The organism is Micromonospora sp. RP3T (assembly GCF_003027925.1).
Lineage (GTDB): Bacteria > Actinomycetota > Actinomycetes > Mycobacteriales > Micromonosporaceae > Micromonospora.
In genome coordinates, this window is sequence record NZ_PYPS01000039.1 from 1 (window position 1) to 57032 (window position 57032).

Consider the following 57032-nt stretch of genomic DNA (forward strand, 5'->3'; position numbering starts at 1 on the left):
GCCCGCTGGTCCACGTCGACGTGGCTGGCGACCAGCTCGATCCGGTCGGCCTTGAGCAGCCCTCGGGTCAGGAATGCCGGCAGGTCCTCGGGGAGCAGGCAGCGCCACAGGTCGACGTTGACGATCATGGCCCGGCGACGACCACCGGACCGACCGGCCCCGCCCCGGCGGACGCCGGGACCTCGGCAGATGCCGGGACCTCGGCGGACGGCCCGGCGACGGCCACCGGGCCGGCCGGCCCCGGGACGGCGGACGGCGGGACCGGGCCGGCCGGCGGCGGGGGCGCGCGTCCTGGCGCGGTGACGTTGCTGGCGGTGGCCGCCGGGCTGGCGATGCTGCTGCCCTGGGTGTGGGTGGGCGCGCTGGGCGGCGCGCTGGAGACGCTGCTCGCCGGGCTGGCCGCCGCCGCGTTCGGCATGCTGGGCGGCGTGCTGCTCGGCCCGGGGTTCTGGGCCGCGTTCGCCGCCGGGCCGACGCCCCGACCGGTCCAGCTGGTGCTGCTCGGCGGTCTGGTCGCCGGCGTCACGCTGACGATGCTGGCGGCCGGCGCGGGGCAGTCCGGCGCGCAGTTGCCGGGCCTGGTGCTGCTGCCGCCGCTCGGCTTCGTGCTGGGCGCGCTGGAGGCCGCGGCCCGACACGCCGGCCGCCCCGCCGGGGCCGCACCGGCCCGTTGGCTGGTCGGCCTGGCGCTGGCCGGGCCGCTGGCCTTCACCGACCCGGAGGAGATCACCCTGTTGCTGGCCAGCAGCAGGGACGTGCCGTTCTGGGTCGCGGTGGGCACCGGCACGGCGTTCGCCGTCGCGGTGCTGCTCGCCGTCGGGTACGCCGTGCTGCTCGCCCGTCGCCGTGCCGGCACGCCCCGGCGGGGGGTGGCCGGGCTGGCCGCCGTGGCCCTGCTGGCCGCCGTGGCGGTGGTGTACGTGGTCCCCGGCCAGCCGGGCCTGTACGGCGAGCGGCTGCTGGTGGTGCTGCGCGAGCAGGCGGACCTGAGCGGCCTGCCGGCCGGTGCGCCGGGCCGGGCGGGGCGGGACGCGCGGGCCGCCGAGGTCTACCGGCGGCTGGTGGCGACCGCCGACCGCACCCAGGGCGACCTGCGCCGCACGCTGACCCGGCTGCGCCTGAACCCGACGCCGTACTACCTGGTCAACGCCATCTCCACGGACGGCGGTCCGGGCGTCCGGGCGTGGTTGTCCGACCGGCCCGAGGTGGCCCGGGTGCTCGTCGACCAGCGCCCGCGTCCGCTGCCCGCGGCGGCGCCGCCGGCCCGGGGCGACACCCCGGCACCGACCGGTCCCACCTGGAACGTGTCGCTGATCGGGGCGGACCGGGTCTGGTCGGAGCTGGGCGTGACCGGCGCCGGCGTGGTGGTGGGCAGCTCCGACTCCGGGGTGGACGGCCGGCATCCGGCGCTGGCGCCCGGTTTCCGGGGCGGCGACGACTCCTGGTACGACCCGTGGGAGCACCGCCGCACGCCGGCCGACCGGGGCGGTCACGGCACCCACACGCTCGGCAGCGCGGTGGGCCGCGACGGGATCGGGGTGGCGCCCGGGGCGAGCTGGGTGGGCTGCGTCAACCTGGACCGCAACCTCGGCAGCCCGGCCCGCTACCTCGACTGCCTCCAGTTCATGCTGGCGCCGTTCCCGCCGGGCGGGAACCCGCTGACCGACGGCCGGCCGCAGCGCGCGCCGGACGTGCTGACCAACTCGTGGGGCTGCCCGCCGCTGGAGGGGTGCGATCCGGGGGCGTTGCGCCCGGCGACCGCCGCGCTGGCCGCGGCCGGCATCCTGGTGGTGGCCGCCGCCGGCAACACCGGCCCGTACTGCGGGTCGATCGTCGACCCGCCGGCGCCGTACCCGGACGTGCTCACGGTCGGCGCGGTCGACCGGGCGCGCCGGCTCACCGAGTTCTCCAGCCGGGGCCCGACCGGGGAGGCTCCCAAGCCCGACCTGGTGGCGCCGGGCGCGGCGGTGCCGTCGGCGTTCCCCGGGGGCGGGTACGCCACCCTGGACGGCACCTCGATGGCGACACCGCAGGTGGCCGGCGTGGTGGCGCTGATGTGGTCGGCGAACCCGGCGCTGGTCGGGGACCTGGCCCGGACCCGCCGGATCCTCACCGAGACCGCCACACCGGCCACCGCCCCGGCCGGTACCACCTGCGGCGGCACCCGGGACCTGGTCGGCGCCGGCCTGGTCGACGCGTACGCGGCGGTGCGGGCGGCACGGAACGGTTAACAACCCTGCCGGAATGGCCTAGGGTCGGCGACCATGGACGTGGAGATCATCGAGCTGGGTCCGGACCGCCTTCCCGAGGTCGTCGCGCTCTGCCGGCGGTCGCTGGACCTGCCGGAGGACGCGGCCGAGGCGCCGGCCGTGGTGGCCACGCTGGCGGTGCGGGCCGCGGCCGACCGGCCGGTGCTGCTGCTCGGCGCGGTCCGCGACGGCACGCTGGTCGGCGTGCTGGTCGGGTCCCGGTCGGTGACCGATCCGCGGCGCGGTCACGTCGACCTGGTCGCGGTGGCCCCGACGCACCGCCGCCAGGGGATCGGCGCGGCGCTGCTGGCCGACGCGGAGACCCGGCTGGCCGCACTCGGCGCGTCCGAGGTGCTGCTCGCCGGCAACCCGCCGCACTACGCGTGGCCGGGCATCGACGTCCGCTACACACCGGCCGTCTGTGCCGCGTTGCGGCTCGGGTACCGGCAGGACCGGACCGCCTGGAACATGACCGCCGCGCTGACCGAGGGGTCGACCGCGCTGCGACCCACCGAGGCCACCGAGCGGCGGCTGGCCGAACGGGGCGTGACGGTACGCCGGGCCGTACCCACTGACCTGCCGGCGCTGGAAGCGTTCGCCCGCGCCACGTTCGGCGGCGTCTGGGACGGTGAGCTGGCCGGTTCGGTGGGCCGCCCCGACGCGGGCACCCACCTGGCCGAGCGGGACGGCGAGATCCTCGGCTTCGCCGCGTACGGGTCGGCGCGGCCGAGCTGGTTCGGGCCGATGGGCACCGCCCCGGCGGCCGAGGGTTCCGGGATCGGTGGGGTGCTGTTGCGCCGCTGTCTGCGCGACCAGGCGGCGGCCGGGCTCACCGAGGCGCAGATCGGTTGGGTCGGCCCGGTGCCGTTCTACTCGAACGCGGTCGGGGCCCGGATCGAGCGCGTCTTCTTCCTCTACCGAAAAGCCGTCAACGGGGCATAACGCCGTTCGCCCTCCACGTCTTTCGGCCGGCCCCTACCGTTCGAGGGGCAGAGGAGGCCCGTCATGACCACGGAGAACGAACGGACCGACGACCCGGCGACGGACCGACGCCCGACCGGCGAGCTGCCCACCGAGCGGCTCGACGTGGGCGACGCCGAGCAGGACGCGGCGGACCAGCCGGCCGTGGAGGAGCCCCGGCAACCGGTGGACGAGCCGAGGCGGCTGCTGCCGCCGTACGGCCGGGCGCACAAGCGACGCAACCAACGCCCGCTGCCCACCTGACGCGGACGCGGAAGGGGGCGGACCGCTGACGCGGCCCGCCCCCTGTCGGCGTACTGGGTGAGGCTGGACTCAGAAGTCCATCTCCCCGCCACCCGGGCCAGCCGGGGCGGCCGGGGTCTTCTCCGGCTTGTCCGCCACGACGGCCTCGGTGGTGAGGAACAGCGCGGCGATCGAGGCGGCGTTCTGCAGTGCGGAACGGGTCACCTTGGCCGGGTCGATGATGCCGGCGGCCAGCAGGTCGACGTACTCGCCGGTCGCGGCGTTGAGGCCGTGACCCGGGTCGAGGTTGCGGACCCGCTCGACGACGACGCCACCCTCGAGGCCGGCGTTGACGGCGATCTGCCGCAGCGGGGCGTCCAGCGCGATCTTGACGATCTGCGCGCCGGTCGCCTCGTCGCCGGCCAGGTCCAGCTTGTCGAAGGCGGTCTTGCCGGCCTGCACCAGCGCGACGCCACCACCCGGGACGATGCCCTCCTCGACGGCGGCCTTCGCGTTGCGGACGGCGTCCTCGATGCGGTGCTTGCGCTCCTTCAGCTCGACCTCGGTGGCCGCGCCGACCTTGATGACCGCAACACCGCCGGCCAGCTTGGCCAGACGCTCCTGCAGCTTCTCCCGGTCGTAGTCGGAGTCGCTCTTGTCGATCTCGGCCCGGATCTGGTTCACCCGGCCCTGGATCTGCTCGGCGTCACCGGCGCCGTCGACCACGGTGGTCTCGTCCTTGGTCACCACGACCTTGCGGGCGCGGCCCAGCATGTCGAGGTTGACGGCGTCCAGCTTGAGGCCGACCTCCTCGCTGATGACCTGGCCACCGGTGAGGATGGCGATGTCGGTCAGCATGGCCTTACGGCGGTCACCGAAGCCCGGCGCCTTGACGGCGACCGACTTGAAGGTGCCCCGGACCTTGTTGACGACCAGCGTGGCGAGGGCCTCGCCCTCCAGGTCCTCGGCGATGATCAGCAGCGGCTTGCCCGACTGCATGACCTTCTCCAGGATCGGGAGCAGGTCCTTCACCGACGAGATCTTGCTGTTGACGATCAGGATGTACGGGTCGTCGAAGACGGCCTCCATACGCTCCGGGTCGGTCATGAAGTAGGCGGAGATGTAGCCCTTGTCGAAGCGCATGCCCTCGGTGAGCTCAAGCTCCAGGCCGAAGGTGTTGCTCTCCTCGACGGTGATGACGCCTTCCTTGCCCACCTTGTCCATCGCCTCGGCGATGATCTCGCCAACGCTCGGGTCGGCGGCGGAGATGGAGGCGGTGGAGGCGATCTGCTCCTTGGTCTCCACGTCCTTGGCGAGCTTGAGCAGCTCCTCCGAGACGCTGGAGACGGCGGCCTCGATGCCCCGCTTCAGGGCCATCGGGTTGGCACCGGCGGCCACGTTGCGCAGGCCCTCGCGGACCAGGGCCTGGGCCAGGACGGTCGCCGTCGTCGTGCCGTCACCGGCGACGTCGTCGGTCTTCTTCGCGACCTCCTTGACCAGCTCAGCGCCGATCTTCTCGTACGGGTCCTCGAGCTCGATCTCCTTGGCGATGCTCACACCATCGTTGGTGATGGTGGGGGCACCCCACTTCTTCTCGAGCACGACGTTGCGGCCCTTGGGTCCGAGCGTCACCTTCACGGCGTCGGCGAGCTGGTTCATGCCCCGCTCGAGGCCGCGGCGCGCCTCTTCGTCGAACGCGATCATCTTGGCCATACGGCGTTGTCCTCCTGGACACTCACGGGCCACCCGGGATGCCCGGATGGGCCGTCTGGTGTACGCACCTTGGGGACGTCGCCACCTGGCGACGACGACGTCCTCCTCGGTCGGGCCGGACAGCCCGCGACGACCGGCCCGTGCCACTCCGACGTCTCTGCGACGCCGGTGCGACCGTGGCCCTACCGTCCCGACCATTGGCACTCACCGTACGCGAGTGCCAATGACTTGTTTAGCACTCTCCCTAGCCGAGTGCAAGCACGACCGCACCGCTCAGCCGAGTTCCGCAGCCAGCCGGGCCGCGTTCACCGGGCCTTCGTGGGCCCGCTGCTCGGCGTACGCGACGACCAGCCCGACGAGCTGCGCGAGATAGGCCGGGGCGGCCAGCGAGGCACCCACCACGGCCAACGTCACCGCCCCGACCGCGGTGCCCGGCGCGGACATCGGATCCGTGCCGAACGCCGCGCCACTCACCGCGCCCACCACGGCGTCCAGCACGGCGGCGGCGACCAGCGCGCACGCCACCAGCGCCACCCGACCCAGCACCATGCCGAAGCGGTTGTGGAACATCCGCCAGGCCCGCCCGACCGGCTCCTGCCGCTCGAACAGGTAGACCGGCCCGAACAACGCGACCGCGAACCCGGCGTAGATGCCGGGCAGCAGGCAGAGACAGGCCCCGACCGTGATCAGCAGCGAGACGACGATCGTCCAGCCCCAGAGGCCGAGCGCGCGCCGCGCGCCGAACCGGAGCGCCCCGCCCAGGCCGGCCGGCTCGCCGGCCGCCTGCCGGGCGACCACCCAGGTGCCCGCGCCCCAGCCGACCGCCTGGAGCGGACCGAAGACCAACGCGGCGAACAGGACCGCGCCGTAGAACACGAACACGTGCTCCAGATAGCCGTCCGGCAGCACCGGCGCGCCGTCCGGGCCGGTCGCCATCTCGTCGGCGGGGACCAGGAAGAGCGAGAGTACGGAGATCACCGCCGCCGGAACGCCCTGGGTGAGCAGCATGATCGGCAGGAGTTGCCGCCACCCCCGCCGTACCGCGCCGGCGCACCGCGCGAACCATCCCCCGACGCCCGCGTACGGCGGGGTGACCAGCGGGTCCTGCGGATCGAGACCGGGATACCAACCCCCGGACACCGGGTGCCCCGGATACGCGGCGCCCGGCATCGGCGGCCCGGGGTAGACCGCGCCCGGCATCGGCTGGCCCGGATACGGCACGCCCGGCATCGGCTGACCCGGATGCCCCGCACCCGGAATCGGCTGACCCGGATACGGCTGACCCGGGTATGGCTGACCCGGGTATGGCATGCCGGGCATCGGCTGACCCGGATACGGCATACCGGGCATCGGCTGGCCCGGGTGCGCCGGCCCGGCGGCTGGCCCGGGCCAGCCGGCAGGTGGCGTGGAGCCCGGCGCGGACCCGCCCGGCGGGAGGGCCGGCGCGGCGGGCCAGCCGGGCGGCGGGGTACCGGGCGGGTTCGGCGCCCCCGGGTCGGAGCCCGGCGCGGACCAGCCCGACGGGACGTCCGGCTCGGCGGGCCAACCGGGCGGCGCGGGCTCCGGCGCGGGCCAGCCGGCAGGCGGGGCCGAGTGGGGCCAGCCGGCCGGCGGGGCGGAGTACGGCCGACCGGCGGTGGTCAGGTCGGCCCACGGATCGACGGGCGGCAGCTGACCGGCGGCGGGCGGCTGACCGGCGACGGGCGGCTGCGGCCCGGACTGGCCCGGCATCGGCACGGACGACCCGGACTGCTCCGGCGCCGACCCGGCGGGCGGCTGACCGGCAGCGGGCGGCTGCGGCCCGGACTGGTCCGCCCTCGGCCCGGCGGGCGGTTGCGACCCGGACGGACCCGACTGCTCCGGCGCCGGCCCGGCGGGCGGCGGCGTGGGCCGGGCCGGGTCGGCCGGGAGCACCGGCTCGGTGGAACCCGACGGGGGCAGGTCGGACATGGGCCCTCCTCAGCGGCAACGGCTGGAACGGCTCATGATCTTCCACGGTGCGGGGCGGCATCGCAGCCCCGGTCGGGGTGGTTCGGCCGTGGGCGACGGCCGGTAGCGATCAGGCGATGACGCGGACGTGCTCGGCCTGCGGACCCTTCTGGCCCTGGGCGATCTCGAACTCGACCCGCTGGCCGTCGTCCAGAGCCTTGTAGCCGTCCATCTCGATCGCGGAGAAGTGGACGAAGACGTCCTGACCGCCGTCGACGGCGATGAAGCCGTAGCCCTTTTCGGAGTTGAACCACTTCACGGTGCCCTGTGCCACGGTGCACTTCCTCACTCTGCGCGGCGTCCAACACCCGGAGACCGGCGGACCGGCACCGGCGGCGCACCGGGTTTCGGCGATCGGCGAGGGCCGCTGAATCGGTGACCGAAATCGCACGCTACACGAGGAGTGACGACCGCGCACGACCACAAATCGGGCATATTCCGGGCGCGGTACGGCACCCGGACGCGCCCGCTCCGACCCGGTCCGGTATGTATGCGGCATGACCAGCGCGCCCGTCCCGCCCACCGTCCGGCGGATCCGTCCGGAGGACGCCGCCCGGATGCGGGCGCTCCGGTTGGAGATGCTGGCCGACAGTCCGCTGGCTTTCCTGGAGACGGTGGCCGAGGCCGCCGCCCGCCCGCACGCGGACTTCGCGGCCCGGGTGGCGACGGTCTCGCGCGGCGACCAGATCGCCCAGTTCGTCGCCGAGGCGGACGCCCGCCTGGTCGGTCACGCCGGTGGCATCGCCGCCCCGGACGAGCCGGGCCTGACGCTCGTCTACGCGGTCTACGTGACCCCGGCTCGCCGGGGCACCGGGCTGCTGGCCGCGCTGGTGGACGCGGTGGCGGCCTGGTCCCGGGCCTGCGGGCGGCCCGAGTTGATGATGGAGGTGGTGGTGGGCAACGACCGTGCCTGCCGGGCCTACCGCAAGTTGGGCTTCACCGACACCGGGGTACGCGTCCCGCACCCCCGGCTGCCCGTCCTGCGCGAACTCCAGATGCGCCGCCCCGCCTGACGGGTGGGTGTTAAGCGGGGGCCCCTCCTCTACCGAATGCGTTAAGAAGGGGCCCCTCCTTTCACGCGTGGCGGCGGGACTGGACGACGCGGAAGCGGTTGGCCACGTAGGCGCCGTCGGTCAGGGCGGAGTTGGCCGCGGGGTTCGCGCCGGAGCCGTGGAAGTCGGAGAACGCCGCCGACTGGTTGACGAACACGCCACCGGTCAGGTTGCAGGACAGGTGCACGCCGGCGTCGATCGCCGCCGCCTCGGCCGCGTCCAGCACCGCCTCGTCGGTGGAGTAGACGGCCGCGGTCAGCGCGCCCTTCTCCCCCACCGTCTCGCGCAGGATGCGCAGGCTGTGCTCGGTCGAGTCGGTCGCGATGGCGAACGAGATCGGCCCGAACCACTCACGCGCGTACGTCGCGGTGTCGCCGGCGTCGAGCTTGACCACGGTCGGCGTACGCACCACCGCGCCCGGGAAGGACGGGTGCTCGACGGTGCGGGACTCCAACACCGGCTCGCCGACCTTGGTGACCTCGTCGAGGCGCTCCAGCACCCCGTCGTTGACGATCGCGCCGGTCAGCTCCACGCCCCGGGCCGGGTCGGCGGTCAGCTTGGCGACCGCGCCGGCGATCCCGGCGGCCACCTCGTCGAAGCTCTTGTGCCCCTGGTCGGTCTCGATGCCGTCGCGCGGGATCAGCAGGTTCTGCGAGGTGGTGCACATCTGGCCGCTGTAGAGCGTGAGCGTGAAGCCCAGGTTGCGGCAGAGCCCGACGAAGTCGTCGGTCGAGTCGATCACCACCGTGTTCAGGCCGGCCTTCTCGGTGTAGACGGCGGCCTGCCGGGCGTTCGCCTCCAGCCAGTCGCCGTACTCGGTGGAGCCGGTGAAGTCGACGATCTTCACGGCCGGGTGCAGGGCCAGCGTCGAGGCGAGCTTCTCGCCGTCCGCCTCGGGGGCGAGCTGCACCAGGTTCGGGTCGAAGCCGGCCTCGGCGAGCACCTGGCGGGCGTACTTCACGGTGATCGCCAGCGGCAGCACGGCGCGCGGATGCGGCTTCACGACCACCGGGTTGCCGGTGACCAGCGACGCGAACAGCCCGGGGTACGAGTTCCAGGTCGGGAACGTGTTGCAGCCGATGACCAGCGCCACCCCGCGCGGCACCACGTGGAACGTCTTGGTCATCCGCAGCGGGTCGCCCTTGCCGGCGGCCTTCTCCCAGCCGGCCGTCCCCGGGTGGCGGGTCATCTCGGCGTACGCGTAGGCGACCGCCTCCAGCGCGCGGTCCAGCGCGTGCGCGCCGCCGGCCTGGAACGCCATCACGAACGCCTGGCCGCTGGTGAACTGCACGGCGTTGGCCAGCTCGAACACGTTCTTGTGCAGCCGGTCGAGGATCTCCAGGCAGACGCCCGCGCGGGCCTTCGGGCCGGCGTCGCGCCAGGCCGGCAGCGCGGCGGTGGCGGCGGCCACCAGCGCGTCCGCGCCGACGTGCGGGTAGCGGACGTCCAGCGCCACGCCGAACGGGCTGGCCTCGGTGGCCACGGTGGTGCCGTCGCTCGCCTGGTCGAGCGGGAAGTCGCCGCCCAGGTACGCCTCGAAGGCGGCCTTGCCGTCGGCGGCGGCGGTCTCGCCGTACACCCGGGGGCTGGGCGACTCGGGATAGGCGGACCAGTACCCGCGCTCCGTGATGGCGGTCAGCGCCCGGTCGAGGGTCTCGGCGTGCCTGGCGTACAGGGGGTGCGGGGTCTCCGTCATGCCCGCCATCATGCAACAGAAAGGCACCAGATCAGTAGGGGCGTGTCACAACTCAGATCGTCAACTGCCAGTCGACCGAGCCGGCGGCCGGGCGGAAGCCGAGCTGTTCGTTGATCGCGATCATGGGACCGTTGGCGGCGGCGTTCCAGGTGTCGACGGTCCGCAGCGCCGGTTCGTGCGCCAGCGCGTACCCCAGGTTGGCGGCCTTGGTGAGCAGGCCGAGCCGGTGGCCGCGGTGCCCGGGGTCGACGATGGTGATCTGCTGCCAGGCGTGCTCGGTGCTGCTCGCCTCCAGGCTGAGCTGGCTCCAGCCGACCAGCCGGCCGGATGCCTCGTGCACCGCGCCGGTGTTGTAGCGACGCACGCCCCGCGCGTCGAGCGCCCGCTCCACGCCCCGCTTCCGTTGCACGTCCATCTTCTGCTGCTCCCAGGCCAGCTCGCCCATGGGCGCGTCGAGCAGCAGCCGGCCCTCCAGGTGGGCGACGTCCGCGACGTGCTCGTCGGGCACGCGGTCGCGCCAGCGCACGGTCCGGTAGCCGGTGGCCGCCGCGCAGGCGTCGGCGTGCAGCGCGGCCAGCCGGGTCCGGTCCAGCGCGGCCACGTCGAGCCGGCGGCGCACGTCGGCATTGGCCGCCGTCGCGCCCATCGCGGCAGCGAACGCCGCGCCCGGAAACTCCCGGTCCTCCTCGCCGGGCAGTGCGGCGACGGTGGAACCCACCAGCCGCTTGCCGCCGTGCTCCCGGAGCAGCCGCAGGCCGTGCGCGTGCAGCGCGCGGCCGATCCCGCGCCGCCGGTGGGCCGGGTCGACCACCAGCTCGACGCTGGCATTCTCGGTGTTCTCCAGCGTGTGCAGGTGCAGCCGGAGCCAACCGACGGGCACCCCGTCGAGGCGGGCGACGACCCACCGCCCGTCGATGCCGGGCATCGGGTGCCGCAGCAGCGCCTCGAACCGCCGGCGGCAGGTCGGCGGCAGATCCGGTTCGTCGACGGCCCGGGCCGCTTCCGCGATCCGGTACGCCGCGTCGAGCGTCGGCAGGTCGGCCGCGTCCAGTGGGGTGACGGTCAGGCCCATGGCGGCGAGCCTGCCCCGGAAAAGGCGACAGGGCCAGCGGTTTTCCGCTGGCCCTGTCCTACGTTGGTCGGGAGGGACGTCCGCACAACGCCTCCGGCGTTGGGTCGCAAAACTTTGAAAAGTCTCCGGCGAATGCCCTCCCGCACCGAGCATCTTGCGCCGTCCGGTTCCTGCCGTCAAGTCCTGCGGTGACAGTTTTCCGACACGCGCCGCACATCCCCCGTCACCGCTGGTCGCTCGCGATCCCTCTCCCGGGCGTGCCCGCCTCACGAAGGCGGCGCGCTGATTCACGGAAAGTGTGGCTATTCCGCCCCGGATAGCCACACTTTCCGTGAAAGAGGTGCATGGGGGTGAGGGGTCAGCCCAGGAGGCCGGCGTCGCGGGCGGCGCGGAGGCTGGGCTTGATGCGGTGCGTGGGGCCGGAGGCGGCGGCCACCGCGTCGAGCGTCTTGAGACCCTCGCCGGTGTTGAAGATCACCGTCTCCGCGGTCGGGTCCAGCCGGCCCGACTCGACCAGCTTGCGCAGCACCGCCACCGTCACGCCGCCGGCCGTCTCGGCGAACACGCCGGTGGTCCGCGCCAGCAGCGTGATCCCGGCGCGGATCTCGTCGTCGTCGGCGTACTCCATCCAGCCGCCGGTGCGGCGGACCGCCTCCAGCGCGTAGACGCCGGCGGCCGGGTCGCCGATGTTGAGCGACTTGGCGATGCCGGTCGGCTTGACCGGGGCGATGGTGTCGCGGTCGTCGTGCAGCGCGGTGGCGATCGGGTTGCAGCCGGCGGACTGCGCGCCGAACACCTTCCAGCCGCCGGCCGGCGCCTCGACCAGGCCGATCTCCACCAGCTCGGTGAACGCCTTGTCGATCTTCGTGAGCAGCTCGCCGCTGGCCATCGGGATCACCACCTGGGCCGGGATCCGCCAGCCGAGTTGCTCGGCCACCTCGTAGCCGAGCGTCTTGGAGCCCTCGGCGTAGAAGGGCCGCACGTTCACGTTGACGAACGCGGTGTCCTCGAACTCGTCGGTCTCCACCAGCTCGCCGCAGAGCCGGTTCACGTCGTCGTACGAGCCGTCGATGGCGACCAGGTCACCGCCGTAGACGGCGGTGGTGACCACCTTGCCCTGCTCCAGGTCGCTGGGGATGAAGACCACCGACGGCACCCCGGCACGGGCCGCGTGCGCCGCGACCGAGTTGGCCAGGTTGCCGGTGGACGCGCAGGCGTAGCGGGTGAAGCCGAGCGCCCGGGCGGCGGTCAGCGCCACCGACACCACCCGGTCCTTGAACGAGTGGGTGGGGTTGGCACTGTCGTCCTTCACCCACAGCGGCGCGGTGATGCCCAGCTCGGCGGCGAGGTGACCGGCGGCGACCAGCGGGGTCAGCCCCGGGTCGAGGGTGACCCGGGTGGCCGGGTCCTGACCGGCCGGGAGCAGGGCGGCGTAGCGCCAGATGCTGTTCGGGCCGGCCTCGATCTGCTCCCGGGTGACGGCGGCCAGGGCGGCGGTGTCGTAGTCGACCTCCAGCGGGCCGAAACACTCGTAGCAGGCGTGCTGGGCGGCCAGCGGGTAGCGCGCGGAACAGGCGCGACACACCAGGGCGCGGGCCGGGCTGCGGGAGGTGTCGATGCCGGGGACGGCGGAGAGCGTCGACGTCATGTCGAGGAAATTCCTCTCATCTTTCCCCGCATCGCCGGGTGCGGCGGGGACGGAATTGGCACCTGCCCGCAGGGCGCTCGGCGTCGAGCGTGCGGGTGGTTGCCGGGGCGTCGTCGGGCCGTATCCCTCAGCCCCTCTGGATGAGGTATGCAGTTGTGCCGTCGAGTCTATGCGCCGCGCACCGCCCCGCCACCCCGGGTCCCACGCAGTGGGCCGCCCCACCGACCCCGCCTCCCGCCCCTGACCTCGGTCGATCATGAAGTTGACGGCGACAAATCGGACGGTGCCCGAGGTCAACTTCATGATCGCCGGGAGGTGGTGGGCCACGGGCCGGGCGGTGGGGTGGGATGATCGCCGGATGCGACGGATGGGTGGCCGGATCGGAGGGCTCGCGGGAGTTGCGCTGCTGGCGGGCTGTGCCGCGACACCGTCCCGGGTCGACCCGCTGCCCACGCCGCCGGACCGGCCGGGCGCCGAGGTCGCGCCGTCCCCCTCGGCCGCCTGCACCCCGGAGGGCATCCGGATCACCGAGCTGGGCGTGAGCGCCGCGATGGGGTTGCGGGCCATGGGCCTGGACCTGGTCAACTGCGGAACCCAGCCGTACGAGCTGCGCGGCTACCCGGCGGTCAGCCTGCGGGACGCCGACGGGGACCCGATCAAGGTCAGGATCATCCCGGGCGCGACGGGGATCACCTCCGGCTTCGACGCCCCACCCACCCGGCTCGTGCTGCGCCCCGGCGAGCGGGCCGGTGCCGCGCTGCTCTGGCGCAACACGTTCACCGATCCGACAGTGGAGGCCACCGAGGGCGCTCAGCTCGACGTCGCGCCGGTGGCCGGCAGGCCGGCGTACGAGGTGGCGATGGACGGGACGATCGACCTCGGCAACACCGGCCGGCTCGGGGTCAGCGCCTGGAAGCGCCGCCCGGTCGACCCGACCACAGAACCGGTCACGCCGAGCGCCCCGCCCTCCCCGGTCGAGACGCCGGACAATCCGCTGTAGCCGGTCAGCCGGTCAGCCGGTCACTCGGCGGCATCCGGCACGAACACACCCAACCCCTGGTGGCCGTACAACTCTCCGGTCTCGATCAGGATCGTGATGGCCTGCCGCACGGTCGACTGACTGCCCACCTGATACAGGTCAGCCAACTCCTTGGTGGAGGGCAGCTTGTGTCCGGGTGGCCACTCGCCATCGGCGATGCGCCGCCTGATGTCGGTGATGATCCTGCGGTAGTGCGGTTCGAACCGGCGCGGTGTGGACATGCAGGTACTCCCAGCTAGGCATGCCCATCTGATCACGAGGCCCGGAGAAACCTCAAGCGCATCGTTGACTTTACCAGCATTATCGGTAAAGTTTCCCACGGGAGCACCCAGCTAGGCACTGGTCGATCCCCCCGGCCGGGCGGCGCGGATCTCCACCGGAATTCGCGCTGTCCCGGCACCCCACCATGCGAAGGAGACGCGGTGTGACGGATGCGGAGACGAGTTCGGAGGTACCCGTCGCCAGCGCGATCTGGGCGGTCGAGCAGGTCACCGGTGAGTTGCGGGAGGCGTACCTCGGGGTGGCCGCCGCCACCGTGCTGCTGGAGCGCGTCGGCGCGGGCTGCGCCCATCCGGCGATCAGGCTGGCCCGGCGCAGCGGCGAGGACGCCCTCGACCTGGCCGGGGACGCGGAATTCCAGGTCAGCGACGGGATACGTCGGCTGCGCGTCGCCGCCGGCCACCGGGAGACCGCCACCATCGGCGGGCTGGTCGAGGCGCTCGACGGTGTGCGGGACCGGTTGGGCACGGCGGCCGATCGGATCGGGCGGCTACCGGCCCGGCTCACCGCTGCCGGGCAACAGCTCTCCGACGCCGGCCGGACCGACGACCCGGTCACCGGCACGACCGTTCGGCAGTGGCAGGACGGCGCCGAACGCCTCGCCCTGATGGCGGAGAGCCTGACATCGGCCGCTGCGGCGCTGTCGTCGTACACCGAGGGGTTGACCGACGGGGGTCGACCACGGTGACCGAGCCGCACTGGATCATTCACCTGCCCACCACGCTGACCAGCGTGGACGAGGCCGCCGCGCTGTCCATGGCGTTGCGCCGCTCGCTCGGTCACGTGCTGGCCATCGACTTCGGCGAGACCACGCTGTCCGAGGAGGACCGGCAGTCGGTGCGTACCCGGGTCTGGTGCGACGCCCCGCTCCCCCGCTCCCGACGCTGCCTGCTCCCGGTCGCCCATTCCGGCCGCTGCCACTGACAGATCTTGGTACGGAACCGCCCTCGGAGGGGCACTCCCGTACCAAGATCTCGGGCGCGCGGCGGCTCAGGCCGGGACGGAGGCGTTGCGGGTCGCCGGGGTGGGGGCGGCGGGGGCGGTGCGGCGGCGGGAGATCAGCGCGTCGAGCGCCCAGGTGCCCGGGCCGAGCACCGCGACCAGCAGGAACGACCAGCAGAAGAGCGCGGCCAGCTCGCCGCCGTTCTTCATCGGCAGCAGGCCGTGCGGCTGGTGCACCACGAAGTACGCGTACGCCATCGAGCCGGAGGCGAGCAGTGCGGCGGGCCGGGTGACCAGGCCGACGAGCACGAGCACGCCGCAGACGAGCTGGATCAGCGCGGCCCACCAGCCGGGCCAGGTGCCGACGGGAACCGCGCCGCCGGTGGCCGGGTTGCCGCCGAGTATGCCGAAGATCGACGCCGCGCCGTGGAGCAGGAAGAGAAAGCCGACGACGATGCGGAACAGGGAGAGCACGGGACCGTTCAACTGCGCCGGGACCATGGGAAACCTCCTGGGACGGGTGTGGGACGACGTCCAGGATGGTCGGCATAAACATTGAAGGTAATAAATTCCTTGCTGGCGGGACAATCTCATGGGAACGCTCCCATGATATGGAAGTCGGGTAGCCGACAGGAAGACCTCGGACCGGTCGGAGTGTGGCGGCGGTGCACTAGCGTGCTCATTGCTCCCCAGTGGACCTTCGGGAGGTGAACGGTGGGATCGGAGCGGGTCACGCTGGTGGCGGTGTGCGCCGAGGAGGCCGCACAGCCGCTGGTCGACACGCTGACGGCGCGCGGGGTCGCGGCGCAGGCGTCCGGGCGACGCAACCTCGACGGGGCCGCCGTCACGTCGTGGATGGTGGTCGCCGGGGTGGCGTTGAAGATGGCGCCGGACATCCTGCGCGCCCTGGCGGAGCTGGTCAGAGAGTTCCGCGTCGGGCGGGTCGAGATGAACCTGGCCGAGCGTACCTTCGCCGTCGACAACCCGGGTCCGGCGGACATCGAGGAACTGTTGCGCCAGTTCCGGGCCGCGACGGAGCTGCCGGCGGGCGACGACGCGGCGGACCGACCACCGGATGCTTGACGACACCGTCCTCGACCACGTCGTACGGTCGCAGGTGGGTGCCGCCGTCCGGACGTGGCGGCACGAGCGCGACGGTCACAGCCCGATGAACGTGGTGCTGGACGTGGTGGACGAGGTGATCGGCCACCCGTACGCGGTGTACTGGGTCGACGGTGACGTGCCGGAGATGTTCTCCCTGCCGGGCCTGGACCCGTCGGTCGTGCTGTTCAACACGCGGTACCTGGAAATGATCGGGCACCTGCGGGAGATCGTGACCGCCCGCCACCTGTCTCCCGAGCTGATGGCGGAGGTGGCCGAGCAGGTCAGTCTGCGCATCATCGCCGAGCTGGCCCTCCGGTACGGCGATCCGGGCCTGGCCTGTCACCTGCTGGTGGAGTCGCTGCCGGCCAGCACGACCTACCACCCGCCGGTGACGCTCAGGGATCTCGAACGCACACCGGTCGGCCACCACTACATGTCCGTGTGGTTCTACCCGCTGCTGCACGAACTCGGCCATGTCCACGCCGTCACCCACCCGCCGGGGCGGCCGGAGCCGGCCGACGCCGCGGAGCACCTCGATCGGCTCATCGACGAGGTGACCCGCGGGTTGTTCGCCGCCGACCGCCACGACGACGTCCGGGAGTGGCGTCGCCGCAGATCGCGGCCCGACTCGCTGGACCACGGGGTGCTCCGGGAGGAACTCGACGCCGACATGTTCTCGGCGCAGGTGCTGTACACAGCCACCGCCCGCGTGCTCCAGCGCGACGGCACGCCCGACGCGTTCCGCGCCGACCAGCTCGCCGGCGAGATCCTGCTGATGTTCGGCCTGATGCAGTTCATGAACAGTTGCGTCATGGTCGCCCGCTACGGGGCCCGGCTCGGACGGGAGGCGATCGACGCGTTCAACGTCGTGGCGCACAGCGTCCGCCTCAACGTGATGATCGACTTCCTGTCGGTGCACCTGGCTTCCGGCGGTCGCCCCGTGCGGGGCGCCGACCCGGCGGCCGTCGAGGAGATGCACGCCGCCCTGCTGGCGATGCACGCCCGGATGAACGAGCAGTTCACCGCGTTCGAGGTGGGGCATGCGCGGGCGATGCGGCACAGCGTGCTCCCGGAGGAGCGAGGGCTCAACGTCTTCGACCGCTTGGCCGAGGCGTTCACGCACGAGGCGACCGCGGCCGTCATCCGGTCGGAGACCGAGCGGTTCCTCGATCTGGCCCGGACGCTCGACGTCCAGCACCCGGACCTGGACCTGCTCGCCGCGTTCGTCGCCCGGCCCGCCGACGCGGCGGAGACACTCGACCGCCAACAGCGCGTCTTCCTGGTCCCCTGGGTGACCGGCGAGGGCGTCGACCAGCCGTTCGGCCTGCCCGCACACGATGAGCTGGTGGTCTTCGTGTTCGCGACCCAACGCGCCGTCGAACTATTCGCCGAGGAGTGCCGCCCGATGCTCGCACCCGGCCTCGACCTGAAGCTCGCCGCCTTCGTCAGCCCCACCAACCAGAACGTGATCACGCTGCTGTTCCAGCTCCTGCCCGAGCACCGGCCGCACATCGAGGTGGTGTTCCAGGACAGCGACGCGTTCACCGAACGCTTCCGCCAGCTCGGCGACGGCACGTTCTGGCCGCCGGAGTGACGGCCCCTCAGCTCGTGATGTCCTTGCGGGTGAAGCGCCAGAAGGCGAGCCCCCAGAACAGCGTGGCGTAGACGACCGCCGAGATCGCGCCCTTGACCACGTCGTCGGTCTGCATCGGCGACGACAACAGCCCCAGCCAGGCGCTGCTGTAGTGGGTCGGCAGCAGGTTGCGCAGCCCGCCCAGCGCGGTGATCTGGTCGAGGATGCTGGACAGGATCCAGAGCAGCACCGCCCCACCGACCGCGCCGAGCGCCGCGTCCGTGGTCACCGAGAGCAGGAACGCCAGGCCGGCCACCACCAGCAGCACCACCGCCAGGTAGCCGAGCACGCCGACCAGCCGCAGCAGTCCGTCCGCCGGGGCCAGCTCCGCGGAGACCTGGCTGCTCAGCGGCTTCCAGCCGTAGCGCAGCGTGCCGGCGAGCAGCGCGGTGCCGGCCAGCAGGACCAACGCCAGACCGGAGTACGCGAGCGCGACCACCAGCTTCACCGCCAGCAGCCGGGCCCGGGGCACCGGCACGGCCAGCAGGTAGCGCAGGCTCCCCCAGCTCGCCTCGCTGGCCACCGTGTCCCCGCAGAACAGCGCCACCACCACGACCAGCAGGAACGACGCCGACACCAGGATCGAGAACAGGGTGAAGTTGAGCCCGCCCGAGGTGGCCAGGTCGGCCAGGCTGGCGAACTCGCCCCGCCCACCGCCGTCGTCGTCCCCGGAGTCGAACTGGAACGCCACCAGGATGATCAACGGCAGCAGCACCATGAACCCGAGCGCCAACTGGGTACGCCGCCGCGACGCCTGCCGCCGGAACTCCGCCCCGAACGGCATCGTGGCCGACGGCCGGTAGCCGTCCGCCGCGCCGCCACTGTCCTTCGACGCCACCGAAGTGTCCACCATCACCGGTCACCGCTTCCCCGAGAGTTCTCGCCGACCAGGGCGAGGAACGCGTCCTCCAGGCGGCGCCGGGGCACCACCCGGTCCACCCCGATGCCGGCCCGGACCAGTTCGGCCACCACGTCGCGGCGGGCGGTCCCGTTGGTGTCCACCACCAGCCCGCCGTCGGCATCCGGCAGCACCCGTACGCCGTCCAGCCGGTCCAGCACGGTCCGCGCCGCGTCCGGGTCGCTCACCTCGAACAGCACGCTCGGCGACTCGCCGACGATCTCCTCGACCGGGCCGGACGCCACGATCCGGCCCTTGTTCACCACCACCGCGTGCGTGCAGGTCTGCTCCACCTCGGCCAGCAGGTGACTGGAGACCAGCACCGCCCGGCCGTCGGTGGCATAGCGCTGGAGCACCCGGCGCATCTCGGCGATCTGCGGCGGGTCCAGCCCGTCCGTCGGCTCGTCGAGCACCAGCAGCTCGGGCAGGCCGAGCATGGCCTGCGCGATGGCGAGCCGCTGCCGCATGCCGTGGCTGTACTTCTTCGTCCGCCGGTGCACCGAGGTGCCCAAGCCCGCGATCTCCAACGCCTCGTCGAAGTGCGCGTCCGCCCACGGCCGCCCGGTGGCCCGCCAGTACGCCTTCAAGTTGTCCAGCCCGGACAGGTGCGGCAGGAAGCCCGGCCCCTCGACCAGCGCGCCGATCCGGGACAGCACCGGCGAGCCCGGCACCAGCCGGTGCCCGAACACGTAGATCTCGCCGGCGGTGGGCTGGGTCAGCCCCATCAGCACCCGCAGCGTGGTGGTCTTGCCGGCGCCGTTCGGCCCGAGCAGGCCGACCACCTGCCCGGGGTGCACCTCGAAGTCCACGTCGGAGACGGCGACGAAGCCGTCCGCGTACTCCTTGCGCAGGTTGCGCACGGCGAGCGGAACGCCCGCGTACTCCGGGTGGATGGAGCGGTCCTGGCGGCGGTGCCGGCGGCGGGCGAGCAGCACGACCACGACGAGCCCGACCGCGATCGCGGCGAGCAGGCCGGCCAGCACCCAGCGCCAGATCGCGGCCGAGGTGGGGATGGGCGCGGCGTCGACGGTGGGCAGCACCAGCGGGCCGTCGCCGAGCGCCACGGTGTGCACCGCCGGCTCGGCCGGCGTGGCGTACGCCTGGTCGGACGTCGCCACCACGAGCCGCAGCCGGTGCCCGGCCTCGATCCGCCGGACGATCGCCGGCAGCGTGACGGTGACCGGCGCGGCGGCGTCGAGCGTCGGCGGCAGGCCGGTCAGCCGCACCGGCGCGACCAGTCCGTCCGGCAGCGTCGACGCGCCCTGCGGGTCGACGTCGTAGAGCTTGACGAAGAGGACCGCCTCGCCGGTCCGCGAGGCGGCCCGGATCCGCACGGTCGGCGCGCCGACCACGTCGACCGGGTCGTCCAGCGGCGCGGACTCGAAGCGGGCGTGCTGGCCGGGGATGTCGCCGGCCACGCCGTCCAGCAGCGAGCCGAGCGCGCCGGCGAACGGCACCGCGGAGATCGCCGCCGGGTTGCCGTTCGGCGGTACGGCGACCGGCTGGGCCGGGCCGGTCAGCGCCACGTCGCGGCGCTCCTGCCCGGCCACGCCCGGGTAGTCGTCGGTGCGGTAGCCGGTGGCCACCAGGCCCCGGTCCAGCGCGTCGAACCCGGCGATCCGGGAGAACGTGAACGTGTCGCCGGGTGCCGCCCCCTCGCCCTTGACGTAGTGGTCGAGCCACTGCGCGGTCAGGAACTTCACCCGGTCGGAGTCGGACGTCGGGCCGGCGCCGCCGTCGTGGCCACCGGTGAACCAGGCCACCCGCACCGGCGTGCCGGCGGCGGCGATGCCGCGCGCGTTGGCGTCCGCCTCGGTGAGCGGGAACAACGTGTCCGCCTCGCCCTGCACCAGCAGCGTGGGCGCCTTGATCCGGTCCAGCACGCCGGCCGGCGACGAGCGGCGCAGCAGCTCGACCGCGGCCTGGTCGGCGCGACCCGTGGTGGCGATGCGCAGGTACGCGGCGCAGACGTCGGCGGCGAACCGGCCGCAGGACGGGTCGGCCGCGCCCCCCGGGGCCCGGCCGGAGCCGCTGCCCGGTCCCGCGCCCGGCTGCGGGCTCGCCGGCCCGGGCGAGGTGGGCGCGCCCTCCGGCGCGGCGGCGGTGGCGCCGGAGAGCCCGGCCGGCCCGGAGCCGGCGTTGCCGCCGCCGCCGAAGAAGATGCCGGCCCAGCCCTTCTTGAACACGCCCTCGGTGGGCGGCTTGCCGGCGCTCTCCGGCAGGAACGCCCGGGACAGGTCGTTCCAGGTGATCATCGGGACGATCGCGTCGACCCGCTTGTCCTGCGCGGCCAGCAGCAACGCCAGGCCGCCGCCGTACGAGCCGCCGACCACGCCGACGCGCGGGTCACCGGCCGAGTCGAGACGCACCTCGGGGCGGGCGGCGAGCCAGTCCAGCAGGCGCTGGCCGTCGCGTACCTCGTGGTCGGGGCTGTCCAGGTGGATCTGGCCGCCGGAGCGGCCGAAGCCGCGGGCGGTCCAGGTGAGCACCGCGTAGCCCCGGGCGACCAGGTCCTCCGCGTCCGGGCGGACCGACTCCTTGGTGCCGCCGAAGCCGTGCGCCAGCAGCACCGCCGGCACCCGGTTGGCGTCGGAGGCGTCGTCGGGCAGGTAGAGCGTGGTGTCCAGGTCGACCGGCTCGGTCCCGTCCGGCCCGGACCGCACGGTCAGCAGCGCCGCCTCGGTCCGGAAGTCCGTACCCTGAGGGCGGACCGCCCAGACCAGCGCGGCGGCGACCAGGACGACCACCAGCACGGCGGCGACGATCCGGCGCGGACGGCCGGCCAGGGCGCGCCGAACCCGCGCGACGGGTGATCTCATGCGGCACACGGTACGGGCCGCCGGCTGAGCGTTCCCTGAGATCCGCCGTACGTTCGTCCGGTTGCGCCGTTCGGCGCGTGCTGCCCGTCGTCCGCAGAAGGTCCAGAGCGTCCCAGCGGGATGTATTCGGATCACGTGAATTTACATCTACAGCCGCAAATCAGTGCTCAAGGCGCGACTCGACGACCCGATCGGACGCTGCGTGGCGAACAACTCGACGGTCGGTCACCCCGGACGAACTGACGTGAAACCGACTGCGCGCCCCAGGTTCGCACCCCGCCCGGTTCGACTAATTTTCCGGTCCGGTGCACGGGACTGCTTGCGGCGACCTCCCGGGGCATCGACCGCCCCGCCGTCGCCGGAGGAGACAGACCATGACAGTTCCCGCGCCGCGGGTGCGTCGGCGGCCCTCCATGTCGGGCCGTGTCCTGCCCCTGCTGCTGGCGCTGGCGCTGGTCGCCCCGCTCGGGCTGCTCTTCGCGCTCGTCGACGGCACCACCACGGACGACCACGACCTGGCGTCCCGGGAACGGCTGGGGGTCCGCTACCTGCGCGCCCTCGGGCCGGTCACCGACGCGTTGGTGGAGGCCCAGTCCACCGCCGTGGCCGGGGCGCCGGTCTCCCGCGCCTCGCTCAACGCCGCGATCGAGCAGGTGGCCGCCGTGGACACCGCCGTCGGCGACGAGCTGCGCAGCCACGAACGCTGGGCCGGGCTGCGGGCGAAGCTCGAAGGGCTGCCGGACCGGGGGCTCGCCGACCCCGAGGCCGCCTACCAGGCGTACGGCGAAGCCAACGACCTGCTGCTCGCGCTCTACCGGAAGGTACGGGAAAGCTCCGGCCTGATCCGCGACCCCCGGTCCGACTCGTTCTTCCTCCAGGACGGCATCGGCGGCGACCTGCCCACCGCGATGGTGCTGGCCGGTCGGCTCGCCGACCTGGTCCGGCTGGCCGCCGCGCGTCCCGCCGCCGAACGTGCGAAGACCGGCATCGAGCTGGCCGAACTGCGGTCGTCCGCGTTCGGTCCGGCCAACGACCTGGTCGCCGACCTACGCACGGCGGTGGACAGCTCGGAGAGCACCGACCTGGGCGCCAACGTGCTCACCCCGCTGGACGCCTACCAGCGGTCGCTGGAGGCGTTCACCGCCGCGGGCGGCGGCCGGGCCGCGCCGAACACCGCCCAGCTCACCGCCGCCGGCCTCGCTGCCCAGTCCGCCGCCAAGCAGCTCCGCACCGTCATCCTCGACCAGCTCGACACGTTGCTGGAGGAACGGGTGGACGCGCTCGACCGGGACCGGCTGCTGGCCCGGATCGCGGCCGGCGTGACGGTGGCGTTGCTGGTCGGGCTGGCCGTGACGCTGCTCCGGCGGCCCGCCGCCGAGGCACACCCGACGCCCGCCGACGCCGCACTGCCCCCGGCGGTCCGACCGGACCCGACGGCCGCCGGCCGGAGCCCCGACCGCCAGCCCGTCGCGGTGGGTCGGGGCGTCGAGGCCGAGCGGTGGAGGCCGTTCGATGCTGCTCACTAGGTTGCGGATCCGGGGCAAGCTCGCCCTGCTGGTGATCATTCCGCTGCTCAGCATGGTCGGGCTGGCCGTGCCGGTGGTCGTCGACCGGGTGGCCGCCGCGGGCCGCGCCGCCGACACCGTGGAGACCGTCCGCGTCGCCAGCCGGATCGGCAGCCTGGTGCAGGACCTCCAGCAGGAACGTCTGCTCTCGATCGGGTTGCTGCTCGGCCGGGTGACCCGCACCGAGCTGATCCAGAAGTCCGCCACCGTCGACGACCGGGTCGCCGACCTGCGCGCCGAGTCGCTGCCGACGCCGGTCCACGAGTCCCTCGACGGGGTACGCCGGCTGGCCGACGTCCGGACCGCGACGCTCGCCGGCCGGGCCACGCCGGAACAGATCCTGAACACCTTCGCCCGGGTCGACGTGGCGCTGATCGAGGCGCTGCGGCTGCCGTTCCGGGTGGACACCGACACCTCGGCCGGGCGGCAGGTGCTCGCGCTGGACGCGCTGCTGCGTACCGACGAGGCGCTGAGTTCGTGCGCCACCCAGATCGTGCTGGTCCGCGCGACAGGTGAGCCGCGGGTCGCCGCCTCGTACATCGCCTGCATGGCGGCGCTCGACGTGGACAACGACCGGTTCCGCAAGCTGATCACGCCGGAGCAGTTGAAGCTGGCGCTGCTGGACGACGCGGCGGTGGCGGCCCGGACCAGCCAGACGTTCCTGCGCGACAGCATCCGCGACCCGGTCGCGGCGATCGCCCCGCTGCCGCTGGACGCGCTCTTCCCCTCGGTCCGCTCGATGATCACGCTGGGCCAGTTCGTGGAGAAGAAGGTCGTCGCGGACGTCATCGCGGAGACGCGTACCGAGGAGCGGAACGCGCTGACCACGGCCTGGCTGGTCGCCGTGGCGGCGGCTGCGATCCTGCTCCTGGTGGTGCTGCTGAGCATGACGGTGGCCCGTACGGTGTCCCGGCCGCTGAGCCGGCTCACCCGGTCCGCCGAACGCGTCGCCCGGGTCGCCGAGGCGGAGCTGACCCGGGTGGCCGACGACGAGACCGAGTCGGTGCCGCCGGTACGCCTCGACCCGGTCGACATCCGCGCCCGGGACGAGCTCGGCGACCTGGCCCGCGCGTTCGAGCGGGTGCAGCACACCGCCGCCCGGCTGGTCGAGCGGCAGGTGGCCGGCCGGCGCAACGTGGCGCAGATGTTCGGCCACGTCGGCCGGCGTACGCAGAACCTGGTCGGTCGCCAGATCGCGCTCATCGACCGGCTGGAACGGCAGGAGGTCGACCCGGGCCGGCTGGAGCACCTCTACCGGCTGGACCACATCTCCAGCCGGCTGCGCCGCAACGCCGGCAGCCTGGTGGTGCTCTCCGGGGCCACCGGTTCGGACGGTCACGTGGCCCCGGTCCCGCTGGCCGACGTGGTCCGGCTCGCGCTCGGCGAGATCGAGGACTACACCCGGGTCGACGTGCAGGTCCCGCCCGGCGTCTCGGCCGCGCCCGCGATCGCCGGCGATCTGGTGCTGGCGCTGGCCGAGCTGATGGAGAACGCGACCGCCTTCTCGCCGCCGCACACCCGGGTCGTGGTGGCCGGCGAGCTGACCGACTCAGGCGCCCGGCTCACCGTGGTGGACCACGGCATCGGCCTCACCGAGGAGCGGCTCGCCGAGGAGAACGCCCGGCTCACCCGCCGGGAGCGGCTCGACCTCGCGCCGACCGAGGTGCTCGGACTCTTCGTGGTGGGCCGGCTGGCCCGCCGGCACGGCTGGGCCGTACGGCTGATGGCGACCGCGGGCGGCGGGATCACCGCCGGTCTGGAGATCCCGGCCGCCTCGCTGGTGATCCGGCGGCCGGAGACGGCCGGAACCGCCGTGGCACGGGCCGCCGCGCCGACCGTGGAACGGCCTCCGGACCCCGCGCCGGTGAGCCGCCCGGCCCGGCCGGCCGCCGGCGAGCCGGCGGGCTTCGACGCGGCGCTGCTGAGCCGCGCCACCCGCAGCATCTCCAGCGGCGACTCCTGGAACGCCTTCGGCCACCTGGGGGACGACGCCGAGGTGCCCGACGCGCCGGCCGCGACTGCAGGCGCCCCGACCGCGACCGCCCCGACGGCACCGGTCGCTCCGACGGCACCGGTCGCGCGCCGGGAGACCCCGGACCCGGCCCGGGACCGCCCGGCAGCCCTCGACGAGGCGACGGACCGGGACCGCGCGGCGAACGCCGGCCGGCCGGTCGCGACGTCGGCTGTCACCGGGCCACCGGTCGAGGACTTCCGCTTCCCCACCGGCGGTCCGCCGCCCGCCTGGCCGCCGGCCACCGCACGGTCCACCACGCGGCCCACCGGCCCGGCGACACACCCCGCCGGCACCACCCCGCCGACACCGGTCGTCGGCCCGGCACCGGCCGCTCCCCCGGCCGCCGGACCGACGACCGGCCCCACCCGCACCCCGCCGCCGCGCGGGCCACTGCCCGCCGCGCCAGGTCCGGTCGGATCGACGACCGGCCCCGCCTACACCCCGCCGCCGCGCGGGCCACTGCCCGCCGCACCGGGTCCGGTCGGCCGGCCGGCCGGACCGCCCGGAAACCGGCCGATCCGCAAACGGGTGCCCGGCGCCAACCTGCCGCCCGGCCCGATCACCGGACCGGCCGGACCGGTGATCGGGCCGCCGTTCGGTGTTCCGGACGACCCGGCCGCCGTCCGCGCCCTGGTGGAGGCGTTCCAGGACGGGGTACGCCGGGCCGAGGACGACGTCGACCCGACCGACCCGGCACCCGCGCGGCCCCGACTCAGCCGGCGCGTCCCGGGGGCGAACCTGGCCGTCTCCGCGGTGCCGCCCGCACCCCCGGCCAGCTCCGACCCCGGCGACCCGGTCGAGGTCCGCGACCGCATCACGGAATTCGAGGCGGGCGTCGCCCGTGCTCTGCGCGAAGTCAGTACCGACCACCGCTATGAAGAGGATCCATCACGGTGACCAGCCCGTACCTGCACGACAACGTCGAACAGAGCGCGACCGGCGACCTCAGCCCCGAGGCGCGCACCTTCAACTGGCTGCTCGACTCGTTCACCTCCAGCACGGCCGGGGTGATGGAGGCGATCGCGGTCTCCTCGGACGGGCTGCTGATGGCCATGTCCGCGATCAAGGACCGGTCCAACGCGGAACGGCTCGCCGCCGTGGTCTCCGGCATGACCAGCCTGGCCGGCGGCGCCGCGAGCTGGTACGCGCTGGGCGGGCTCAACCGGGTCATCGTCGACATGGCCGAGGGCTACCTGCTGATCAGCGCGATCAGCAGCGGCTCGGTCCTCGGCGTGGTCGCCGACCGCTCGGCCAACCTGGGCACCGTGGCGTACGAGATGACGCTCTTCGCCGGCCGCGCCGGCGGCGCCCTGAGCCCCCGCCTGATCGCCGAGCTGAAGAACGCCGTCCAGCAATGATCCCGGGGGTCGCCGGCGAGGACCCGGAGCCGGAACCCGGCGTCCGGATCCGCCCCTTCCTGCGCGCGTCCGCCCCGGGTCCGGGACCGGACGCGGGCGACGGGGAGCAGCCGACCGGCCCGCGTCCGTTCGTGCTCACCTCGGGACGGGTGGACGGTGACCCGGCGATCAGCCTGGAGACCCAGGTGACCGCGCGGCCGGGCAGCGGCTCATGGGCGGTGACCGCCCGGCTGGCCCCGGAACTCGCGGCGATCGTCGCGATCTGCGTCGAGCCGGTGTCGGTCGCCGAGATCTCCGCCCGGACCCGGATGCAGTTCGGCGTGACCCGGGTGCTGGTCGGCGACCTGCGCGCCGCCGGTCACCTCGACGTGCACGTCGCGGACGTCGACGACGCCCTCGATCCCGATCTCATCCTGCGAGTGATTGATGGACTTCGTGCGATCTCCTGAATGGCGGGCGTCCGCCCCGGGCGGGCCGGCCGCGAACAGCGTCCCCACCCGCTACGGCAACCCGGCCCCGCTGATCGGCCGCGCCACCCCACCGCCGCCGACCGGGCCGCCGCTGCCGTACCGGCCGCCCGGCGCACCCGGCGAGCCGGCCCCGATCGTCGGCCGGGTGCCCGCGCCACGTCCGCCGATCCCGGTGAAGATCCTGATCGCCGGCGGTTTCGGCGTCGGCAAGACCACCACGGTGGGCGCGATCTCCGAGATCGCGCCGCTGACCACCGAGGCGGAGATGACCACCGCCGGGATCGGCGTCGACGACCCCGACGGGGTGCCCGGGAAGACCACCACCACGGTGGCGATGGACTTCGGCTGCGTGACCATCGACCGCAGCCTGAAGCTCTACCTCTTCGGTACGCCCGGCCAGGCCCGGTTCGGCTTCATGTGGGACGACCTGGCCCGGGGCGCGCTCGGCGCGCTGGTGGTGGTGGACAGCGCCCGGCTCGACGACTGCTATCCGGCGATCGACTTCTTCGAACGGGCCGGACTGCCGTTCGCCGTGGGCGTCAACGCCTTCGACGGGCGGCTGGCGCTGGACCTGCCGTCGATCCGCTGGGCGCTGGCGATCGCCGAGCACGTGCCGCTGGTGCAGTTCGACGCCCGGGACCGGCTCTCCGTACGGGACGCCCTGCTCGTCGTCCTGGACCGGGCGCTGGACCGGGCGACCCGGTCCCGGGAACGCTGAACCGCCAGCCGGTTCGGCCCGTGCTCTGCGAAAGGGTGGACGCGATGAGGGGTGATCTGGACGAGACACTGGCCCGGCTGGCGCGACGCGAGGAGGCGCAGCGCCGACGCGTGCCCGGCGAGCCGGTCGAGCACGCCGACGCGGGCAGGCCCGCCGAGCACGCCGAGCCGGGCACGCCCGGCGGGGTCGAGCCGGTGGAGGACCGGGCGGGGCACGGCGCGTACCGGCTGCGGGGCGGCCACGCGTCACCGCGGCGGGACCCGGTGGAGGAGGTGGCCGAGGCGGTCCGGCGGGTGGTCGCCGCGCATCGCGGGCTCGCCGTGACGCTGCGGGTGGAGCTGGGCGATCAGGCGTACCCGATGCGGGTCTCCTGGGCCGGGCCGGAGGTGACGGTGGGCCCGGCGTCCGCACCGGCGCCACCGCCGACCTGGCCCATGTCGGTGAAGACGGTGGCCGCCCCGGGCCACGACCCGCGCGCGACCGATCCGGCGGCCCGGCTCGCCGAGCTGATCCGCCGCGACCCCTCGCTCCTGGACGGCCCGGACCCGCGCTGACCCCGGCGGGCCGTGGTGCCGGCGGCTACTGTCGGCGGGTGGCGGAACCCGACCTGACCCTGACCGCGAGCCTGCGGCCGGCCGCGCTGGACGCCCGCCGTGGCGTCGTACGCCTCCACCCCGAGGTGCTGACCGCGTTGGCGCTGCGGCCCGGCGACCCGGTGCGGCTGACCGGCCGCCGGGTGACCGCCGGCATCGCCGCCGCCGCCGACCCGGGCACCAGCAGCGCCCTGCTGTACGCCGACGACCTGCTGCTCGGCAACCTCGGCCTGCGGGCCGGCGGCCAGGTCGCGGTGAGCCCGCTGCCCTGCGCCCGGGCGGGCCGGGTCACGCTGGCCGGCCCGGTCGCGGTGACGGCCGCGGTCCCGCCGGAGATGCTGCGGCTCGCGTTGCTGGGCAAGATGGTCACCGCCGGCGACGACGTCTCGCTGCTGCCCCAGGACGTGCTCCCGGACGCCGCCGTGCGCGGCCTGGTCGAGGCGGCACGGCACAGCCTCGCCAGCTCCGTCGGGTACGCCTGGACGAGCACGCTGCTCAGCGTGGTGGCGGCCGAGCCGGCCACCGGCGCGCTGGTCACCATGGACACGGTGGTGGCCTGGGAACACGGCCCGGCCACCCACGGCCCCGCCGCGTCCGGTTTCACCGGCCCGACCGGCTCCACCGTTCCGGCCGGCCCGGCGGTCTCCGGTGACGCGGTCGGTCCGCGCGGCCGGTCCGGCTCCGGCGACTCGACCGGTTCGGCCGGCTTCACCGGCTCGACGGGCTCGGCCGACTCGGGTGGCTTCACCGGCTCGGCCGACTCGACGGCTCCGGGAGCCGACGGCCTGCTCGGGCCCGAGGACGCGCCCGACGTGGACGAGCTGCCCGGCCTGCGCGCCCAGGCCGAGGAGCTGACCGAGCTGCTGGACCTGGGTTTCCACCACCGCGAGGTGCTGGGCCGGCTGGGCACCACGGTCGCGCTCGGCGTGCTCGTCGAAGGCCCGGCCGGCTCGGGCAAGTCGTCGCTGGTCCGCGCCGTCGCCGCCCGGGTCGGCGCGCGGGTCCGCCCGATCTGGGCCCCGGAGCTGGCCGCGCTGTCGAACGACGCGGCGGCCCGCCGGCTGCGGGAGGCCGCCGTGACGGTACGCGCGGGCGGGCCGGCCGTGCTGCTGGTCACCGACGTGGAGGCGCTCGCCCCGGCTGACGACCCCGGCCCGCTGGCCACCGTGTTCCGCCAGGTGGTCGCCGAGACGGTACGCGCCGGGGCGGCGGTGGTCTGCACCACCGGGCGCCCCGAGGCGGTGGACCCGGCGTTGCGCGGGCCGGACCTGCTGGCGCTGCGGATCAGTGTGCCGCTGCCCGATCCGGCGCTGCGCCGGGAGCAGTTGACGGTGCTCACCCGGCAGGTGCCGCTGGCCGGTGACGTCCGGCTGGACGAGGTGGCGGCGCGTACCCCCGGTTTCGTCGCCGCGGACCTGGCCGCGCTGGTGCGGGAGGCCGGGGTGCGGGCGGCGCTGCGGCAGAAGACGGCGGAGACGCCGACCGTGGCGATGGCCGACTTCCTCGCCGCGCGGGAGGTGGTCCGGGCGACCACGATGGCCGCGTCCACGCTGGAGCTGGCCTCGGTGACGCTCGACGACGTCGGCGGCCTGCACGAGGTCAAGCAGACGTTGACCGAGTCGGTGCTCTGGCCGCTCACCTATCCGGACACGTTCGCCCGACTGGGCGTGACACCGCCGCGCGGGGTGCTGCTCTACGGCCCGCCCGGCTGCGGCAAGACCTACCTGGTCACCGCGCTGGCCGGCTCCGGGCGGGCGAACGTGCTGTCGGTGAAGGGCGCGGAGCTGCTCTCCAAGTGGGTCGGTGAGAGCGAACGCGCGGTCCGTGAGCTGTTCCGCCGGGCCCGCGAGGCGGCGCCCACGCTGGTCTTCCTGGACGAGGTGGACGCGCTGGCGCCGGTCCGCGGCCAGGCCACCGACGGCGGTACGACCGATCGGGTGGTGGCCGCGTTGCTCACCGAACTGGACGGGGTGGAGGCGCTGCGCAACGTGGTGGTGGTCGGCGCGACGAACCGGCCGGAGCTGGTCGACCCGGCGCTGCTGCGTCCGGGCCGGCTGGAGCGCCTGGTCTACGTGCCGCCGCCGGACGGGTCGGCCCGCGCGGAGATCCTCCGGGCCACGGCCCGGGACGTCCCGCTCGCGCCGGACGTGGACCTCGACGCGCTCGGCGCGGAGCTGGCCGGCTTCTCCGCCGCCGACTGCGCCGCGCTGGTCCGGGAGGCGGCCCTGGCCGCGATGCGCGAGTCCCTGACCGCCAGCACCGTGACGGCGTCACACGTGGAGTCGGCCCGCGCCCGCGTCCGCCCCTCTCTGGACCCCGTCCAACTGGCCCACCTGGAGTCCTACGCCCAGACCCGCCCCTGACCTCACCGCCCACGACCCATCCACCCGTGTCGTCCGACTAACCGCGGTCCGAGATCTTGGTAGAAATCGGCCCTCATGGGGGCCCTTTCGTACCAAGATCTCTCCTGCTCCCATCAGGCAAGACGGCTCGCCCACCTGGCAGAGGCAGCCGCACCGCGCACCAGCCAGGCGGCACGCGCACGTGGAACACCACTCGATCAGCTCGATGTCGAGCAGGCTGATCCGGATGTCACCGGCGATGACGATGCCCCGGTCGAGGACACGTTCCAGGATGTCGCCGAGCCACCGCAGGCGGTGCGTTCCAGCGCGCTGCCCGGCTGGTCAACCGTCGCCACGCTCATTCGCCACGCTCCTCACGGCGACGCCGGACAACCGGCCGGCGGGGTGCCTCGGGAGCACGCCGGGCCCGTTCCTCGCGCGGTTCCCGCTCCTCGCGCTGCGGGCGACGGGCCCGCTCCGGCTGCCGGCGGCGCGGCGGCGGCTGCTCCTCCACCGGCTCCTCGTCGTACTCCTCGTCGTCGAAGTCGTCGCCGGCGTCGTAGTCGTCGTACTCCTGTTCCTCCTCCTCGACCGGGCGGCGCCGCTGCGCCGGACGGCGGCGACCACGCTCGGCGGGCTCCTCGTCACGGCCCGGTTCCGCCTGCGCGCCGCCCTCCTGCTCCTCCCGGAGCGCGGTCTCGTGGTCCCTGACCACCTGGGAGTCCTGGATCTCGCCGCGCCAGCCCTCGACGGAGTCCGGGTCGAGCACGGTCTCGGTCATCACGTGCCGGACGAAGTGCTTCAGCTCCAGCCGGACCCGGCGGCCCTGCGCGCGCCACAGGTTGCCGGTGTGCTCGAAGAGGCCCTGCGGGTGGTACTCCAGCACGACCAGGATGCGGGTGAGTTCCGGGGCGACCTCGTGGAAGCTGACCGTGCCGTCGACCGAGCCCTTCTCGCCCTTGGACCGCCAGTGGATGAGCCGGTCCGGGATCTGCCGGACGATCGTCGACTCCCAGGTGCGGTGCGACCAGAGGACCTGCGCCTTCCAGGTCATCTGGTCGTCCTCGTCGTTGTCGGCCTGCTCGACCTTCTTCATGAAGCTCGGGAAGTCGCCGAAGGTGGTCCACTGGTTGTACGCGACCCGGACCGGCACGCCGACCTCGATGGTCTCCACGATGTTGGTGACCTTGAGCTTCTTGCCGCCGCCCTTGCCACCCTTGCCGCCACCGAACGCCGACATCAGCTTCTCCTTACCGCCGGCCAGGCCGGCATGGAACATGGCCTTCAGCGGGGAGTGGCCGTCGGCGAGCTTCTGCGCGCCGGTGGCCGCGGCGACCAGGCCGGGGCCGCCGCCCTGCTTCGCGTACTCGCTGAGTCGCCCGGTGGCACCGGTGACCCGCTCGGTCACCACCTGCACGGCGCGTTCGCCGATCGCGGCGGCGAGGTTGCGCAGCTCGCCGCCGATCTGGTCGCGGGCCCGGTCGGTGAGTCCGGTGGGGGGCATGGTCACCGCCCCCGTCGCCGGCGCACGGGGGCCGGCTGCTCGTCATAGTCGGCCTCGTCATCGTCGGCCCCGGGCTGCTCGTCCAGCTCCGGCTCCTCGTCGGGCGCCGACCGCCGGCCGTCCGCCGGCTGCTCGCCGGACCCGGCGGAACGACGGCGCAACGAGTCGGCGCCGCCACGCAGCCGGCCGCTGACCGCGTCGATGCCGCTGCCGGCGGCGGCGGTCGCGGCGGCCCGGCCGGCGGTGACCAGCGGCGCGCCGAGCCGGGAGAGGTTGGCCAGTTGCGGGTTCGACCCGAGCAGGCCCGTCGCCATCTGCTTGAGGCCGCCGGGATTCTGGCTGGCCCGGCCGGCGGCCACGGCGGCGGCCAGGGTGAGGGCCGTCCGCAGCTTCCTGCGCCGGCCGAGGACATATCCGAAACCGACCGCCAGGGCGATCCGAGCTCCGCTCTTCATCAGTTCTCCTTCGCTCCCCGGCGGAAGGGACACCTCATGCGTGGAGCAGGCCCGGTAAACAGCTGCCGAGGATCAGCGAAAAGGGGGCCTGTGGCCGGTGTCCCGCATCAGCGGACCCGGCGGGCAGTACCCGCCCCGCCATTCACAAAACATTTCTTCGGCGAACTGGAAGCGCTGCCCAGAATGGGCGAAACCTCGCAGTGAAACGCGAAGGAGCAGGGAGTACGCGCGAACGTTGTCGCGCGGCAAGCAACGGCCTCAGTGGGTCGGGAGGGCCGAATCCAGACACATCCGGGCGAGCAGTTTCCCGCCTTCTTCGTGCAATTCCGCACCGCATTTGCGAAGGACGGAAATGGCCCCGGCATTGTCCGGCGTCGTATCGGCGACGACCGTGCGCATGCCGGCCGCCGCAGCGGCGTGCAGCAGCTCCCGCAGCGCGGCGGCGCCGAGCCCGCGCCCGCGCGCCGACCGACCCAGCCACATCCCGGTCTCCACCGTTCCCGGCTCGTCCCGACGGGTCATCCGCACCATGCCGACCACCTCTCCGCCGGACACGATCGCGTACATCAGCGTGCGGGTCGGGCCGTCCAGGCCGCCGAAGCTGGCGCGGTGGAACTCCCGGAACGCGTCCCGGCGGGCCAGCGACCAGCCGGCCGGGGCGTCCACCGGAGGCATGACGTCCTCCGGTTCCGCCTCAGCCGCCGCTACGGAGAGCAACGGTTCCAGGTTCCGCTCGTCCACCGGCTCCAGCCGTACCGCACCCGTCACCAGCCGGAGTCTGCCGGCCGTTCCGGCGCACGTCCACCCCTTTGCCGACTCATTGCCGGTACGGCGGAGCGGGTCGACCGGTCGTACCCCCGGGGTGTTCCGCCTCACGCTCCGTTGTCATCCGACCGGTTCTTCCGGCGTGAGCGTGCTCACCTCAGGGGCGCGAACTCACAGAGCGCCACCGTGGCGTCGTCGGTCCGCTTCCGGCGGCGCAACCGGTCCGGGTGGTCCCGCTCGGCCGCCCGGACCCGGTCGACCAGTCCTTCCGGCCCTTCCACGGTCACCACCTCCAGGAGGCCGGCCCAGTCGAAGAGGCCGAACTGCTCGACCGCGCACGACGCGCCGTCACTGAGCAGCACGGCCCGGCGCAGCGCGTTCGGCCCGCGCAGCGGCACCGTCCCGGTCACCGCGTGGTACGCCGCGTCCGGGTCGCCGGCCGCCGCCCAGTAGCCGTGACTGCGGTTCATCCGGGTGCGCTGCACCGTCACCGCGCGCCGGAACCGGGTCGCCGGGTCGACCCCGCCGTCGGGCAGCGCGGCGGCGGTCCGACGCAGGTCCGCCAGCGCGTCCGCCAGCCGGTCGTCGGTGACCACGTCGATGCCGGCGCCGGTGTCGAGCACCAGTGGGCTGTCGCAGAGCACCAGGTAGTCGACCTGGTCACCACCGCAGCGCAGCAGACAGACGGTGGACGACGGGGTGCCGGGATGGTCGAGGTCGCAGGTGTTGCCGTGATCCGCCCGCACCGCCAGGATCGCCGCCGCCAGGCTGCTCATCAGCGTGGCCGCGGGGCGGGCCGCGGCCGCCAGGCCGATCCGGGCGGCCAGGTGCCGGACGTACCACGCCGGGCCGTGCACGCAGCCGGTGTCGAAGCCGTCCGGCACGGTGGCCCCGTCGAGGACGCCGACGAGCGGGCCGAACCGGAAGACCACGTCCTCGTTCTCCGGCCGCCCCGGGGCCGGATCGGACGCGGAGCGCACCCGCATCATCGGCGCCTCACCGACCGGCCGGGCCGTCCCGCTGCCGGTCGCGTACCGGCGGTCCGGTGCCCCCATCGCCCCACTCCCTCCGTCGCCGCCCGCCGCCTTACCCGGCCGGCGCACGGCCATGCGACGCATCCCGGCAACTCCGCGTCACCGGAGCGGGGCTGCCGGTAGCGTCGGGAGCGACCAATCGGACCGGGCACAGGGGGATCGCCATGTTGGAGCGGTTGCACGAGTCGGGAATCCGGGCGGAGCACGCCTATCTCGCCGGATTCGTCAGCATCGGACTCTCATTCACGAGCTGGTTCCTGTCCAAGAGCCTGGAACGCGCCGGCGTGGACCGGGCGGACCGCTGGGGCATCTTCATCGGCGAGTGGGCGCCGACGTTCTTCGCCATCGGCAACGGGCTGCGCTCGTACGAGAAGTGAGGCCGGTCAACGCCGCCGGTTGCGGGCCCGCGACGAGCGGAGCCGGCGCAGCCGGCCGATCAGCACCGGCTCGGCCGCCAGCGCGGCGGGATGATCCAGCAGCCCGTTGAGGAGCTGGTAGTAGCGGGTCGCGGAGAGGCCGAACGTGTCCCGGATGGCCTGCTCCTTCGCGCCGGCGTGCTTCCACCACCGCGACTCGAAGGCGAGGATCCGCAGCTCCCGCTCGGTGAGCGCCGCGCTCTCCACCGAGGGCGCGCTCTCCACCGAGGGCGCGGGCTCGGCCTCGGGCTCCACCGACGGTACGGGCTCGGTCGGCGGGACCGACTCGGCGGGGGGCGCGGTGCGGGGCGGGGGGACGGCGGCACCGGGCACCGCCCGCGTACCCCCGACGGGTGGTGGTGGGTCGGACCGCCCGGCGGTCCGGTCCGGGGCGTCGGCGGACATGGTGCTCCTCTCCGACGGCGGCTGACCGGCGCGAAGAGGCGCCGGCCGGGGAGACCCCAGCGTAGCCAGGGCCGTCCCCGGCCGCATCGTCCCGCGCGGTCCGCGCCGCCGGCGTCCGGCCGGCGGCGCGGAGAACGTCAGGCGACGTCCCGCCGGCGCATCGTCCAGAACGCGGCGACCAGGGCCGCCACCACGCCGATGCCGAACACCACCGCCGACTGCTGCCAGGTGACCACGTACTTCGCCGGCTCGCAGGCGCCCCGGGCGAACTCGCAGGTGTCGTAGTCGAACAGCTCCGCCTGCTTCATGAACCACGACTGGGCGTACGTGGAGAGCACGTAGCGGTCGCCGAACGGCACCGACAGCACGCCGACCGCGATCCGGATGCCGACCTCGCTGACCGCGAACAGCGCCACCGCCGCGCCCAACGCCATCGCGGTGTGCCGGCCCAGCGAGGCGAGCGCGAACGCGACCGCGCCGACGACCAGGATCAGCGCCACGGCGCGCAGCCCGTCCAGCCCGATCGATCGCCACACTCCGGCGGTCATCTTCGCGGTGGTGCCCCGTTGGGTGCCGATCAGCCAGAACACGGCCGTCCACAGCGCGCCGAGCACGACGCTCAGCCCGAGCACGGTGGTGAGCAGCGCGGCCAGCTTGGTGCCCAGCACAGCGAGCCGTTTCGGCCGCCAGAGCAGCAGGTTCATCATCCCGCCGGTGTTCCACTCGGCCCCCACGAAGGAGGCGCCGACGATGAACGCGAAGAGCGCCACCGCGCCGGCGAACACGGCGATGAACGTGGGGAACTCGGCCCGGAAGTCGAACTGGTAGGGCAGGTTCCACTTCGGGTCGAACATCTCCGGCTGCGGTTGGTAGTCCTTGCCGCAGTTCTCGCCGTAGCGCTCCTCGGTCTGCTCGCCGCGGGCCTGGGCGGCCTCGCACTCGGTGACGCTGCGCTTCCATTCCTCGACCGACTTGCGGTACTGCGCGTCGGAGTCGGCCTGCGCGGCGGCCACCACCTCGGGCGAGAGCTTGTGGCTGGAGAAGCTGAACGCGGTGGCCACGGTGGCGAGCCCGACCACCAGCAGGACGAGCAGCAGGCGGGTGACCCGGCGCTTGGTGAGCCGGCGCAGCTCGGTGACGAACAGGCTCATGCGCCCCAACCTCCTGCGGTGCCGGTCTGGTCGACCTTGGCGGACTGATCGACCTGACGGTTCTGGCCGGGGACCGGCGCGGTGGCGGTCAGTTCGAGGAAGACGCTCTCCAGGTCGACCGCGACCGGGGTGAGCTCGCTGACGTACAGGTCCTGCTCGGCGAGGAGCCGGCTGACCGCGGCCGGCTTGTCCACGCCGGACAGCATCAGGTGGTCGGCCTCGGCGGCGACGCGGATCCCGGACCGGGTCAGCGTCTCCTCGGCCCGGGGCAGGTCGGCGACCGCCTCCAGGCGGACCCGCACGGTGCCCTGGGAGTGCGCGGCGAGCACCTGCTCGACCGGCCCGAAGGCGACCCGCCGGCCGAGCGAGATGATGGTGACCGAGTCGCAGATGAGCTGGATCTCGCCGAGGATGTGGCTGGAGAGCACCACGGTCATGCCGGATTCGGCCAGCTCCCGCATGAGCCGGCGCATCTCCCGGATGCCGCCCGGGTCCAGGCCGTTGGCCGGCTCGTCCAGGATCAGCAGCTTCGGGTCCTTGAGCAGCGCGGACGCCACGGCGAGCCGCTGCTTCATGCCGAGCGAGTAGGTCTTCACCCGCTCGCCGGCCCGGTCGCGCAGGCCGACCAGCTCCAGCACCTCGTCGACCCGCCGCTTCGGCAGCTCGCCGGCCTGGGCGAGGAGGCTCAGCGTGTCCCGCGCGGAGAAGTGCGGGAAGAACTGCGGGCTCTCCACGATGGCGCCGACCTGGCCGGCGACCGCCGGCAGCGCACGCGGCAGCTCCTGGCCGAGGATGGCCATCCGGCCGCCGTTGGGCCGGATCAACCCGAGCAGCGTACGCAGCGTGGTGGTCTTGCCGGATCCGTTCGGGCCGAGGAAGCCGTGCACCTGGCCGGCCTCGACCCGCATGTCGAAGCCGTCGAGCGCGTGGCGGACCCCGCGTTTCCGGCTCCGGTACGTCTTACGGAGACCCTCGATCTCCAGGACAGCCGACACAGCTGACCTCCCCCGATGTAGGTGACAGCGACACCATACGCGGTATGCACCCGAAGGCAATACCCGGTATGCATGGGTGGTCGGCGTGTCACTCTCAGGCGCAGACGACGTGCACGCCGGCGTCGCGGAACGCCTGCACCACGTCCGGGGCCGCGCCGGAGTCAGTCACCAGCGTCTCCACCCGGTCCACCGGGCAGATCCGGGCGAACGCGTGCCCGCCCAGCTTCGACGAGTCGGCGATCACCACGACCCGCTTGGCCCGGGCCACCATCAGGCTGTTCATGGCCGCCTCGCCCTCGTGGTGCGCGGCGGCGCCGAGCTGCGGGTCGATCGCGTCCACACCGAGCAGCGCGACGTCGAGCGTGACCTCGCGCAGCAGCGCCCCGCCCAGCGGGCCGACCAGCTCGAAGGATTTCGGCCGGACCACGCCGCCGGCCACCACCACCTTCATCCGCGAGCGCACCAGCAGCTCGTTGGCGATGTTCAGCGCGTTGGTGACCACGGTGAGCTGGGCACCCTCGGCGCTGGTGTTCAGGTCCGGGCGGACGGCCAGCGCGCGGGCCACCTCGGTGCTGGTGGTGCCGCCGTTCAGGCCGACCACCGTGCCCGGGGAGACCAGCGCGGCGGCGGCGGCCCCGATCCGCTGCTTCTCCGCCGAGTGCTTGGCGGTCTTGTAGCGCAACGGGAGGTCGTACGAGACGCCGTTGGCGACCGCGCCACCCCGGGTCCGGGTGATCATCTGCTGCTGGGCGAGCTGGTCGAAGTCCCGCCGGATGGTGGCCTGGGAGACCGCCAGCCGCTCGGCCGCCTCCTCGACGCTGACCCGGCCGCTGTCGGTCAGCATCTCGAGCAGTGCGTTCCAACGCGCGTAGCGGTCCACCGCGGGGCCCTCCCCTGACTGTGCACGTACGGTGATTGGTTGCGTGCACAGTAGTGCGCGAAACTACGTCTGCGCAAAACCCTGGCCTGCGCGAATGAGGAGACGGTTGCCACGCCGACCCCACTTCGCGCAGAATGGCGCGCGAAAGAAGGCCCTATCGCGCCGTATTGCGCAAGGTCTCCCCCGGCGAGGAGTTGTCATGCCGTACGTGCACGCGGAGATCGCGAGCCAGCCCGACTGCTGGCGCGAGGCGGCCCGGCTCGCGCCGACCGTCGCCGACCACCTGCCGCGCTCCGGCGAGCGGGTCGCCGTGGTCGGTTGCGGCACGTCGTGGTTCATGGCCGCGGCGTACGCGGGCCTGCGCGAGCAGGCCGGCCAGGGCGAGACCGACGCGTTCCAGGCCAGCGAGTTCCCCACCGGCCGGCGCTACGACCGACTCATCGCGATCACCCGCTCCGGCACCACCACCGAGGTGCTCGACCTGCTCGCCGCACTGCGCGGGCGGACCCCCACCACGGTCCTGGTGGGCGACCCGGCCGCACCGGCCGTGGCGCTCGCCGACGCCACAGTCGCGCTGCCCTTCGCCGACGAGCGTTCGGTGGTGCAGACCCGCTTCGCCACCACCGCGCTCGCGCTGCTCCGCGCCCACCTCGGCGAGGACCTCGGCCGGCTGGCCGCCGACGCCGAGGTGGCCGTCCGGGCGCCGCTGCCGATCGACCCGGCCCGCATCGACCAGGTCACGTTCCTCGGTCGCGGCTGGACGGTGGGGCTGGCCCAGGAGGCCGCGCTGAAGTGCCGCGAGGCGGCCACGTTCTGGGCCGAGGCCTACCCGGCCATGGACTACCGCCACGGCCCCATCTCGATCGGCGCCCCGGGCCGGCTGGTCTGGGCGTTCGGCGGCATCCCGGACGGGCTGGCCGAGGACGTGGCGGCGACCGGCGCGGCGTTCGTGCACAGCCGTACGCACGGCTGCCGCACGGTGCTGACGAGCTGGGCGGCCGGCCGTAACCCGGTCGACCCGATGGCCGACCTGATCCTGGCCCAACGGTTCGCCGTGGCGCTGGCCACCAGCCGCGGCCTCGACCCGGACGCGCCCCGCCACCTGACCCGCTCCGTCGTTCTCGCGTGAGGGCGCGCGACGAGGTGGTCGTCGCGCTGGACGTGGGCGGCACCGGGATGAAGTGCGCCCTGGTCCGGCCGGACGGCGCGACAGTGCACACCGAACGGCACGCCACCGCCGCGCAGCGCGGGCCGGACGCCGTGGTCGGCACGATCCTCGACGTCGCCGAAGGGCTGGCCGACAAGGCCCGCGCCGACGGGTTCACGCCGGTGGCCTGCGGCATCGCCGTTCCGGGGGTGGTCGACGAGGCCCGTGGCGTGGCGGTCTGGTCGGCGAACGTGGGCTTCCGGGACGTACCGCTGCGGGACCTGGCGGCCACCCGCCTGCGCCTGCCCGCGGCGCTCGGCCACGACGTGCGGGTGGGCGGGCTCGCCGAGGCCCGGCTCGGCGCCGGCCGGGACGCCGGCCACGTGCTCTTCGTGGCGATCGGCACCGGCATCGCCGCCGCGCACGTGGTCGACGGGTCGGCCGCCGTCGGCGCGCACGGCGCCGCCGGCGAGATCGGCCACATCCTGGTACGCCCCGACGGCCCGCGCTGCGGCTGCGGTCGGGTCGGCTGCCTGGAGGCGGTGGCCTCGGCCTCGGCGATCGGCCGCCGCTACACCGAGCTGGCCGGCGCGCCGGCGACCGCCGCCGAGGTGGTCGACCGGGCGGCGTCCGGTGACCCGCTCGCCGGCGCGGTCTGGCGGGAGGCGGTCGAGGCGCTCGCCGACGGCCTCGCCACCGGGCAGGCGTTGTACGACGTGGCGACCGTGGTGATCGGCGGCGGGCTGGCCCAGGCCGGTCCCCGGCTGTTCGACCCGCTGCGCGACGCGCTGCGCGAGCGGTTGACGTTCCACCGCGAGCCGCGCCTGGTCGCGGCCGCGCTCGGCGACGAGGCCGGTTGCCTCGGCGCCGCCCTGCTGGCCCTGGACACCCTGGCGAAGGAGAGTCGATGACCCGGCGTGTGACCGGCAAGGTGGTGACCCCGAACGGGGTCATCCGGCAGGGCTGCGTGGAGGTCCGGGACGACCGGATCACCGCGGTCGCCGACTACCCCTCGGTGCGCGACGGGCACTGGATCGTGCCCGGCTTCGTGGACATGCACACCCACGGCGGCGGCGGGCACACGTTCACCACCGGCGACCCGGACTCGGCCCGGCAGGCCGCCGCGTTCCACCTCGACCACGGCACGACCACGCTGCTGGCCAGCCTGGTCAGCTCCCCGTTGGCGCTGATGCGCGACGCCACCGCCGCGTTCCGGCCGCTGGTCGAGGCGGGCGTGCTCGCCGGCCTGCACTTCGAGGGCCCCTACCTGTCGGCGGACCGCTGCGGCGCGCAGAACCCGGAGTTCCTCCGCGACCCGTCCACCGCCGAGCTGACCGAGCTGATCGAGCTGGGCGGCGGCGCGGTGCGGATGGTCACGATCGCGCCGGAGCGGGACGGCGCCACCGAGGCGATCGAGCTGCTGGTGGCGAACGGCGTGGTGGCGGCCGTCGGGCACACGGACGCCACCTGGGCGCAGACCCGCGCGGCGGTGGCCGCCGGCGCGAGTGTCGGAACCCACCTGTTCAACGGGATGCGCCCGGTGCACCACCGTGAGCCCGGCCCGGTGGTGGCGTTGCTGGAGGCCCCGAACGTGGTGTGCGAGCTGGTCGCCGACGGCGTGCACCTGCACGACGGCATGCTCGGCTTCGCCAGCTCGGTGGCCGGTCCGGAGCGGGCCGCCCTGATCACCGACGCGATGGCCGCCGCCGGCATGCCCGACGGCGAGTACGAGCTGGGCGGCCAGGCGGTCACCGTGGCCGGCGGCGAGGCCCGGCTCAGCCGGGACGGCGCCATCGCCGGCAGCACGCTCACCATGGACGCCGCGCTGCGGCACGCGGTCGGTGCGGGCGTCACGCTGCCCGACGCGGTCCGGATGGCCGCCACCACCCCGGCCCGCGCGCTCGGTCTGGGCGACCGGGTGGGCGCGCTCCGGGCCGGGCTGCGCGCCGACCTGGTGGTGCTGGACGACGACCTGAACGTGGTCCGGGTGATGCGCGCCGGCGAGTGGGTGCGGTAGGCGGCCGGTCGCCCGGCGGGCCGGCACGCGCCGCACGCCTATGATCGGGTTCTGTTCCGCCACGCCGGTGGAGCTGTCCCGACTGAGCGAGGACGCACATGGCCCGCCCGTACCATCCCGGACCGAAGCAGTTCGTCTTCGCGGCCGGAGACGGCAACGATCAACCCGTCTCGGTGGGTGACCCGCAGGAGGCGTACGAAGCGTTCTCCGCGTTCTTCCGGGGTCGCGAGTCCGACACCTACACGATCAGGGACGAGGCGGCGGGACAGCGGCTGGTGCTGATGCCCCGGCGGGGGGCGATCTCCCGGTTCGCGGACGCGGACCCACCCCGCTCGGCGCATCTCCTGGTCGACCGGGGCAACCGCTACCTGCCGAGCGCGATGCTGTTCTTCGAGAACGGGTACGCCGGCCTCGACTACTTCGGGCAGTGGCTCCCCGACCTCGCCGACCTCGACACGTCACCGGAGACCCGCGGCGCCGCCCGCGCCGCCATGTTCACCACGGAGGCGGCGGCGATCGGCGAGGTCGGCCGGATCTGGGCGGATTCCGGCATCGTCGACCCGACCGACCGGTACCACGTCTTCTTCGAGTCGCAGGACGTCGACGACGACCGGGCCGAGCGGGCCGAGCTGCTCCAGTTGATCGCATTCCTCGGCCTCGAACGCGTCGACGCCCCGGCCGGGGCGCGCGGGGGCGAGGTCTGGGTGCGTACCGAGCCGCGCCTGGACGCCGAATGTGCCAGGTGGGCGTGAACGAATCCCCGCGGGAGGTCGTCTTCGCGCGTGGCGGCTGGATCCCGAGCGTGGTCCGCGAGGACGGCGGGCTGAAGCTCATGCTCGGCGCCGGGGCCGACGCCAACCACGAGCCCCGCACGTTCACGTTCCCGATCTCCGAGGCCCATCTCGCGGTGATCCGGGAGGACCTGGCTCGGCACCTGCTGCTGTGGAGCGCGGTCCTTCCGCTGTGCGACGCCGCCGGGACCCGGGGCCGGCTCGACGAGGACGCCGCCGTCGCGCTCCTGGACCCGGTCCTGCTCGCCCCGCCCGCAGACGTCGACGCGCTGTTCCGGCGCATCCGGTGGGACCGGAGCCGGCTCGTCGCCCATGGCGCCGACCTGGGTCTCCTGGAGCGCGGCCGGGTCTGCGAGGCGATGCGCGCGGCGACGGAGGCGCCGAACGAGAAGCGCGCCCAGGAGCATCACGCGAACCGCCGTCGCGCCGCACGCGGAGTGGTCCTCGGGCCGCTCGACACGGGGGTCCTGACGTTCACCGGCCAGTACCTGCACGGCGCGACGATTCCCCGGCGGCTGCCCGAGGCCGTCGACCCGGCGCTGCTGCCGCAGGTCATGAGCGTGATCGCGACCGCCGAGCAGGCGTGCGCGGGGATGCGGATCGGCCTGGATCCGCGGCGGGGGAACCGGGGCACGGACAAGCGCGACTGGGATGCGATGGCGGCGACGGTCGAGGCGGCGGTGCGCCGCGCGCATCCCGGGCTCGCCGACGACGCGGTGCGTACGGTCAGCTTCCTGATGTGTTCGGAGGCCACGGCCCGGTCGCGGAACGCCCCGGTGGAGGACGACGACGCCGCGCCCGATGCGGGCGCGGGAAAGACGGTCCTGTCGTTCACCGACGACAAGGGTGGCGCGAAGACGTGGCGACGGGACGGTACGCGTACCGCCTCCGCCGAGTTCTGGCAGTTCGTCGCCGACCGCTCCGCCGGGGACAACGAAGTGTTCACCGTCGAGGACGAGGAGATGGGCGAGGGGATCCAGTTGCACTTCTACGCGGACTCCATCGCCCGGATCAGCACGGTGCGGCCCGGGGAGGCCGGCTCGGATCCGCAGTACCGGGTCGAGTACCGCCTGGTCGACGGCATCGGCGGGTACCGGGAGCTGGTGAGCGCCTTCGTCCGTGGCGGCTACGCCGCACTCGACCGGCACGGCCCGTGGGTGTCGGACGTCGCGGAGTTCGAGCGCTCGCGTCGTCGACGGTAGTCAGGGCGTCGGGGTGGGGACCTCGACGCCCAGCACGGCCTGCTCGTCCGGGCGGTGCACCAGCACGTCGGCCAGGTAGGAGTGGACGGCCCGGCGCATCCCGACGTCCCGGCCGGCCTGCTCGGAGAGCAGCCACTTGTGCTCGATGATCTGGGCGAACAGCTCCTGCGGCTCCAGCTTGCGCCGCAGGTGCGCCGGCACCGCCCGGACCACCGGCTCGAAGACCTCGGTGAGCCAGCGGTGCGCCGCCTGCTGATCGTCGGTCAGGTCGCTCTCCACCCGGTAGGCGTCCAGGTCGTTGAGGAGCTTGCGGGCCTGGTTCTCCTCGGCGTCCAGGCCGGTGAGCCGCAGCAGCCGGCGGGTGTGGTAGCCGGCGTCGACCACCTTGGGCCGGACCAGGTAGCGCCCGTTGTCGACGGTCGACAGCGCCACCTCGGCCACGTCGAAGCCCAGCTCGTTGAGGCGGCGGATGCGGCCCTCGATGTCGTGCCGGGCGGCGCGCTCGACCTGCTGCTCGTAGGTGATCTCGTGCCAGAGCCGCTCGTAGCGCCGGACCACCTCCTCGCAGACCACCTCCGGGTCGATCGACTCGTGCAGCAGGCCGGCGGCCTGGAGGTCGAGCGCCTCACCGAAGATGTTGACCCGGGCGATCTCCAGGTCCTCGCCGCGCTGGCCGTTGGAGAGCGAGGTGTGGAGCGCCCCGGTCTCGGCGTCCACCAGGTAGGCGGCGAACGCGCCCGCGTCCCGGCGGAACAGCGTGTTCGACAGCGAGCAGTCGCCCCAGAAGAAGCCGGTCAGGTGCATCCGGACGATCAGCGCGGCGAGCGCGTCGAGCAGCCGGTTCATCGTCTCCGGCCGGAGCGTGTTGGAGAACAGCGCCCGGTACGGCAGCGAGAACTGCAGGTGCCGGGTGATCAACACCGACTCGAGCGGCTCCCCGTCGTCGGTCTGCCGGTCGGCGACGATCGCCACCGCCTCGACCGACGGGAAGTCGATCCGCTCCAGCGCCCGCAGCAGGTCGTACTCCCGCTCGGCGATCCGCTCCCGGGTCTCCTTGAACGCGTACACGTAGCCACCGAGCCGGACGAACCGCACGATGTGCCGGGAGATGCCCTGCGGCAACGCCACCAGGTGCTCGGCAGGCCACTGCTCCAGCGGGGTCGACCAGGGGAGGTCGAGCAGCGCCGGGTCGACGAGGGCCGAGGTGATCCGCACGGCAACCAGTGTGACCGCTGACCCGGCGGAGCGCTTCCCTTCGTGGTTCGGCACACAGGCCGCCGCCGGCGCCCGCGCGATCCGGCCGCCGTCGCCGGCCGGTAGCGTGGGCGCGTGCGCCAGACCTCAGGGGTACGCCCCGACCTGCGGCTTCGGCCCGTCCGACCGGCCGGTTGGTGGTGCGACGGGCTGCTGCTCGCCGCGCTGGTGGCGCTGACCGTGGCGCTCGCCGCCGGGCACCTGTTCGGGCTCGACCGGGCGGTCGCCGACTGGTCGGCCGCGCACCGGCCGACCGCCGCCCGGTGGGTCGCGATGGCGTTCAACCTGCTCGGCCAGGGCACCCCGCTGACGCTGCTGGCGGCCGGGCTGGGCGTGCTGCTGGCGTGGCGGGTGCGCTCGGTGCGGGCGGTGCTGCCGCCGGTGACGGCGTTCGTGTTGACGTTCTTCACCATCGGCCCGCTGAAGGTGTGGACGGCCCGCCCGGCGCCGAGCGCCAGCGTCAAGGAGCCGTTCCTGTCGCCCGAGCAGACGCTGCCGCTGTTCCAGCACGAGTTGCCGGTGCGCTTCGCCCAGTCGTACCCGTCGGGGCACGTGGCGAACGCGATCGTCTGGTACGGCGTGCTCGCCCTGCTGCTGGTGCCGCTGCTGCGCACGGTGGGCCGCACCGTGCCGGCCGGGCTGGTCACCGTGGTCCGGGTGGTGCCTCCGACGGTGGTCTTCTGCACCACCGTCTACCTGGGCTGGCACTGGCTGACCGACTCGGTCGCCGGGCTGCTGCTCGGGCTGCTGCTGGACCGGCTGCTGCGCCGGGTGCCCTGGAACGGCCTGCCGCTGCCGGCGCGGCTCGGGGGCTGGGCCCGGCCGGTCGACCAGCTCGACTGAAAAATCCGCCTCTTGTCCCGGCGCATCGACGCCGGTATACATTTAGCAACCTTAACAGTTAAGTTTGTTAAATGTAGGAGGTGCACGTGCTGGCGAGACGAATCAGCCGGTGGCTGTCGGCCGGCGTCGCCGGTCTGCTGACCGCGGCCATGGCGGTGGTGGTGGCCGCCCCGGACGCCCGGTCGGCCGTCGCCGACGACGAGGCGTGCCGGCCCGACGGGCTCTACCGCACGCCCGGGGTGTCGGTGCCCTACTGCACCGTCTACGACACCGCCGGCCGGGAGAAGATGGGCGCCGACCACACCCGCCGGATCATCGGTTACTTCACCAGTTGGCGGACCGGCCGCAACGGCGCCCCCGCCTACCTGGTCAACCAGATCCCGTGGCAGAAGGTCACCCACATCAACTACGCGTTCGCGCACGTCGACGGCAACAACAAGATCTCCGTCGGCAACCCGGCCGCCGCGGACAACCCGGCCACGAACATGACCTGGCCCGGCGTGGCCGGCGCCGAGATGGACCCGGCCCTGCCCTACACCGGGCACTTCAACCTGCTCAACAAGTACAAGAGGCAGCACCCGAACGTCCGCACGCTGATCAGCGTCGGCGGCTGGGCCGAGACCGGCGGCTTCATCGACGACAGCGGCAACCGGCTCGACTCCGGCGGCTTCTACCGGATGACCACCACCGGCACCAACACGGTCAACACCGCCGGCATCAACACGTTCGCCGACTCGGTGGTGACGTTCCTGCGCACGTACGGCTTCGACGGGGTGGACATCGACTACGAGTACCCCACCTCGAACAACAAGGCCGGCAACCCGCTCGACTTCGCCCAGGCCGACGCCAAGCGGGCCGGCCTCAACGCCTCGTACCAGGTGCTGATGCGCACCCTGCGGGAGAAGCTCGACCGGGCCGCCGCCACCGACGGCCGGCACTACCTGCTCACCGTGGCCGCGCCCGCGTCCGGCTGGCTGCTGCGCGGCATGGAGTCCTACCAGGCGTTGCAGTACCTCGACTACGTCAACGCGATGTCCTACGACCTGCACGGCGCGTGGAACCACTTCGTCGGGCCGAACGCGGCGCTCTACGACAACGGCGACGACGCCGAGCTGGCCGCCGGCGGCGTGTACGGCGCGTACTCCGGCATCGGCTACCTGAACACCGACTGGGCGTACCACTACTTCCGGGGCGCGCTACCCAGCGGCCGGGTCAACATCGGCGTGCCCTACTACACCCGGGGCTGGCAGGGCGTCACCGGCGGCACCAACGGCCTGTGGGGGCGGGCCGCGCTACCCGACCAGACGAAGTGCCCGGCCGGCACCGGCGGCGCGATCGGCTCCACCACCCCCTGCGGCAACGGCGCGGTCGGCATCGACAACCTCTGGCACGACCTCGACGCCGCCGGCAACGAGGTGCCCGGCGGCGCCAACCCGATGTGGCACGCGAAGAACCTCCAGGCCGGCATCACCGGCGACTACCTGACCGGGTACGGCCTCACCCCCGCCACCGACCCGGCCGACCGGATCAGCGGCAGCTACACCCGCAACTACTCGGCCGCGCTGGCCGCGCCCTGGCTGTGGAACGCCGACAAGAAGGTCTTCCTCTCCACCGAGGACGACCAGTCGCTCGCCGCCAAGGCCGACTACGTGGCCGCCAAGGGCATCGGCGGCGTGATGATCTGGGAACTGGCCGGCGACTACGGCTACGACGCCGCCAAGGGCCGGTACGGCATGGGCGACACGCTCACCACGCTGCTCTACGACAAGCTGAAGACCGCACCGGCGTACGGCGCCCGCAAGGCGGGCATCACCATGCCCACCCGGACGCTGGACGTGGCGGTCGACATGGGCGGCTTCGCGCTCGGCGACAACAACTACCCGATCAACCCCGAGCTGCGGCTGACCAACAACACCGGCGCGCCGATCCCGGCCGGCGCGCAACTGGAGTTCGACTACCCGACCACCACCCCGGCCACGCTCAGCCAGCAGTCCGGCTGGGCGCTCACCACCGTCTCCACTGGCCACACCGGCAGCAACGTGGGCGGCCTGAAGGGCGACCACAACCGGGTACGCCTCACCGTGCCGGCCGCCATCGCGCCCGGCGCGTACGCCGAGGTGACGCTCAACTACCAGCTCCCGATCACCGGCCCGGCCAACCTCACGCTCGCGTTCGGCGGCCAGACGTACGCGCTGGCCGCGGACCGGGCGCGCGGCGGCGAGGTGGTCAGCCCGTCGCCGAGCCCGACCGGCTCCACCCCGCCCGGCGGGGGTACCTGCACCGCGCCGGCCTGGTCGGCGGCCACCGCGTACTCCGGTGGGGCGACGGTGTCGTACGCCGGGCGCACCTGGACCGCGAAGTGGTGGACCCAGGGCGAGACGCCTGGTAGCGCGGCGGTCTGGGCCGACCAGGGCGCCTGCGCCGGCTCCCCGACGCCCACCGCTTCCCCGACGTCCACCGGCACGCCCTCGCCGACACCCACCGGCGGGACCTGCACCGCGCCGGCCTGGGCCGCCGGCACGGCGTACTCCGGCGGTGCGGTGGTGTCCCACGGCGGGCACCGGTGGACCGCGCGGTGGTGGACCCAGGGCGACGTCCCGGGGACCAACAGCCAGGGCGTCTGGACCGACAACGGCCTCTGCTGACCTCGATCCCGGTGCCGCCGGCGGAATCCCGTCGGCGGCACCGGCCGTTCACGTCCGGCCCCTAGGCTGCCGGTGTGGAACAGCTGGCACGCCGGCTCGGCGTACCCGATGCGGTCGTCATCGGTCTGGGGTCGATGCTCGGCGCGGGCGTCTTCGTGGTCCTCGCGCCGGCCGCGTCGGCGGCCGGCGGCACCGGGCTCCTGGTCGCGCTCGCGCTGGCCGGCTTCGTCGCGTTCTGCAACGCCACCAGCTCGGCGCGGCTCGCCGCCCGCTACCCGGAGTCCGGCGGCACCTACGTCTACGGCCGGGAGCGCCTGCACCCGTTCGCCGGCTTCCTCGCCGGCTGGGGGTTCGTGGTCGGCAAGACGGCGAGCTGCGCGGCCATGGCGCTGACCGTCGGGGCCTACCTGTGGCCGGGGCGGGCGCGGCTCGTCGCGGTCCTCGCGGTGGTGGCGGTGACCGCGGTGAACCTGCGCGGCATCGGCAAGACCGCGACCGCCACCCGGATCCTGGTCGCGGTGGTGCTCACCGTGCTGGCCGTGGTCGCGGTGACCGGCGCGCCGCAGGTGACGGCCGACCGGCTCACCGCCTCCGTCGACGTCGGGGCGCACGGCGTGCTCACCGCCGCCGGCCTGCTCTTCTTCGCGTTCGCCGGGTACGCGCGGATCGCCACGCTGGGCGAGGAGGTCCGCGACCCGGAGCGCACCATCCCCCGCGCGGTGCCGCTGGCGCTCGGCGCGGTGCTGGCGATCTACCTGACGCTGGCCGTGGTGGCGCTCGGCGTGCTGGGCACCGACCGGCTGGCCGCCTCCCCGGCGCCGCTGGTCGAGGTGGTGACCGCCGCCGGCCGACCCGGACTGGCCTGGCTGGTCCGGGCCGGGGCCGCCGTCGCGGTGACCGGGGTGCTGCTCTCGCTGCTGGCCGGCGTCGGTCGCACCACGCTGGCGATGGCCCGCCGACGCGACCTGCCGGGCGCGCTGGCCGCCGTGCACCCCCGCCACCGGGTGCCGCACCGGGCCGAGCTGGCCGTGGCCGCCGTGGTGATCGTGGTGGTGGCGCTCGCCGACGTCCGGGGCGCGATCGGCTTCTCCAGCTGCACGGTGCTGGTCTACTACGCGATCACCAACGCCGCCGCGCTGACGCTCGGGCGGGACGGGCGGCTGCTCGCCACGCTGGGGCTGGTGGGGTGCCTGGTGCTCGCGGTCAACCTGCCGCTGCCGAGCGTGCTCGGCGGCTTCGGCGTGCTCACTCTCGGCGCGCTCTGGTACGCCCTCCGCCACACCCGTACGACCTGAGCCGGGTCACTCGGTGGCGCGTGGATGGCCGGCACCCGCGTAGGTCAGCCACAGCGTGCGGCGCTCGTCGTCGATCAGGTACCAGATCCGGCCGCCGCCGGTCACCTCGTACTGCCAGCGTTCCAGGTCCTGGCCCTTCCAGTGGCTGGTTGCCAGCGAGCCCTTGAGGCGATGGTGACGGTCGGGGTTGGCGGTGGATCGCGGGCCCGACCGAAGCGATTCGAACGCCCGGCGCAGATGGTGGGGCCGCCCGGTCGCCCCGCTTGGGGCTCACGGTTGGGCGCCCGGCTCGGGCACCGGGCCGAAATCGCCGCCGGGTTCCCGACCGACGTGTTCGAACAGGGTGGGATCGGCGTGCACCTCGGCGGTGTGACGCCACTGGGTGAGCAGGACCGCAACCGGCGACAGGTTCTCCAGCGAGGCAGCACCCTGCGCGGTCGTGGTCAGCTCGGCGAGCAACTGATCGACGTCCTCGTCGGGCAGGAAGGCCACCCAGGGCAGCGCTTCGCCCAACACGCGACGGACGACCACCGACGGCTCGGTACGCACCATGCCGGCCAACAACCGGGCGGTGAAGTCGACGACGACGGCGTCCCGTTCCAGCTGGTCGGCGCGAGTCAGCGCCAGGTCACCCGCACCCCGGCGGCGTAGCCGCAGGGCGCGTACCTTCTCCAGCCGGTCCGCAGTTGCGGCCGGATGGTGGAGGAATTCACTGAACGGAAGCTCTTCGTAGACCGCACCCACGAGCTCCACACTACCGTGGAAGTCGCCTCGACGGTATCACTCGTCCGGATGCCTGGACGGCGGCGCGGGCGTGGTCTCGCGGAGCAGGGCGGTCAGCCCGGCCCGCCGGGCGACCACCGTCAACCGGTCGCCGGCGTGCACCACCACGCGCGGATCGACCGACCAGTCGCCCTTCTGCCCGGCCCGGGTGTGCGCCAGCAGGCGCACCTCGCCGGGGCGGGCCACCGCGCCGAGCGGACGCCCGTCCAGCGGCGAGCCGGCCACCACCGGCACCTCGGTGACCAGCAACGCGTGCCGGTCGACCGGAATGGTGGCGATCACCGCGCGGTCCAGCAGGGCCGCCGCGAACGACGGCGCGGCCAGGTAGGAGACGCTGCGCGAGATGCCGATGCCGAACGCCTGCTGGATCCGCTCGGCGAAGTCGCCGTCGAACAGCCGCAGCACCACCCGCAGGTCAGGGTCGAGGGACCGGGCGATCAGCGCGGCGCGCAGGTTCGCCCCGTCGTCGGTGGAGACCACCACCAGCGCCTGGCTGGTGTCGACCGAGGCGGAACGGAGCGTCTCCTCCAGGCCGGCGTCACCAACGATCACCGGCACCCCGAGCCGGTGCGCCAGCGCCGCGCCGCGCGCGTCCGGGTTCTTGTCGATGGCCACCACCTCGACGCCGAAGTCGTGCAACTGGGCCATCACCCGGGTGCCGATGTTGCCCAGCCCGACCACCACCACGTGCCCGGAACGGTCCGGCTGGATCCGGCCGGTGTGCAGGGCCAGCCGGGCGTTGACGATGCCGTCGACCACGGCGGCCGTGATCAGCGGGATCAGCGCCAGCCCGGCCAGGTTCAGCACCACCTGCATGACCTGGGCGGCGACCGGCTTGTTGACGTCCGGGTCCTGGCCGCTGAGCGTGGTGACCAGGGTGAGGTAGAGCGCCTCACCCCAGGTGACCGCCGCCGCGCGGGCGTTCAGCCAGCCCAGCACCGCGATCACCCCGAGCAGCACCAGCACCGCGATGCCGATCTTGCGGGTGGCGAAGCTGCGGATCGCGCGGAGCAGCACCTCCACCGGCTGCCGGCGTCGCCGGGCCCGCACCAGCCGGCGGGCGGCCAGCTCGGTGCCGGGCGGCCGGCCGGTCGCCTCGGCCAGCACCACGTCGGCCGTGGCCTCGTCGGCGGGCAGCACCCGGACCAGCTCCGGGTCGGTCGTGACGGCCAGGCCGCAGACCACGTCCTGCGGGCGTACGTCGGCGCGGCGGGCCACGTAGAGCGTCCGGCCGGCGTGCCGGAAGTGGGTCGGGGCCAGCTCGCCCAGCGCGGCGGCGACGAAGGCGGGCGCGGCCATCGACGCGTCGGAGAGCACCGCCGAGCCGGGGAAGAGCTGCCGCAGCCCGTCCGCCAGGTTGGTGTTGAACATCCGCGCCACCAGGCGCAGCCGGGGCTCGACCTCCTGGGCGCAGAGCGCGGCGTGCATGTTGCCCACGTCGTCCTGGTGCAGCAGGGCCAGGCCGTCCGCGTCGGCCAGCCCGGCCCGGCGGAACGTGGCCTCGTCGAGCCGGTCCGCCGCGACCACGCGTACCCCGGGCACGTCCCGCCCGTCCGGGCCGTCGGAGCGGCGGCGCTCCGGCACCACGAGCGTGACCCGCACCTGACCGGCGGTCGGGCCGGCGCCGAGCAGCGCCCGGACCACCCAGTAGGCCAGCGGGTCGGAGCCGCAGACCACGAAGTGGGGGCGCTCGTCGTCGTTCGAGCGGAGCCGCCAACCGGTCGCGCGGCGCGCACGGTCGCGCAGGGGCTCGGCCATGCCCGGATCGTAGTCAGCCGCTCGCGGCACGCACAGCCCCTGCGATCTTGAAGGCATGGTGCCGCCGGGTACGGGTAGAGCACCGCCATGCAGACGTTCCTGCCGTATCCGGACTTCCTGGCCAGCGCCCGGGCCCTGGACCAGAAGCGGCTGGGCAAGCAGCGCGTGGAGGCCATCCAGGTGCTGCGCGGGCTGACCCGCCCGGACTACGGCTGGCGCAACCACCCGGCGGTGAAGATGTGGGCCGGGTACGAGGAGGCGCTCACCCGCTACGGGCTGGACATGTGCGCGGTGTGGTGCGAGCCGGGTCGGGCGGACACCTGCGCCGCCACGCTCGCCACCGACCTCGCCGCCGCCTGCGGCCTCACCACGATCCGGACCCAGGACGCGCTGGCCGCCACCGGTGACCTGCCGCCCTGGCTGGGCCGCGACGACCTGCACCGCAGCCATCGGTCGTCGTTGCTGCGCAAGGATCCCGCCCACTACGCGCCGCTCTTCCCCGCCGACACCCCGCCCGACCTGGACTACGTCTGGCCCCCTTCCGACCGCCCCCGCCACTGCCTGCCGTGAAAGGCGGGGGCCCCGTTTAACGCATTCGGTAGAGGAAGGGGCCCCGCTTAACATCGCGGCCTGCGCACGGGCCCCGCCGTGTTAAGCGGGGGCCCCGCCACATCCGAATGCGTTAAACGGGGCCCCCGCCTTATCCCTCGGGCAGGATGGGAGCACTGTTGAGCGGAGGGTGGGGCGTGGGGCTGTCGCAGAAGGTTGGTCGACTCATCGGCGTACGTGAGCACGTGGTGGACCCGGGCGGTGGTGGCGCGCCGCGCGTGCCGCGCCCGGCGTCGGCGCTGGTGGTGGGTGGTGGCATCGCCGGGATGTCGGCGGCGGTGGTGCTGGCCGAGCGCGGCGTGTCGGTGACCGTGCTGGAGGCCGCGCCGCACCTCGGCGGCCGGCTCGGCGCGTGGCCGGAGGCGCTGGCGGACGGCCCGCAGCAGAACGAGCACGGGTTCCACGCGTTCTTCCGGCAGTACTGGAACTGGCGCTCGATCCTGCGCCGCGTGGACCCGACGCTGGGTTTCCTCAAGCCGATCCCGGGCTATCCGATCCTGTCCGCGCAGTGGCCGACCGAGGAGTTCGGCAAGTTGCCGCCGGCCCCGCCGGCCAACCTGCTGGCGCTGCTGCTGCGCAGCCCGAGCCTGCGCCTGACGGACCTGCGCGCGATGGACCGGGACGCCGCGTTGCCGCTGCTCACCTACGACCCGGTGCGCACCTACGCGGAGTTCGACGAGCGGACCGCGGACGAGCTGCTCACCTCGCTGCGGCTGCCGGACCGCGCCCGCGCCATGCTGTTCGAGGTCTTCTCGCACTCGTTCTTCAACCACGAGGCGGAGATGTCGGCCGCCGAGATGATCGCCCAGTTCCACTTCTATCTGCTCGGCAACCCGGAAGGGCTCGCCTTCGACTGCCCGGACGAGGACTACGCGACGGCGATCTGGGAGCCGCTGACCCGGTACGTGGAGAAGCACGGCGGTCGGGTGCTGACCGGCACGCCGGCGGCCCGGCTGGACCGTACGCCGGAGGGCTGGCGGGTGACCGGCGCCGACGGCGACGGCTGGGAGGCCGGGCACGTCGTGCTCGCCGTCGACCCGCCGGCGCTGGCCGCGCTGGTCGACGCCTCCCCCGGCCTGGTCGCGACCGCGCCCGAGCTGGTGGCGCGGATGCCCGCGTTCGGCCGGCCCGGCCCGCCGTACGCGGTGGCGCGCTACTGGATGAACGGGGACGTCAGCCGGGACCGGGCGGTGTTCAGCGGCGTCTCCCGCCAGCCCACGCTGGACTCGGTGACGCTGTACCACCGGCTGGAGGCCGAGCCGCGCCGCTGGGCGGAGCGCACCGGCGGTTCGGTGGTGGAGTTGCACGCGTACGCCTGCGAGCCGGACGTGCCCGCCGACGAGTTGGCCACCCGCATGCTGCGGGAGCTGACCGCGCTCTGGCCGGAGGTGGCCGACCTGCGGGTGCGTGAGCTGCGCGCCCGGGTCGAGGCGCAGGCCCCGGCGTTCACCCCGGGCAGCCACGCCGGCCGGCCGGGGGTACGCACCGACGCCGAGGGGCTCTATCTGGCCGGGGACGGGATCCGGACCGAGTTCCCGAGCGCGTTGATGGAGCGTTCGGCGGCCACCGGGATCATCGCGGCGAACCACATCCTGCGGGCGGAGGGCGCGGCGGCCGAGCCGGTCCGCTCGATCCGTCCGCGCGGCCTGCTGGCGCGAACCACCGATAAGCGGTCATAAAACGCATAAGGTCGGGCGGTGGACACCGCGACGCGGACGGAGGAGCGACGGGACGAGCGATCGGCAGTGGTCACCGCGCTGCGGCTCGGCTGGTCCATGGCGGACGTCTACCACCACGCGCGGACCGCCGACCTGGCCGAGGGCGTGGACCAGCCGGCGACCGCCCCCGCGAAGCTGTCCAACCTGACCGAGATGTCGGGGCGGCACCGGCTCGGCATGTACCTCGACGGTGTGGACGTGGCGCTGACCCGGATCGCCCCGCTCACCCTGGCGGCCGGCCGCGCGCTGCCGTCAACCGCCGCCGTCCGCCGCGCCACCGGAGCGGACCGCGCGCCGCTGCTGTTCGCGCTCGACGAGCTGAACGTCGACGTGCTGCGCTGGACGATGGCCACCGACCACCGGGTCGGCGTGGCGTACCGGCTCGGCCGTTCGCTCGCCGACACGGTCCGGCGCGGTGACGGCACCGAGCTGGTCCGGCGGTTCGGCGGGCGGCAGTTCCAGCTCAGCCGGTGGCTGGACGAGCTGGCCAGCGTGCTGCCGCCGTACTCGGCGGCGGTGGTGCGCCGCTCGCTGGCCGCCTGGACCACCGCCGTCGGTCGCGCCTCGGTCGGCGACCCGACCGAGGCCGGGCTCGCCGAGCTGGCCCGCGAGCTGCGCAACCAGGGCGACCTGTGGCAGGACGTGCTGACCGGCGGCCTGCATCCGCGGGACCTGCTGGACGAGGAGAACTGGGCGGTGGTGGCCCGGAACGTGATCATCCGGGACCGGAAGCTGGTGGTGCAGGCGGCCCGGGGCGTCTTCTGGCCGGTGCTGGCACCGCTGCTGGTGGTGCTGCTGGCGGTGGTCGGGGTCAGCGCCGCGGCGGCGGTCGGCTCCCCCACCACCCGGGCGGCGGTGGCGCTCGTCGGACTCGGGGCCGGGCTCACCGCGATCTGGCGGTCGATCTCCACCCCGACGCTGTCGGTGGCCGCCGAGGTGAACCGGCCGCTGCTGGAGAGCGAACTGGTGGCGCAGATGAGCGCCCGGATCGACCGCCCGCTCACCGCCGCCCGCCGGGCCGGCCGGGCCGGCCGGCAGCGACCGCCCTCCGACGGGAGATCGAAATACGTTGCCCGGGTCTCCGGCGTGGACCTACCGTGAACGCGCAAGGTCAACCACCGCTCCGGGAGCCGTCCATGTCGCTGCGACCCGCCACCACGACGACGTCGTGGCCGCTCGACGACGGCTGCCCATGGTCCGGAAGGCCCGACTGACGCGCACGTCGCGCGCCCACGTCGTCGCCGCACCACCGACCGATCGTGAAGGGAGAGCCCCGGTGGACGCCGTCCTCGTCATCAACGCCGACCTCGGCCCGCTGCACCGGGTCACCGTCCAGCACGCGATCCGGATGCTCTGCCGCCGGGTCGCGGAGATCCACGAGTCCGAGCCGGACCGGCTCATCGGCGTCTTCCCGATGCCCCGGGTGGTCCGCCTCGTCCGGTACGTGGTGACGCGCTGGCGGTTCAGCGCCGGCCCGGCCTGGTCCCGGGCCGGGGTGCTGGCCCGCGACGGCCGACGGTGCGCCTACTGCGACCGCCCGGCCAGCACGGTCGACCACATCGTGCCCCGCTCCCGCGGCGGCCGGAACACCTGGGGGAACACCACCGCCGCCTGCTACGCGTGCAACCAGCGCAAGGGTGACCGGACCCCGGCCGAGGCGGGCATGCCGCTGCGGCAGGAGCCGGTGACGCCGAGCTGGGTCGCGCTGGCGCGGTGACGGACGGCCGGCGGGCACAGGGGGCGGCGCCGGGGGTACGCCTCCGGCGCGGCGCCCGCCGGCCCCGTCCGCCCCGGAGCCGCTCAGCGCGGCAAACCCTCGCGTTCCGTCGTGGGGTCGACGGGATGCGCCCGCAGGAATGCCTCGGCCCGGCGCGCGTCGCGGAGAATCCACCAGCAGCCGATACCGAACATGACGCCGGTGATGCCGATCAGGGCCAGCCAGATCGGGGCGAGACTGAGCAGGGCCTGGCCGAGGTTCATCGTCAGCAGGCCACCGAACAACGGGACGAACCGCCGCTGGCGGACCATCTGCGCCGCGGTCGTGCGCAGCCAGGGCAGATCCTCCGGGGAGTCCACGACGTTGCGACGAACCGCCCGGCTCAGCTCATGGCGGCGACGCCGGCTCACCGCCCACAGCGGAGACTTCCGGTCGGCCCGATAGCTGCCGCTGCGGAACATCCGGATCAGCGCGACGACCTCGATCACCAAACCCAGCACCGCCAGGATCCCGCCGGTCACCTCCAGCCAGCCCGGCGGATCCCCGCGCTCCAGCCAGCTCGCCGCAAAGCCCTCCGCCAGCAGCCCCACCAAGAACGACACCAGCGCGAAGGCCACGATCACGCCGACGACCAGCAGCCGAACCCGTCGGTGCCCCCGCCGGATCTCCCGACCTTGCCCCGCATCGTCCATCTGATCCCCCAAAGTGAGAGATCTTGGAAGGAAACGGCCCTCGGAGGGGCCGAAATATTCCAAGATCTAGTGCAGGTCGGCCGGGTGGTGACGCAGGTACGTCGCCGCGCGGCGGGCGTCCCGGTGGACCTGCCAGCCGGCCAACGCGAACAGCGCCGCCACCAGGCCGAAGACGACCAGCGCCACGGGCGAGGCGAACCGGGCCAACGCCTGCCCGAGGTTGACCACCACGAGCCCGACCGCGAGCGTCGCCCACCAGCCACCGTCCACCATCTGGCGGGCGACCATGGTGAGCGTCGACGGGTCGGCGTCGACGTCGCCGCGCCGCACCTGCTTGACCAGCCGGGACCGCTCCCGCATGCCCATCGCCCACAGCGGGGACTGCCGGCGGGACCGGAGCCGCCCTCGCCGGGCGGCCCACACCAGCGCGCCGACCTCGACCAGCAGGCCGAGGGCGGTGACCACGAACCCGGCGGTCGCCGCCCACTCCGGCGTCCGTCCCTGCGGCCAGGACGGCAGGTTGCCGTCGTTCACCTGCCGGGCGATCAGCACGCCGAGCA

Annotated in this window: 52 protein-coding genes, 1 pseudogene and 1 riboswitch (1 of these 54 running past the window's edge); of the genes and pseudogenes, 29 read left to right on the forward strand and 24 right to left on the reverse strand. The window is 73.9% G+C overall.

The window, feature by feature from the left end:
- Window positions 1–284: 284 nt before the first annotated feature.
- The 3 genes and pseudogenes from C8054_RS26100 to C8054_RS26110 form a co-directional block, all read left to right on the forward strand.
- Window positions 285–2231: pseudogene (locus C8054_RS26100) on the forward strand (S8 family serine peptidase); the annotation flags it as partial.
- 33 nt (window positions 2232–2264) lie between these two features.
- The gene (locus tag C8054_RS26105) at window positions 2265–3191 is read left to right on the forward strand and encodes a GNAT family N-acetyltransferase (RefSeq protein ID WP_107161317.1); all 927 of its coding nucleotides are present in this window, start codon (window positions 2265–2267) and stop codon (window positions 3189–3191) included.
- Window positions 3192–3254: 63 nt separating this feature from the next.
- Window positions 3255–3473 (forward strand): hypothetical protein, encoded by a 219-nt coding sequence (locus C8054_RS26110; protein ID WP_107161319.1) that lies wholly within the window; start codon window positions 3255–3257, stop codon window positions 3471–3473.
- Between the two features lie 69 nt (window positions 3474–3542).
- Here the strand turns inward: C8054_RS26110 and groL are convergent, their stop codons facing one another.
- The 3 genes from groL to C8054_RS26125 form a co-directional block, all read right to left on the reverse strand.
- Window positions 3543–5165 carry a chaperonin GroEL gene (groL, locus tag C8054_RS26115; RefSeq protein WP_107161321.1) on the reverse strand — a complete coding sequence of 541 codons (1623 nt, stop codon included), beginning with the start codon at window positions 5163–5165 and terminating at the stop codon, window positions 3543–3545.
- Window positions 5166–5438: 273 nt separating this feature from the next.
- A complete protein-coding gene (locus C8054_RS26120; protein ID WP_107161323.1) occupies window positions 5439–7115 on the reverse strand; it encodes a hypothetical protein in 1677 nt (558 codons plus the stop codon).
- 109 nt (window positions 7116–7224) lie between these two features.
- Window positions 7225–7428, reverse strand: coding sequence for a cold-shock protein (locus C8054_RS26125; protein WP_107161326.1), 204 nt, complete (start codon window positions 7426–7428; stop codon window positions 7225–7227).
- Window positions 7429–7651: 223 nt separating this feature from the next.
- Between C8054_RS26125 and C8054_RS26130 the strand changes: the two genes are divergently transcribed.
- Window positions 7652–8167, forward strand: a complete 516-nt coding sequence (locus C8054_RS26130; RefSeq protein WP_107161328.1) for a GNAT family N-acetyltransferase — start codon at window positions 7652–7654, stop codon at window positions 8165–8167.
- 61 nt (window positions 8168–8228) lie between these two features.
- Here C8054_RS26130 and paaN read toward each other — a convergent pair whose 3' ends face one another.
- The 3 genes from paaN to thrC all read right to left on the reverse strand — a co-directional run bounded on the left by paaN (window position 8229) and on the right by thrC (window position 12622).
- Window positions 8229–9902: a phenylacetic acid degradation protein PaaN gene (gene paaN / locus C8054_RS26135; RefSeq protein WP_199199923.1), complete on the reverse strand. Its 1674-nt coding sequence runs from the start codon at window positions 9900–9902 to the stop codon at window positions 8229–8231.
- Between the two features lie 52 nt (window positions 9903–9954).
- Window positions 9955–10974 (reverse strand): GNAT family N-acetyltransferase, encoded by a 1020-nt coding sequence (locus C8054_RS26140; RefSeq protein ID WP_107161333.1) that lies wholly within the window; start codon window positions 10972–10974, stop codon window positions 9955–9957.
- A 358-nt stretch (window positions 10975–11332) separates the two neighbouring features.
- On the reverse strand, window positions 11333–12622 hold the full coding sequence (gene thrC / locus C8054_RS26145) for a threonine synthase (protein WP_107161335.1): 1290 nt from the start codon (window positions 12620–12622) through the stop codon (window positions 11333–11335).
- A 13-nt stretch (window positions 12623–12635) separates the two neighbouring features.
- Window positions 12636–12769, reverse strand: a riboswitch (SAM riboswitch).
- Window positions 12770–12980: 211 nt separating this feature from the next.
- Between thrC and C8054_RS26150 the strand changes: the two genes are divergently transcribed.
- A complete protein-coding gene (locus C8054_RS26150) occupies window positions 12981–13622 on the forward strand; it encodes a DUF4232 domain-containing protein (RefSeq protein ID WP_107161337.1) in 642 nt (213 codons plus the stop codon).
- A 20-nt stretch (window positions 13623–13642) separates the two neighbouring features.
- Here the strand turns inward: C8054_RS26150 and C8054_RS26155 are convergent, their stop codons facing one another.
- Window positions 13643–13882, reverse strand: coding sequence for a winged helix-turn-helix domain-containing protein (locus C8054_RS26155; protein ID WP_107161339.1), 240 nt, complete (start codon window positions 13880–13882; stop codon window positions 13643–13645).
- Window positions 13883–14085: 203 nt separating this feature from the next.
- Here C8054_RS26155 and C8054_RS26160 point away from each other — a divergent pair, with 203 nt between their 5' ends.
- Together C8054_RS26160 and C8054_RS26165 are read left to right on the forward strand one after the other, a co-directional pair.
- Window positions 14086–14628, forward strand: coding sequence for a hypothetical protein (locus C8054_RS26160; protein WP_107161342.1), 543 nt, complete (start codon window positions 14086–14088; stop codon window positions 14626–14628).
- Complete coding sequence (locus C8054_RS26165) at window positions 14625–14864, forward strand: hypothetical protein (protein ID WP_107161344.1); 240 nt, start codon at window positions 14625–14627, stop codon at window positions 14862–14864. The genes C8054_RS26160 and C8054_RS26165 overlap by 4 nt, the downstream gene beginning before the upstream one ends.
- A 66-nt stretch (window positions 14865–14930) precedes the next feature.
- Here C8054_RS26165 and C8054_RS26170 read toward each other — a convergent pair whose 3' ends face one another.
- Window positions 14931–15383, reverse strand: coding sequence for a DoxX family protein (locus C8054_RS26170; RefSeq protein WP_107161346.1), 453 nt, complete (start codon window positions 15381–15383; stop codon window positions 14931–14933).
- A 213-nt stretch (window positions 15384–15596) separates the two neighbouring features.
- Between C8054_RS26170 and C8054_RS26175 the strand changes: the two genes are divergently transcribed.
- Both C8054_RS26175 and C8054_RS26180 read left to right on the forward strand, forming a co-directional pair.
- The gene (locus tag C8054_RS26175) at window positions 15597–15965 is read left to right on the forward strand and encodes a hypothetical protein (protein WP_107161349.1); all 369 of its coding nucleotides are present in this window, start codon (window positions 15597–15599) and stop codon (window positions 15963–15965) included.
- Window positions 15958–17580, forward strand: coding sequence for a hypothetical protein (locus tag C8054_RS26180; RefSeq protein WP_107161351.1), 1623 nt, complete (start codon window positions 15958–15960; stop codon window positions 17578–17580). Before C8054_RS26175 ends, C8054_RS26180 begins: the two co-directional genes overlap by 8 nt.
- A gap of 7 nt (window positions 17581–17587) precedes the next feature.
- On the opposite strand, the gene C8054_RS26185 is transcribed toward C8054_RS26180, so the two are convergent.
- Entirely contained in the window at window positions 17588–18472 is an 885-nt protein-coding gene (locus tag C8054_RS26185; RefSeq protein ID WP_107161353.1) for an ABC transporter permease, read from the reverse strand.
- A complete protein-coding gene (locus C8054_RS26190; RefSeq protein ID WP_107161355.1) occupies window positions 18472–21336 on the reverse strand; it encodes an alpha/beta fold hydrolase in 2865 nt (954 codons plus the stop codon). Before C8054_RS26190 ends, C8054_RS26185 begins: the two co-directional genes overlap by 1 nt.
- A 374-nt stretch (window positions 21337–21710) precedes the next feature.
- Between C8054_RS26190 and C8054_RS26195 the strand changes: the two genes are divergently transcribed.
- The 7 genes from C8054_RS26195 to C8054_RS26225 are packed head-to-tail and all read left to right on the forward strand — an operon-like array spanning window position 21711 to window position 30417.
- Window positions 21711–22862 carry a hypothetical protein gene (locus tag C8054_RS26195; protein WP_107161358.1) on the forward strand — a complete coding sequence of 384 codons (1152 nt, stop codon included), beginning with the start codon at window positions 21711–21713 and terminating at the stop codon, window positions 22860–22862.
- A complete protein-coding gene (locus C8054_RS26200; RefSeq protein WP_107161360.1) occupies window positions 22849–25812 on the forward strand; it encodes a nitrate- and nitrite sensing domain-containing protein in 2964 nt (987 codons plus the stop codon). The genes C8054_RS26195 and C8054_RS26200 overlap by 14 nt, the downstream gene beginning before the upstream one ends.
- Entirely contained in the window at window positions 25809–26273 is a 465-nt protein-coding gene (locus C8054_RS26205; protein WP_107161362.1) for a roadblock/LC7 domain-containing protein, read from the forward strand. Before C8054_RS26200 ends, C8054_RS26205 begins: the two co-directional genes overlap by 4 nt.
- The gene (locus C8054_RS26210) at window positions 26270–26722 is read left to right on the forward strand and encodes a DUF742 domain-containing protein (RefSeq protein ID WP_107161364.1); all 453 of its coding nucleotides are present in this window, start codon (window positions 26270–26272) and stop codon (window positions 26720–26722) included. Before C8054_RS26205 ends, C8054_RS26210 begins: the two co-directional genes overlap by 4 nt.
- Entirely contained in the window at window positions 26700–27461 is a 762-nt protein-coding gene (locus tag C8054_RS26215; RefSeq protein ID WP_199199924.1) for an ATP/GTP-binding protein, read from the forward strand. Before C8054_RS26210 ends, C8054_RS26215 begins: the two co-directional genes overlap by 23 nt.
- A 44-nt stretch (window positions 27462–27505) precedes the next feature.
- The gene (locus tag C8054_RS26220) at window positions 27506–28015 is read left to right on the forward strand and encodes a hypothetical protein (RefSeq protein WP_107161366.1); all 510 of its coding nucleotides are present in this window, start codon (window positions 27506–27508) and stop codon (window positions 28013–28015) included.
- 38 nt (window positions 28016–28053) lie between these two features.
- Complete coding sequence (locus C8054_RS26225; protein ID WP_107161368.1) at window positions 28054–30417, forward strand: AAA family ATPase; 2364 nt, start codon at window positions 28054–28056, stop codon at window positions 30415–30417.
- Here the strand turns inward: C8054_RS26225 and C8054_RS33285 are convergent.
- The 5 genes from C8054_RS33285 to C8054_RS26250 form a co-directional block, all read right to left on the reverse strand.
- Window positions 30325–30708 (reverse strand): gas vesicle protein, encoded by a 384-nt coding sequence (locus tag C8054_RS33285; protein WP_306766829.1) that lies wholly within the window; start codon window positions 30706–30708, stop codon window positions 30325–30327. The genes C8054_RS26225 and C8054_RS33285 overlap by 93 nt on opposite strands.
- Before the next feature lie 46 nt (window positions 30709–30754).
- Entirely contained in the window at window positions 30755–31900 is a 1146-nt protein-coding gene (locus C8054_RS26235; protein WP_107161436.1) for an SRPBCC family protein, read from the reverse strand.
- A gap of 2 nt (window positions 31901–31902) precedes the next feature.
- Window positions 31903–32355 carry a hypothetical protein gene (locus C8054_RS26240; protein WP_199199925.1) on the reverse strand — a complete coding sequence of 151 codons (453 nt, stop codon included), beginning with the start codon at window positions 32353–32355 and terminating at the stop codon, window positions 31903–31905.
- A 258-nt stretch (window positions 32356–32613) separates the two neighbouring features.
- The gene (locus C8054_RS26245) at window positions 32614–33123 is read right to left on the reverse strand and encodes a GNAT family N-acetyltransferase (RefSeq protein ID WP_107161370.1); all 510 of its coding nucleotides are present in this window, start codon (window positions 33121–33123) and stop codon (window positions 32614–32616) included.
- A 149-nt stretch (window positions 33124–33272) separates the two neighbouring features.
- Window positions 33273–34175 (reverse strand): hypothetical protein, encoded by a 903-nt coding sequence (locus tag C8054_RS26250; RefSeq protein WP_107161372.1) that lies wholly within the window; start codon window positions 34173–34175, stop codon window positions 33273–33275.
- 143 nt (window positions 34176–34318) lie between these two features.
- Here C8054_RS26250 and C8054_RS26255 point away from each other — a divergent pair, with 143 nt between their 5' ends.
- Complete coding sequence (locus tag C8054_RS26255) at window positions 34319–34531, forward strand: hypothetical protein (protein WP_091069881.1); 213 nt, start codon at window positions 34319–34321, stop codon at window positions 34529–34531.
- Between the two features lie 6 nt (window positions 34532–34537).
- On the opposite strand, the gene C8054_RS26260 is transcribed toward C8054_RS26255, so the two are convergent.
- From C8054_RS26260 to C8054_RS26275, 4 genes are all read right to left on the reverse strand, one after another.
- A complete protein-coding gene (locus tag C8054_RS26260; RefSeq protein ID WP_107161374.1) occupies window positions 34538–34975 on the reverse strand; it encodes a DUF3263 domain-containing protein in 438 nt (145 codons plus the stop codon).
- A gap of 137 nt (window positions 34976–35112) precedes the next feature.
- Window positions 35113–36126, reverse strand: coding sequence for an ABC transporter permease subunit (locus C8054_RS26265; protein WP_107161376.1), 1014 nt, complete (start codon window positions 36124–36126; stop codon window positions 35113–35115).
- Window positions 36123–37121, reverse strand: coding sequence for an ATP-binding cassette domain-containing protein (locus C8054_RS26270; RefSeq protein WP_107161378.1), 999 nt, complete (start codon window positions 37119–37121; stop codon window positions 36123–36125). The genes C8054_RS26265 and C8054_RS26270 overlap by 4 nt, the downstream gene beginning before the upstream one ends.
- Window positions 37122–37215: 94 nt before the next feature.
- On the reverse strand, window positions 37216–38001 hold the full coding sequence (locus C8054_RS26275; RefSeq protein ID WP_107161380.1) for a DeoR/GlpR family DNA-binding transcription regulator: 786 nt from the start codon (window positions 37999–38001) through the stop codon (window positions 37216–37218).
- Window positions 38002–38200: 199 nt separating this feature from the next.
- Here C8054_RS26275 and C8054_RS26280 point away from each other — a divergent pair, with 199 nt between their 5' ends.
- The 5 genes from C8054_RS26280 (at window position 38201) to C8054_RS26300 (ending at window position 43158) form a co-directional block, all read left to right on the forward strand.
- A complete protein-coding gene (locus C8054_RS26280) occupies window positions 38201–39130 on the forward strand; it encodes an SIS domain-containing protein (protein ID WP_107161382.1) in 930 nt (309 codons plus the stop codon).
- Window positions 39127–40059 (forward strand): ROK family protein, encoded by a 933-nt coding sequence (locus tag C8054_RS26285; protein ID WP_107161384.1) that lies wholly within the window; start codon window positions 39127–39129, stop codon window positions 40057–40059. Before C8054_RS26280 ends, C8054_RS26285 begins: the two co-directional genes overlap by 4 nt.
- A complete protein-coding gene (gene nagA, locus C8054_RS26290; RefSeq protein WP_107161386.1) occupies window positions 40056–41165 on the forward strand; it encodes an N-acetylglucosamine-6-phosphate deacetylase in 1110 nt (369 codons plus the stop codon). The genes C8054_RS26285 and nagA overlap by 4 nt, the downstream gene beginning before the upstream one ends.
- A gap of 98 nt (window positions 41166–41263) precedes the next feature.
- The gene (locus C8054_RS26295) at window positions 41264–41917 is read left to right on the forward strand and encodes a hypothetical protein (protein ID WP_107161389.1); all 654 of its coding nucleotides are present in this window, start codon (window positions 41264–41266) and stop codon (window positions 41915–41917) included.
- Entirely contained in the window at window positions 41914–43158 is a 1245-nt protein-coding gene (locus C8054_RS26300) for a DUF6357 family protein (RefSeq protein WP_199199926.1), read from the forward strand. The genes C8054_RS26295 and C8054_RS26300 overlap by 4 nt, the downstream gene beginning before the upstream one ends.
- On the opposite strand, the gene C8054_RS26305 is transcribed toward C8054_RS26300, so the two are convergent.
- Window positions 43159–44373 carry a DUF4032 domain-containing protein gene (locus C8054_RS26305; protein WP_107161391.1) on the reverse strand — a complete coding sequence of 405 codons (1215 nt, stop codon included), beginning with the start codon at window positions 44371–44373 and terminating at the stop codon, window positions 43159–43161.
- 114 nt (window positions 44374–44487) lie between these two features.
- On the opposite strand from C8054_RS26305, the gene C8054_RS26310 reads away from it, so the two are divergent.
- The 3 genes from C8054_RS26310 to C8054_RS26320 all read left to right on the forward strand — a co-directional run bounded on the left by C8054_RS26310 (window position 44488) and on the right by C8054_RS26320 (window position 49195).
- Window positions 44488–45255, forward strand: a complete 768-nt coding sequence (locus tag C8054_RS26310) for a phosphatase PAP2 family protein (protein ID WP_107161393.1) — start codon at window positions 44488–44490, stop codon at window positions 45253–45255.
- 86 nt (window positions 45256–45341) lie between these two features.
- Window positions 45342–47900 (forward strand): glycosyl hydrolase family 18 protein, encoded by a 2559-nt coding sequence (locus C8054_RS26315; RefSeq protein WP_107161440.1) that lies wholly within the window; start codon window positions 45342–45344, stop codon window positions 47898–47900.
- A 74-nt stretch (window positions 47901–47974) separates the two neighbouring features.
- Entirely contained in the window at window positions 47975–49195 is a 1221-nt protein-coding gene (locus C8054_RS26320) for an APC family permease (RefSeq protein WP_107161395.1), read from the forward strand.
- A gap of 270 nt (window positions 49196–49465) precedes the next feature.
- Here C8054_RS26320 and C8054_RS26330 read toward each other — a convergent pair whose 3' ends face one another.
- Together C8054_RS26330 and C8054_RS26335 are read right to left on the reverse strand one after the other, a co-directional pair.
- Entirely contained in the window at window positions 49466–49939 is a 474-nt protein-coding gene (locus tag C8054_RS26330) for a hypothetical protein (RefSeq protein ID WP_199199927.1), read from the reverse strand.
- Window positions 49940–49975: 36 nt separating this feature from the next.
- The gene (locus tag C8054_RS26335) at window positions 49976–51736 is read right to left on the reverse strand and encodes an NAD-binding protein (protein ID WP_107161399.1); all 1761 of its coding nucleotides are present in this window, start codon (window positions 51734–51736) and stop codon (window positions 49976–49978) included.
- 87 nt (window positions 51737–51823) lie between these two features.
- On the opposite strand from C8054_RS26335, the gene C8054_RS26340 reads away from it, so the two are divergent.
- The 4 genes from C8054_RS26340 (at window position 51824) to C8054_RS26355 (ending at window position 55780) form a co-directional block, all read left to right on the forward strand.
- Window positions 51824–52306 (forward strand): MSMEG_6728 family protein, encoded by a 483-nt coding sequence (locus tag C8054_RS26340; protein WP_107161401.1) that lies wholly within the window; start codon window positions 51824–51826, stop codon window positions 52304–52306.
- Between the two features lie 176 nt (window positions 52307–52482).
- Entirely contained in the window at window positions 52483–54024 is a 1542-nt protein-coding gene (locus tag C8054_RS26345) for an FAD-dependent oxidoreductase (RefSeq protein WP_107161403.1), read from the forward strand.
- Window positions 54025–54042: 18 nt separating this feature from the next.
- The gene (locus C8054_RS26350; protein ID WP_107161405.1) at window positions 54043–55164 is read left to right on the forward strand and encodes a hypothetical protein; all 1122 of its coding nucleotides are present in this window, start codon (window positions 54043–54045) and stop codon (window positions 55162–55164) included.
- A gap of 175 nt (window positions 55165–55339) precedes the next feature.
- Window positions 55340–55780 carry an HNH endonuclease gene (locus tag C8054_RS26355; protein WP_107161407.1) on the forward strand — a complete coding sequence of 147 codons (441 nt, stop codon included), beginning with the start codon at window positions 55340–55342 and terminating at the stop codon, window positions 55778–55780.
- A gap of 83 nt (window positions 55781–55863) precedes the next feature.
- Here C8054_RS26355 and C8054_RS26360 read toward each other — a convergent pair whose 3' ends face one another.
- Together C8054_RS26360 and C8054_RS26365 are read right to left on the reverse strand one after the other, a co-directional pair.
- A complete protein-coding gene (locus C8054_RS26360; RefSeq protein ID WP_107161409.1) occupies window positions 55864–56472 on the reverse strand; it encodes a hypothetical protein in 609 nt (202 codons plus the stop codon).
- Window positions 56473–56538: 66 nt separating this feature from the next.
- Window positions 56539–57032, reverse strand: the 3' portion of a protein-coding gene (locus C8054_RS26365) for a hypothetical protein (protein WP_107161411.1). It continues 85 nt past the right edge of the window; 494 of the gene's 579 nt are visible here — the last part of the coding sequence; its start codon lies off the right edge, out of view — the gene reads right to left on this strand; the stop codon is at window positions 56539–56541.

Bases quoted from the DNA above. Each gene is read 5' to 3' on its own strand.
- C8054_RS26140 (WP_107161333.1), bottom strand. From the start codon at position 10,974: ATGGGCCTGACCGTCACCCCACTGGACGCGGCCGACCTGCCGACGCTC.
- C8054_RS26240 (WP_199199925.1), bottom strand. From the start codon at position 32,355: ATGAAGAGCGGAGCTCGGATCGCCCTGGCGGTCGGTTTCGGATATGTC.
- C8054_RS26130 (WP_107161328.1), top strand. From the start codon at position 7,652: ATGACCAGCGCGCCCGTCCCGCCCACCGTCCGGCGGATCCGTCCGGAG.
- C8054_RS26180 (WP_107161351.1), top strand. From the start codon at position 15,958: ATGCTTGACGACACCGTCCTCGACCACGTCGTACGGTCGCAGGTGGGT.
- C8054_RS26150 (WP_107161337.1), top strand. From the start codon at position 12,981: ATGCGACGGATGGGTGGCCGGATCGGAGGGCTCGCGGGAGTTGCGCTG.
- C8054_RS26340 (WP_107161401.1), top strand. From the start codon at position 51,824: ATGCAGACGTTCCTGCCGTATCCGGACTTCCTGGCCAGCGCCCGGGCC.
- C8054_RS26185 (WP_107161353.1), bottom strand. From the start codon at position 18,472: ATGGTGGACACTTCGGTGGCGTCGAAGGACAGTGGCGGCGCGGCGGAC.
- C8054_RS26190 (WP_107161355.1), bottom strand. From the start codon at position 21,336: ATGAGATCACCCGTCGCGCGGGTTCGGCGCGCCCTGGCCGGCCGTCCG.
- C8054_RS26235 (WP_107161436.1), bottom strand. From the start codon at position 31,900: ATGCCCCCCACCGGACTCACCGACCGGGCCCGCGACCAGATCGGCGGC.
- groL (WP_107161321.1), bottom strand. From the start codon at position 5,165: ATGGCCAAGATGATCGCGTTCGACGAAGAGGCGCGCCGCGGCCTCGAG.
- C8054_RS26360 (WP_107161409.1), bottom strand. From the start codon at position 56,472: ATGGACGATGCGGGGCAAGGTCGGGAGATCCGGCGGGGGCACCGACGG.
- C8054_RS26250 (WP_107161372.1), bottom strand. From the start codon at position 34,175: ATGGGGGCACCGGACCGCCGGTACGCGACCGGCAGCGGGACGGCCCGG.
- C8054_RS26280 (WP_107161382.1), top strand. From the start codon at position 38,201: ATGCCGTACGTGCACGCGGAGATCGCGAGCCAGCCCGACTGCTGGCGC.
- C8054_RS26215 (WP_199199924.1), top strand. From the start codon at position 26,700: ATGGACTTCGTGCGATCTCCTGAATGGCGGGCGTCCGCCCCGGGCGGG.
- C8054_RS26105 (WP_107161317.1), top strand. From the start codon at position 2,265: ATGGACGTGGAGATCATCGAGCTGGGTCCGGACCGCCTTCCCGAGGTC.
- C8054_RS26195 (WP_107161358.1), top strand. From the start codon at position 21,711: ATGACAGTTCCCGCGCCGCGGGTGCGTCGGCGGCCCTCCATGTCGGGC.
- thrC (WP_107161335.1), bottom strand. From the start codon at position 12,622: ATGACGTCGACGCTCTCCGCCGTCCCCGGCATCGACACCTCCCGCAGC.
- C8054_RS26220 (WP_107161366.1), top strand. From the start codon at position 27,506: ATGAGGGGTGATCTGGACGAGACACTGGCCCGGCTGGCGCGACGCGAG.
- C8054_RS26260 (WP_107161374.1), bottom strand. From the start codon at position 34,975: ATGTCCGCCGACGCCCCGGACCGGACCGCCGGGCGGTCCGACCCACCA.
- C8054_RS26255 (WP_091069881.1), top strand. From the start codon at position 34,319: ATGTTGGAGCGGTTGCACGAGTCGGGAATCCGGGCGGAGCACGCCTAT.
- paaN (WP_199199923.1), bottom strand. From the start codon at position 9,902: ATGACGGAGACCCCGCACCCCCTGTACGCCAGGCACGCCGAGACCCTC.
- C8054_RS26155 (WP_107161339.1), bottom strand. From the start codon at position 13,882: ATGTCCACACCGCGCCGGTTCGAACCGCACTACCGCAGGATCATCACC.
- C8054_RS26110 (WP_107161319.1), top strand. From the start codon at position 3,255: ATGACCACGGAGAACGAACGGACCGACGACCCGGCGACGGACCGACGC.
- C8054_RS26120 (WP_107161323.1), bottom strand. From the start codon at position 7,115: ATGTCCGACCTGCCCCCGTCGGGTTCCACCGAGCCGGTGCTCCCGGCC.
- C8054_RS26295 (WP_107161389.1), top strand. From the start codon at position 41,264: ATGGCCCGCCCGTACCATCCCGGACCGAAGCAGTTCGTCTTCGCGGCC.
- C8054_RS26210 (WP_107161364.1), top strand. From the start codon at position 26,270: ATGATCCCGGGGGTCGCCGGCGAGGACCCGGAGCCGGAACCCGGCGTC.
- nagA (WP_107161386.1), top strand. From the start codon at position 40,056: ATGACCCGGCGTGTGACCGGCAAGGTGGTGACCCCGAACGGGGTCATC.
- C8054_RS26170 (WP_107161346.1), bottom strand. From the start codon at position 15,383: ATGGTCCCGGCGCAGTTGAACGGTCCCGTGCTCTCCCTGTTCCGCATC.
- C8054_RS26200 (WP_107161360.1), top strand. From the start codon at position 22,849: ATGCTGCTCACTAGGTTGCGGATCCGGGGCAAGCTCGCCCTGCTGGTG.
- C8054_RS26335 (WP_107161399.1), bottom strand. From the start codon at position 51,736: ATGGCCGAGCCCCTGCGCGACCGTGCGCGCCGCGCGACCGGTTGGCGG.
- C8054_RS26265 (WP_107161376.1), bottom strand. From the start codon at position 36,126: ATGAGCCTGTTCGTCACCGAGCTGCGCCGGCTCACCAAGCGCCGGGTC.